Below are 55331 nucleotides of genomic sequence, written 5' to 3' on the forward strand. Positions count from 1 at the left end.
GCGGCGCACGCCTGGTACTGGTGGATGACGATAATGTGCGGGCCAACATGAGTGCGTCCTGGCTGGCCCAGATGGGTTGGCAAGTAGCCGTGCTGGATGACTTGAACCCGAGCGACTTCAGTGAACAAGGCCCATGGCAGCCCCCCCTGCCGACCGCCCCCGCAGCCGAAGAAATCAGCCCGCAGACGCTGGCGGACTGGCTGAAAGAGCCGGGCACGCAAGTGCTGGATTTCACCGCCAGTGCACTTTACGTACAACGACACATCCCCGGCGCGTGGTGGGTGTTGCGCAGTCAGTTGCAGTCAGCGTTGGCGAACATTCCGCCGGCCCAGCGCTATGTCTTGACGTGTGGCAGCAGCTTGCTCGCCCGTTGGGTTGTGCCGCAGTTGCAGGCACTGACCCAGCGCCCGGTGGTGGTGTTGCGCGGCGGTACGAGCGCCTGGATCGAAGCTCGACTCCCCGTGCAAGCAAGCCCGCAGCACCTGGCGTCGCCGCGTATCGACCGCTATCGCCGACCGTATGAAGGCACCGACAACCCGCGCGAAGCCATGCAGGGTTATCTGGATTGGGAATACGGGCTGGTGGCGCAATTGGGCCGTGACGGGACGCACGGTTTTTTCGTGATCTGACCGTAGGGACCGGTTAGACGCGCTCGACCCTGTTCCACCCGTTCGCCCACCACCGACAATTCCGACGACTGCATCCGGCGCTGGCTCAGGTACCGGGTGCAACTGACCTGCAGGAACGATGCAAACTTCACCACTTCGCCGCGATAGTCCATGACTCTTCATAGGGCCTGGCGATCAGGCCGGTTTCGGCCTGTCACGAGAGGCAGAAAACGGCCAGAAGCGGACGTAACGGCGCTTGTGTAGTATCTGCTTCTCTTTCGACCTGTATAGAGGTGCCCAATGTCTAGCCGACACTCTCCATCCCCTACAAGAGCTGTCCTAGACCTGCAAAACGCACGTTCGCTTTTGGGGAAGCGGCTGGGTGCGCTGCTGCACGACCAGTACTATTTCAACGACGAGAAGGATCTGGGAGACATAGGCTCTCTAGAGTGGCGTTTTGGCGAGCGAGAACTTCTATCCATGTATCTCTTGAGTGATGGCGAAAGAGTAGGCGCGGACTTGTTGCCTTCTGATACGCCGGCTTCCTTCGAGATAGAGCCGAACGTGACATGCTCCTGGAAAAAGGAAAACCTGCTTGCAGGTCTATCAGCAACACACCTCGAGAACACAAAAATTTGCGCAGTAGAGGGAATTCTTGACTCTTTCAACGGGCAAGAGCCTTTGCTCGCCGGATTCAGAGTTACCTTCGAGACCGGTGACTCATTGATCTACCTTAACCAGGGCGACGATGCCGTAGTATTGATAAATGCGCTACCGCCAGTAAGTGTAGGCCTCGAAACCCGCTTCGTTACCTCAATTTAATCACAGCTATGAGTCGGATGAAGCCCTTCACGACAGGCAGAAATCGGCCAAAAGCTGACGGTGGCTACAGCTGCCTTCTAGATCAGTTGGGGTCTTTGTTAGAGCGGGCTTACCCGCAAGGAGGATGCTTGAGCAACGCACATACTCTTCGAGCGATGTCATCTGCGCTATCGGGAATGACCACTGAAATGCCTAAATAGTGTTCAAGGTGCAGGGTAAGCGTGTGTTCATCCACCAACAGATCCCAATAGCGCTGGTCCGGGCCATCAAGCCTCTCTTTCCAGCAACCGCACAGCCCTTGCTCAATAACCCGGGCCACGTCCTCGAAAAGCTTCCAGTCGGCTTCTTCTGATACTTCAATCCTCACTATGCGTCACCTCACGACCAACAGTCCTCCGATTCTGGTGGCTCCTGCGAATGGCCGCAATGGGTCGACACCTAGTGGTGGAGGATTACCGCAATTGGCCGAAAGCCGCTGTACAAACACGCTGAATCCGACGACGGCAATTTGGGGCGTTATCCCTCTACACCAACCTGCACTTCGATTTCAGTAATTTCAACCAGGTTGGCCTGTTCTAGGACCTCTTCAGCATCGAGTCCGCTGATGGCATGATCAAGTTGTTCTCACCATCTGCGAAATGTAGCGGTAGCAGATGCATAGCGGGCTGCAAAGTCTGCAAGTGTGGATTGAACACATCGACCAAGTAGAAAAAATGAATTAGCGACTCGCCCGCTCGGTCAAGAATTATGAACGCAGAAAATCTGACGAGGTGACAGCAATGACTATCCAGGCAGAGACACTCGTACAACTGACCGAAGCGCTCCAAGAGCGAGGCATGAACCTGGTTTCAGATGTTCACTTCACTCGCGCGCCATACCGGCAAAACCACCGCTGGATTTGCATCGTAGAGTAACCATGCTCGTTGCCGGCGGCTCGGACTAAGACTCCACCGCCGGCCCCCCCTTCCCCGCTACGCCTTTTCCCTCCCGCCCCATCCGGATGCGGTTATCCAGACCGTCGTCGATTCGAGTCACGACGAGGTCCGTGCACGTTTGGAAAATTGTTCATCTGCGTCGTACCACACTTCGAGCACCGATGGATGAACATACGTTCATCGAAAACATCGCTGCATGCGTCTAGTCTGCGGGTTCCGACATAGTGACTACAGGAGTAACCCACCATGTTCTCGCACGAAAGCATCCCGCTGATTGCCATCTTCATCATCATGCTCACAGGCGTGCTTGTGGCCTTTCTGCATCCGGTGCATGCGTTCTTTAGCTGGCTTCGCAGACGCAGGGAAAGATCCTCCCCTCAGCGCGGGCAAAAACTCGATTCGCGCTGAATCATTCCTCACCAGCCCGGCAACGCCCGGACTTTCTTTATTTGCACAAACCGCGGAAATGAAAAAGCCCGGCGCGGAGCCGGGCTTTGATTATCGCCGGTGAGAATCAATGAACATGGGCAGAACAGTACCCGCGTTGGAGGCGCCGAATTATCGGTCGGTTTCAGGCAGGGTAATACCGGAGCGCAGTCCAATAACTATGGTGCAGGTGCCGCACGATGGGGTTAGAACGCTGGAGATCCCTCTCCCGCCTGGACGCCGTCAATGGCTCGCTAGAGGTAGCCTCATGACGAACTCGCTTCCCTGCCCTTCTCCCGCACTGGTACCAATCACCGTGCCGCCGTGGGCTTCGATCAACTCGCGCACTACGGTCAGACCAATACCCAGACCTGCCCCATTGAAACCGACCGCGTGAACATCCTGTACAAAGGGCTCAAAAATAAACGGCAGTGCTGTTGGTGTTATACCAATCCCGGTATCGCGAATGCGTATCTGCAGATGCTCGACTTCAATCGTCACTGTCAGGGAGACCGTGCCATCTGCAGGCGTGTACTTGGCTGCGTTGCCCAGTAGATTACCGAGGATTTGAGCGAGGCGCGCTGGATCGCCATTAACCATCAACGGACGTTCCGGCAGCTCCGAGGTGAAATGTAAGCGGTGAGCGATCATGACCGGGGCGCAGGTTTCTATTGCCTCATGAATGATTTGAGCCATATCGACATGCTGGCAATCAAGGCGAAACTTGCCGGTGCTTGCGCGAGCGATGTCAAGCAGGTCTTCGACCAGCCGGGACATCTGCTTCACCTGCCCCTCGATCAACATCTGCATGCGCGGCAATTCTTCACTCGGCACGCGCACCAGTCGGCCAGCAATTAGGCTGATGGGAGTCAGCGGGTTGCGCAGTTCGTGTGCTATCACGCTGAGGAAGTTGCGTTGCTGTTCTAGCGCATGTTCAGCGGCTGCCTGGAGATCCTGGGCACTAAGCGCGGCGATCACCAGCTGCTCGTTTGCCTCGCGCATCTCAAGGTACATTTGCTGCTCGGCCTGAGCGTTTTTCGGCGTTTGCGCATCCGATTGAGCAGAGAGAATGGCGAGCACCAGCTGCTGGTTGGCCTCGATCAGTTGATCGACCTGCTGGCTATCGACGAGTTGGCTACTGGCCTGGTTGAGCTCCCTGTGCACCGCTGCCAGTACCGCACGCGCGGCGACCGTTTTCTGGCCGAGAAGGAACAGTTCGCGAGCTGCGGTAACTATGGCTTGCTCATTCTTGCCATGACCCTCATTCATGATATTTCGCTCATCCTTCGAATGTGACAGTACGCTGTTGGGTCGGTCGTCCCCCTAACAGCCCTTCCCTGTCCGGCAACATTTCGCCGATCTGCAAGCCATCATCATCGATCTGGTACAACCTCAGCTCATCGGAATGAGCACTGGCCCGAACCTTGACCACGGCCATGATGCGCAACAGGCGGCTCTGCACTTCTATGTAGCGCTGAACGATGATGGCGTCGGTGAGAAACGCCGTGCCGTAAGGACTGAAACGCAGGTCGGTGTAACGGTCCTCCAGCTCGGAGGTCATCAACACGCTGACACCTGCACGGGTGAGCGCGTTCACCATGCGTGACAGCGACTCACGGAAGTCTTCGCGGAATGTCGGGGCCAGCGCCAGTTCGAAGCCTGACAGGGAGTCAATCACGACACGTGTAGCCTTCAGCCGATTGATCTCGCTCAACAGCAACTGGACGATTTCGTCGATGGACAAGTCCGGTGCGCGGCTGTCTACCAGACCGACTTTGCCATCCTGAATCAACCCGGCCAGGGTGGCGTTCTGAGAGTGATTGGGGCGTTGCTCAAATACCGCGATCACCCCGGTCTCGCCATTGCGCGCACCCTCCGCGAGAAAGGTCGCAGCGAGAATGCTTTTGCCCGAACCTGAGGGGCCGGCCACCAGTAGCGAATAACCGCGAGGCAAGCCGCCGCCGAGCATCTCGTCGAGCCGTGGCACGCCCATTTTCAAACGCTGAATCGGAAACGTCAGGGGCGCTTCAATCGGGCTCAGCGAAGCCGGCGCAAAGACCTTGATACCCGACGTAGCGATACGGAAGGTGTGCAGCCCCGGCAGCGTCGGCTGGCCGCGCATCTTCATGATTTCCATCTTGCGCACCATGGAATTGCGCTGAACGCTTTGACGCAGCCAGATCAGGCCATCGGCAACGGTGAAAATCGGATTGGTGTCGGTTTCGCTGAAGTACTCGCCAATCAGGAAGGTGGTTGCCTGCCAGGTGGTCATCAGCATGCCCAGTTGCTGAACGAACTGCGGCAGATTGTTGTTCGGGTTGTCCTGCGTCTGGCTCGCCAGCACCACCGAACGAAACGAGTCGACGAACACCAGCGCCGGAGAGTGCGCCTCGACCTCAGCGACGATTCGACGTAACACTTCGTCCAGATCCCCTGCCAGGGTGTCACTGGCCAGGTTGATGTAACGGATCGACTGATTGATGGCGGCGTCGTCGAAAAAGTCGAACTGCTGTTGGTAACGCAGCATCTTCAACGGCGGCTCGCCGAGCACGGTGAAGAACAAAGCCGGGCGCTCGGGGGTCGCCAGGGCGAACATCATTTGATGCGCCAGGGTAGTTTTGCCGCAGCCCGGCGGGCCGGCGATGAGGTTGAACGAGAACTCCGGCAATCCCCCGCCCAGCACCTCGTCCAGTCCCGGCACCCCGGTGGCCAGGCGGTTGATAGTCACTTTGCTGTTCATGGCGAGTTTTCCTGCGCAGATGTGTCGCTCAAAGAAGGTTTCCACACGTTGTGAAGCAAGCGTGCAGTGAGCGAAGGCCCGATCAGCGTAGTGAGCAGTTCATAAAAGGTGATCAACATCACTTCACCAAAGAACAAGACGTCTGCTTCGCTTTCTGTAACGAGTTCAGAGTTCAGAGCTTTCAGATCCGGCAAGACTTGCACACGCTCGGCAAGCCGGGCCACACGCGGGTGCCGAGAAGCGCATAGATGAAGGCTGCGCCGATACAGCGCGGCGACCCCTTGCTGACCAATGATGGGGGTAAGGGCTGCGTCCATGGCCTGCAAGGTCGAGACAATCGCTTGCGCGATCCTTGCAGAATCAGCATTAGGGCCAACCCGGTGCGCCAGAGCAGCGATGATCTGGCGGCTCTCTTCGTTTAGCGCGGACATGGCTAACTGATTTCTGATGGACAGACCTCGATAGTACACCCTGCAACGGATCGCAGAGACTCAATTGGCCAAAGAAGCTTCTTTACTTTCAATTCCAGGCATTTATCCGCCAAATCGAGGGTTCTTGGCAGCAAATTCACGCGAACGGACAGCGTTGCCGGCGCCGCCGCTTGAAACATCAGTAAACTGTCGATGGCTCCAACGTTGAAATGGCGTTAGCATCCTACGCATTCGGTTTAACAGCGTGTTTCAGATCAGGGTCGCATTGTGGAAAAGTTAAATCGCCTTCAGAGTGGAATCGAAGGCCTGGATGCTCTGCTCAAGGGGGGGCTGGTCTCTGGTGCCTCCTATATTATCCAGGGCCGTCCGGGGTCTGGCAAAACGATCCTCGCCAACCAACTTGGGTTCCATCATGCGCGCAATGGCGGCCGGGTTCTGGTAGCGACACTGCTTGCCGAATCCCACGACCGGCTTTTTCAGTTTCTGTCTACCTTGAGCTTTTTCGACTCTTCCAAAGTAGGCGCCGAGATCCAGTTCGTCAGCGCGTTCGATACCCTGGAAAACGAGGGCCTGGATGAAGTCGTCAAACTGCTGAGACGTGAGATCAGCCGGCAGAAAGCCACGGTCATGGTGGTGGACGGCTTGCTCAACGCGCGTTCCAAAGCCGACTCGCCGATCGACACCAAGAAGTTCATCTCTGAATTGCAAGGACACGCCGCATTTGCTGGATGCACCGTGTTGTTTCTGACCAGTTCCCGGCTGGATGACGGCAGCCCCGAGCACACCATGGTTGACGGTGTGATCGAAATGGGCGAGGAGCTTTATGGCACTCGCTCGGTGCGTCGTATTCAACTGCGTAAAACCCGTGGTAGCGCGGCCCTGACCGGACTTCACGAGTGTGAAATCACCGAGAACGGTCTGGTGGTTTATCCTCGCCTGGAAAGCCTCTACAGCCACCCTACTTCGCCCGATAGCGCCAACATGACGCGCATACCCAGCGGCATTCGTTCCCTCGATGCCATATTGGGTGGCGGCCTGCACAGTTCCAGCGTGACCCTGGTCATAGGCCCCTCAGGAATAGGCAAGACGACACTGGGTCTCAAATTCCTGAGTGAGTCGACGGTGGAAGCACCGGGCCTGCACTTTGGCTTTTATGAAAGCCCTGAGCGGTTGCGCCTGAAGGGTCAATCACTTGGCGTCGACATCAAAAGCATGGAAGAAAGCGGCGCGTTGAGCATCGCCTGGCAACCTACCACCGAAGGTCTCCTGGACGGCCTCGGCGCAAGACTGCTGAGCCTCGTTGAAGAAAAGGGCATCAAGCGTTTATTCATCGACAGCCTGAGCGGGATGACACGGGTTTCGACCAATCCGGCCCGAATTACTGACTTCTACAGTGCACTCATGAACGAACTGCGTTCCAGGGGCGTCACAGTGTTTGCTTCCTGGGAAATGCGTGATCTGTTCGGGTCCGAGGTCAGCGCGCCGAACTCAGATCTTTCCAGCATTGTCGACAATCTGATGCTGATGCGCTTTTACGAGAATCATTCTGAACTAAGCAGAACTATTTCCATTCTTAAAGTCAGAGATAGCTCTTATGACCCTTCGCGATTTGAAGTCGTCATCCGTGACCAGGACGTTGATCTGAAAAAGGCTTCAAGAAATGAACCGCCCGTTCCTATCCCAGCAGCGCTGCCCGGTTCATTTTCCTAGGTCTTTGCTTCAGGTTGAATTCCCATGACCACCATCCTGGTTGTCGACGACGAATATTTGATCGCTGATATTCTCGGCTTTGCGCTGGAGGATGAAGGCTTCATGGTCGTAAAAGCCAGCAATGGCAAAAAAGGACTCGAGGTACTCGAGCGAGAGCGGCCTGACCTGATCATTACCGACTTCATGATGCCGGTCATGGACGGTCTCGAATTCGCTCAGGCCGTGCGCGACTTACCCTCTGCCCGTTTGTTACCGATCATTCTGATCAGCGGCGCGCAAGCGCATCTTGGTATGGAGAGGTCGGACTTGTTCAATGCTGTCCTCGAAAAGCCATTCAATATCGACGCAATCCTGGCCACCGCCAAACGACTCCTGACTGAGCAATGACGGCGGATTCATTCCACCTCGAAGACTGATTGAACAGGTATGGTGACGATAAATGCCGTTCCATCTTCAACCGTGGATAAGACTTCAATACGCCCGTTATGCGCGCTGACGATCTGATCAACGATAAACAGGCCAAGCCCCAAACTTGCATACGGCCCGTTTTCGGTCGACGCTTCGGGAGAGTAACGTCCCATCGGACTGAAGATAAACGGCAGTACGTCTTCCAGGATAGGTTTCCCCATATTGTGGACGGAGAACTGAAAGGAATCTCCCGTGATGCCCAGCTTCACCTTGACGGGTGAATGGTCTGCGCCGTGTTGTATGGCGTTGCTGATCAGATTTGAGAAGACCTGCTCAAGCCGCGCACCATCAAAATTACCTTTGACACTCTCAACCATTTCTATCTGGATATCAGCCTCGGGGTAGACCGCTCGAGATTCATCGATGATTCGCTCAAACACCGGAGCGATGTCGAGTGCTACTCGATGGATCGGGATCCCGCCGCCAATTTGCGAGCGGGTGAAGTCCAACAGGTCTCCGACAATGTGCGAAGCACGTTTGACGCTTGTATATATCCGCGATGCAATCTTCGTCGCTCGCGTTCCCAATTCATCCGTGCGCAGCAGTACGTCCGCTCCCAACAGAATCGCACTCAACGGTGTACGCAAGTCGTGCCCCAAAACACCTAGAAAGACATCACGGGACGCTTGTACGGCGGCGGTATAGCTGCTGATCGACTCGGCAAGTGCCTGATCAATGGCTTCGTTGAAGCGAATCATGTCCTCTACTTCAAATTCCTCACCCGCCTTCACCTGCCTCATCCAGTGACTGGTCACACTGGTGCGAAGTGCGCGGAATTCAGAGGTCACCTGCTCGATGGTAAAACCCGCCATCAGTCGCGTTATGGCGTGGGTCTTGGCGGCAGAGTCATCATCGGCAGGCGCTAACCCCTGGGATTTTTCGATCTGTTCCTGGCGTGTCTGGTGGGTGAGAAGATCCGCGGCGATTGCCCGTAGCATCTGTTCCGCATGGTCACGCAACTCCTCGGACTCAAGCGCCTTGGAACCTGTAGAGATGGTGCGAGCGAAATTCTCCCATTCCTGAAGAATCGGTTCGATATTGCTGATTAAAAAGCTGGAAAGGCGCATGACTGTCCTTCTGATTGAGGCGCCCTGCTTCGCAACACGGCGCCATTCTGTACACAAGGCCTTCGCCAGATGCTCACCTTAGACCATTGCGGTTCGAATTACGCACCCAAACACTATCGACCGGCGGGTTTGGCCATGAACTGACACTCGAATGCCGTCTACGGCAAGGCGTGTTAAGCAGAGCTTGTGTCTAAAGCGCTCAGCTCCCCAAACGCTTTTGGACAAACAAGATCGGGCATCAGGGACCGGGACGCGCGAAGGCTAAGCAAAGCGTCGAGGTCTGCACAGGGCATCGGTTTGGCAAAGTAATACCCCTGAAAAACATCGCAGCGACTGCCCTTGAGGAAATCCACTTGAGACTTGGTTTCCACACCTTCGGCGACCACCGTCAGGCTGAGGTGATGGGCCATGGAAATAATGCCTTGGGTGATCGCGGCATCGTGATGGTCGGTAGCGATATCGCGGATGAAAGAACGGTCAATCTTGATCTTATCGATGGGTAAGCGCTTGAGGTAGCTGAGGCTGGAATAACCGGTGCCGAAATCATCGAGCGCAATGCGTACACCCAGAGCCTTGAGCTGGTGCAACGTGTCGATCGCCTGCTCAACGTTATGCAACAAGAGCGACTCGGTAATCTCCAGTTCCAACTGCCCGGGGCTAAGTTCGTACCTGTTCAGCACTGCCTGGATACACTCGACGAACTGCCCACGCTGGAAATGCATCGGCGAAATATTCACGGCCATCGAAATGTCTGTAATGCCCTGCTCGCCCAGCCGCCGCAACTGCGCGCAGGCCGTATCGAGTACCCAAAGGCTCAGCGGGATGATCTGACCACTGTCCTCTGCCACCGGCACAAACACCGCAGGCGAGATAAATCCTTTTTCCGGATGCTCCCAGCGCAGCAAGGCTTCGATCCCGACCACCCGCCCCGTGCGCGCGTCTATCTGCGGCTGATAATGCAGCTGGAAGGATTGAGTTTCGATAGCCTTTTGCAGGTCATTGCGCAGGCTCGCGTGCTCGCAAACCCGCTGATTGAGGTCGCTGGTGTACCACTGAAAGTTGTTGCGCCCTTGCTGCTTGGCTTTGTACATCGCCATGTCAGCCTGCTGGATCAGTTGCATCGGCTGCTCGATGTGACCATCGCTCAGGGTGATGCCGACACTTGCACTCACATGCAGGTCAATGCCCTGGATGCAGTAGGGTCTGGCAATGCTGGCCATCAGGCGCTCGGCTATTGGCACTACGTCCTCGTCACGCAGCAGGTCCGGCAGCAGCACGATGAATTCGTCACCGCCCATGCGCACGATGGTGTCACCGGGACGAACTTGCTGGGTCATGCGTTGCGCCACTTCGATCAGCACCTGATCGCCGAAGTAATGCCCGATCGAATCGTTGATGGATTTAAAGCCATCCAGATCAATGCACATCACCGCCAGACGACGATTACGCCGACGACTGATGTGGCAATCCAGCGCAAGCCGCTCTTCAAGCGAAACACGGTTAAGCAAACCCGTCAGCCGGTCATGGCTGGCATTGAAGCTCAATTGGCGCTCGAAATGTTTCTGCGCGCTGATGTCCCGGGCAATGCCGAATACTCCGACGATCTCTCCGTTGACCATGATGGGCAGGTTGGAGATATCCATGGTCAACAGTTGCTCACTTTCGTCGCGAAGCTGTGCCTCGAAGCGCTGAGGCGATCCGGCACGGGCAGCGCAAAAATGCTGACTGACCCGTTGCAGATCCTCATCGAGAACCAGGTGGGAAAAGTGATGACCGATGAAATTGACGGCCGTCTGCGGTTTCAGCTTCAGGCCCGCAGGATTGACGCTCTGGATGTTGCCGGCCAGATCGAGGGCGAACACCGGGTTGGGGTTATAGGTGAACAATGAACGAAAACGTTGTTCGCTCTCCTCCAAGCGCCGACCGTCACGCTCATGACGGATCGCAATGACGGCCAGTTGCGCGGCAAACACCAGTTGTTGAATCTGCGCCTCGTCCGGCGCATGGATGCTCTTTTGGTACAGGGCAAATGTCCCCAACACCGTTCCTTGATGGGAGAGCAAAGGCACTGACCAGCAGGAACGCAGGTTATGCCCCAGCGCCAGGCTGCGGAAACGTTCCCAGTTCGGGTCCCGGGCGATGTCTTCGGTGACCACAAGCTCGCGCCGGAACGCCGCGGTGCCGCAGGTGCCTTCCTGCGGACCAATGGCCATGCCATCTATCGCCGCGCTGTACTCGACTGGCAGGCCTGGTGCCGCGCCGTTGAGTAAGTGCTTGCCCTCTGCATCCGCCAGCAGGATAGAGCAGTAGGTTTCGGGAGTCTGTGTGTCGAGCATCTGGCAGATGGCGCAGAGTACATCGCCCAGATGCTGATCGGTCGCGATCATGCCGAGAATGTCACGTTGCGAGTCGGGAAGGGTCTTGCGGTGAACGCCAGGACGGGTATTCATGGTGATTCCTGAAGACTCTCGATTCGTCCGGTCTTCAGAGAGCCAGAAATAGTGGCGGCCGATCACTGTCCACTTGTGCGTCGGAGATGCACTCTATAGAGCGTTGGCCTGTTAAAAACAGACTCAGATCCCACATAAAAAGCAGGATCAGATTGCCGTCACGGGACTGACGTTGCTTCCTCGACTCTCGGCCCTTTCCAATCAGGATTGATTGCCACTTTTTCTCATGTCCATAACCCCGCCGCTGAGAAACAGCGGCGCTCGTCAGGCTGTCGCGCTCGACTCGACAAGATGAACTTCAGTGGCATTGCGACCCGCCAGCCAGGCCAGCACAGACGCGGCCACTAACACGGCGGCGCTGAGTTCGAAGGTGGCTTTGTAGCCGCTCAGATCAAAGGCCAGACCGCCAATGATTGCCCCTCCCGCGATCGCTAGTTGCACAATGGCAACAAGCAAGCCACCTCCGGCCTCCGCGTCATCCGGGAGCGTCTGCGCCAGCCACGTCCACCAGCCGACCGGCGCGGCCGTGGCGACCAGTCCCCAGAGGCCGAGCAACACGGCGGTCAGCAGCGGCGACTTACCGAAGCTCACTAGCGCCAGCGCGATCGCCGCCATGATCAGCGGGATGACGGTCAACGTGCGGTAGAGGCCGTGGCCCATAAACCGTTCAATCAGAAAGGTGCCAATAAACCCTGCCAGTCCCAACCCCAGCAGCATCAACGACAACGTTGAGACGCTGACGCCGGTCACGCCTTCAAGAAAGGGCCGCAGGTAGGTGAACAGCATGAACTGGCCCATGAAAAATACGCTGACCGCGACCATGCCCAAGGCCACTGGCAACTGCTTCATCAGGCGCAGAACGTTGGCGCTGCCTGACTGGCGCTCGGCCTTGAAGGACGGCAGGCTGATCAGCAGCCACACGGCGGCCAGCGCGGCGACCGGCACCACGCAGAAGAATGCGCCGCGCCAGCCGATCAGCGAACCCAGGAAGCTGCCCGCCGGCGCGGCGATCACCGTGGCCAGCGCGTTACCGCCATTGACGATGGCCAGCGCTCGCGCAACCTGTTCAGGCTGCACCAGACGCATTGCAGTCGCCGCCGACAGCGACCAGAAACCACCGATCGCTATCCCGATCAACGCACGTCCAAACATGAATGACGGGTAGCCCGGCGCGAGCGCGACGACCGTACCGGAGACGATCATCAGCAAGGTCAGGCCCAGCAGCAGCTTCTTGCGTTCGATGCGTGCGGCAACCGACGCAATCAGCAGGCTGGTGATCAAGGCAAAGGCACCGGACACGGAAATGCCCTGCCCGGCCTGGCCTTCGGTGATGTGCAAGTCTGCGGCGATGGGCGTCAGCAGGCTGACAGGCATGAACTCTGAAGCGACCAAGGCGAATGCGGCCAACGACATGGCCAGCACGGCGCTCCAGCCGCCTGTTGTTTTAGAAGGATCTGTAGATGGAAACGTCATGGCAACGACCTGTGGTGCGAAAAAACGGTTGGGTGTGATGCGCAGGGGCAAGCAGTTTGTCGCCCATCCGGGCACTGCCCCTGTAACAGATAGACACATTCTCCCGGTCAATCCGGCGCTTCCCTAGTGCATTCCTCTTGAATGCTTGCCTGATCCTCTGAGGATGCAGGGTGATGGATAGGAAACGTCTCGTGCGCGGATTAGAGTTCGGTCAACAGGAGTGACCCGACATGATCCCTACCTCTCTGCCCCAGGAATCGCCCTTGGCGTTGCACATCGATCCGCGAGTGAGCGTACCGGGTGACTTCGCCACGGCCATCCCCGGCTTGTCGTTGTTTCGTCGCGACCAGCCGGCGCCGCCCGTGGTGTGCATGATCGAACCCAGCCTGATTCTCGTGGGTCGCGGTGAAAAGCGCTTGTGGGTCGGTGGCGAGGGTTACAGCTATGATCCTTCGCGGTTTCTGGTGACCTCACTGGATCTGCCGGCCAACTCCGAAGTGCTGTTTGCAAGCCCCGCACAACCCTGTGTCGGCCTCGTACTGAAACTGGATGTCAGCATGCTCGCCGAGGTCATCACCAAGAGCGGCTTGCCGGCCAAGCGGCAGCCATCAACGGGCACGGGCGCCGCGATTGGCAGCCTGTCGTCTGCGCTGGAAGGCGCGCTCGAGCGCCTGCTGGCATTGCTCGATGAACCCGAGGCGATCCCGGTGCTGGCGCCGCTGATTCTGCGCGAAATCCACTATCGGCTGCTGCACACCGATCAAGGCACACGCCTGCGGCAGATCACGGCCGTCGATGGCCAAGGCTATCGCATCGCCAAGGCCATTGACTGGCTCAAGGTCAACTACACCCATGCACTGCGCATCGACGAACTGGCCGCGCGGGTGCAGATGAGCGCGCCGACCTTTCACCACCATTTCCGCCAGCTAACCGGCATGAGCCCGCTGCAGTACCAGAAATGGCTGCGGCTCAACGAAGCGCGGCGGCTGATGTTGGTCGATCGCCTGGACATCTCGCGGGCCGCGTTTGCTGTCGGCTATGAAAGTCCTTCGCAGTTCAGCCGCGAATATGGCCGGCTGTTCGGCACCGCGCCGAGCCGTGACATCGCCCTTTTGCGCGGGCAGCCGTTCGAGGCAGAAGCGCTCGGCACAGTCGCGAATTGAACGAAAACCGGTGGTGCGCCTCGCCGCGTGTCACCGCCAATAACAATGCACGTCAACCGATGATCAAGCGGGTGAACCATGGAACTACGAATCAACCAGAAGACCTATCAGGTCGATGCCGACGCCGATACGCCCTTGCTGTGGGTGATCCGCGATGATCTGGGCATGACCGGCACCAAGTACGGCTGCGGACTGGCGCAATGCGGCGCCTGTTCCGTACTGGTGGACGGCAATGTGGTGCGTTCGTGCGTCACGCCGGTGGCGGGTGTGGTTGGTCGCGAGGTCACCACCATTGAAGCCATCGAAGGCGATGAAGTGGGCAAACGGGTGGTCTCGACCTGGGTCGATCTGCAGGTCGCGCAGTGCGGCTACTGCCAGTCCGGGCAGGTGATGGCCGCCACCGCGCTGCTCAAACAAAATCCCAAACCGAGTGATGCGCAAATCGAAGCGGCGATGGTCAATCTGTGCCGCTGCGGGACTTACAACGCCATTCATGCCGCCGTGCATGAACTGGCCGACAAGGGAGACGCGTGATGAACGTTCGTATCGACCCTTCACTGCAAGCCCCACCACTGGATCTGCACGAACCGATCAATGTTTCGCGCAGACGTTTTCTGACCGGTACCGCCGTGGGTGCTCTGGTCCTCGGCTTCGGCCTGCCGCTGGGTGCGACACGCGTGCAAGCTGCCGTTGCGGCGGCGACGGCCGAGCGCGGCACGCAGGTCCCGGCGTTTCTCGAGATCCGCCCGGACAACCGCGTGCGTCTGCTCTGCCCGTTCATGGAAGGCGGACAAGGCACGTTCACGGCGATGGCGCAGATCGTCGGTGAAGAGCTGGATGCCGACCCGTCGACCTTTCTGGTTGAGGCCGCGCCGCCCGGAGAGGCTTACGTGGTGATGGACAACGGCATGCGCATCACCGGCGGCAGCATGTCGGTACGCATGAGCTACCCGGTCATGCGCCGTCTCGGCGCCCTCGCCCGCGCCATGTTATTGCAGGCGGGCGCGCAACAACTTGGCGTGCCAGTCGGCGAGTTGAGCACCGAGCCAGGCAAAGTCGTGCACGCCAAGACGGGCCGCTCGCTGGCTTACGGTGTACTGGCCGAGCGCGCGATGGATCTGCCGGTTCCTGACCCGGCCTCCGTGACGCTGCGTGATCCGAGCCAGTTCCGCTGGATCGGCAAACCGGTCAAGCGTGTCGATGCCTACGACAAGTCAACCGGCAAGGCGCTCTACAGTATCGACCTGAAGGTCGACGACATGCTGCACGCCGCCGTTCAACATGCCCCGCGCCTCGGAATGACCGTGGGTAGCCTGCGCAACGAAGACCAGATCAAGGCGATGAAAGGCGTGCATTCCGTGCATCGTCTGCCGGGTGCCGTGGCGGTGGTCGCCGAGCGCTGGTGGCACGCCAAACGTGCGGTCGAGGCGATCCAGGTCGACTGGCAAGAGCCCACGGCCGACAGCCAAGTGCGGCCGATGCCCGCCGACTTTTCCAGCGATGCCTGGTTCAAGCGCCTCGCTGAAGATAAAAGCCCCGCCAAAGATGATGAACATGAAGGCGACGTGGCTGCAATTCTCAAGGAGAGCAAGACCCGGATCGACGCCACTTACCACAACCAGTACCTGAACCACGGGCAGCTGGAGCCACCCTCAGCTCTGGCCCGATTCAATCCGGACGGCTCGCTGGAAGTCTGGTTGCCGAATCAGGCGCCGGATATGTTCCGTGCCGACATTGCCAAACGCACAGGGTTGGATCTGTCGCGCATCACCTTGCATTCCCCGCTGCTGGGGGGATTCTTCGGCCGGCATTTTCTCTATGACGCGGCCAGTCCCTATCCGCAGGCGATCGCGCTGTCCAAAGCGGTCGGCCGCCCGGTCAAACTGATCTGGAGCCGCGAAGAAGAGTTCCTGCGTGACGTGCTCCGCCCGGTTGCCGCAGTGAATTTCCGTGCCGCGCTGGACAACGACGGCTGGCCGCTGGCAATCGAAGCGATCAGCGCCACCGAAGGCCCGACCGAAGCCCTCGCCGGCAAGCAGGGAGAAAAACTCGACCCCACGGCACTTGAAGGGTTGTCAGGCAAGTCTTATGCGATCCCCAACAAGCGCATCGCGCAGATCTACGTCAAAGGCCCGGCGATGCTCGGTTACTGGCGTTCGGTAGGCAACTCGCTGAACGACTTCTTCTATGAATCGTTCCTTGACGAACTGGCCGACAAGGGTGGCAAGGACCCGTTCGACCTGCGCCTGCATCTGCTGCGTGACAACAAACGCCTGACCACGCTGCTGCAAGCAGTGGCTGAACTGTCCGGAGGCTGGAAGCGCGGCCCGTTTACCGCCGAGGATGGCAGCCGACGTGCGCGCGGCGTGGCGATGGCTTCGCCCTTTGGTACGGAGACGGCGGTGATCGCCGAGGTGTCCATCGAGAACGGCCAGGTCAAGGTGCACGACATCTGGCAGGCGATTGACCCCGGCAGCATCGTCAACCCGGCCATTGTCGAGGCTCAGGTCAATGGCGCCGTTGCGCTGGGGCTGTCGCAAACTCTGGTGGAAGAGGCCGTGTGGGTGGATGGCAAACCCCGGGCGCGTAACTACGACTTGTATCCGATCCTGCCGCCTGCGCGGATGGCTCGGGTACACGTGCGTGTGGTCGAGAGCGGGGAAAAAATGGGCGGCATCGGTGAACCGCCGTTGCCAGCGGTCGCGCCCGCCGTCGCCAACGCGGTGGCAAGGCTCACCGGCCAACGGGTGCGCAGCCTGCCCATGAGCCGACACACCTTCACTTGACCCGCGCCGGAGCGTCCATGAATAACAGCCGATTCGCAAGAACCGCTGGCTGGCTGGCAGTGCCGTGCCTCGTCGCGGCGGGCCTGCTGGCCTGGTATGTCACCCGCGAGCCCGTCTCGCGCCTTGAAAACCATCAGATCGCCGTGGCCGACATCGCCCCGGCGCTGGTCACCCGTGGCGAATACGTCGCCAGGCTCAGCGATTGCGTGGCCTGCCACAGCGTGCCGGGCGGTGCGCCGTTCGCCGGCGGCCTGGAAATGGCCACGCCGCTAGGCTCAATCCATGCGACCAATATCACCCCGGACACGGAGACCGGCATCGGCCACTACAGCCTGGCGGATTTCGACCGAGCGGTACGCCACGGCGTGGCTCCCGACAGTCGCCGGTTATACCCGGCGATGCCCTACCCGTCCTACGCCAAACTCAGTGACGACGACGTGCGAGCGCTGTATGCGTTCTTCATGAAAGGCGTGGCCCCGGTCAAGCAGGCGAACATCCCCAGTGCCATTGCCTTTCCGCTGAACCTGCGCTGGCCGATTGCACTGTGGAACGGTGTGTTTGTCGACGCCGCGCCTTACGTGGCCAAACCGTCGCAGGATGAACGCTGGAACCGTGGCGCTTACCTCGTTCAAGGCGCCGGGCACTGCGGCAGTTGCCACACGCCGCGCGGCTTGGCGTTCAACGAGAAGGCACTGGATGAATCCAGTCAGCCGTACCTCGCTGGCGCCTTGCTCGACGGCTGGTACGCACCGAGCCTGCGTGATGATCACAACACCGGGCTGGGCCGCTGGAGCGAGCCGGAGATCGTGCAGTTCCTCAAGACCGGTCGCAATAAACACGCGGTGGTTTACGGCTCGATGACCGAAGCGTTCAACAACTCCACGCAGTTCATGAGCGATGATGATTTGACCGCGATTGCCCACTACCTGAAGTCGCTGCCAGGGGATCGCGAACGGGATGGCGCGCCGTGGCAGTACCAAGCGGTTTCGGCAGCCGAACGTCTGGACTCGCCCGGCGCCCACACCTACGTCACGCGCTGTGCTTCATGCCATGGCCTGGACGGCAAGGGTCAATCTGAATGGATGCCGCCGCTGGCGGGCGCCACCTCCGCACTGGCCAAGGAAAGCGCCTCGGCGATCAACATCACCCTCAATGGTTCGCAACGTGTCGTGGCTGCCGGTGTACCGGATGCCTATCGCATGCCGGCCTTCCGTGAGCAGCTGTCGGATCAGCAGATCGCCGAAGTGCTGACGTTCATGCGCAGCACCTGGGGCAATCAGGGCGATGCCGTTGATGCACAGGCGGTTGGCAAGCTGCGTGAACATACCGATCCGGCCAGCAGCAGCCCGATCATTCTGCAGATGCGCTAGAGGAGAAGCTGATGGAAAGCATCGACTTGCTGGTCCTGCGCACGGTGCGGGACCAGCAAGTCGGCGAGCGTGTGTTGCGAGCCCGCCGTTCCCCTTGCCGGGCTAGCATCTTCGTCAAAGGTTGCAGCTGTACTGATACTCGAAGGGAAAAAAGACGGTGTCGACCACCAAGGAAAACGGCGCGTCGATGAGTAAAAAAGGGATCAGCTTGCCTTTCGATGTGCCGACCAGCCACCAGTCAAAACGTAGCCCGATGTAGGGGCAGCGATGTTTGTCGTAATCCATCCGCATGGCGGTAGCCATACAGCCACCTAACGTGGCGATCAAACCCAGCAATATCAGTTTGCGAAACACGTAACGTCCTTGATGACTTCCTTGGTCCTCGCATTTGATTGAAGCGCGACTGCCGCCGCCAGCGAACACAGGCTACCCACACTGGGCGAGTTCCTGATATCGGCCGACCCGAGTCGATCCTTAACGGCAGATGTGCTGCAATAGACATCGAAAAAGCCACATGACGGGTTAACTGGCCTGAACCGTTAACCGTCACCCGAGGAACCCTGAATGCCGAAAAAACCGCCGGTCAGCAAAGAGGCCGCCACCGCAGCAGACATCGAGCGCTCTATTCAGGCCTTGAACAAAATGGCCGAACGTCTGTGGGGGGATGGGCGTGAAGCCGAGGCCAAGGCGCTGCTCGATGCGCTGGATGCCTTGAACCGCGCACTCGACAGAATCCGCATTGGCGAGAGCCGCCGGGTTGTCACCCTGCATTAGATTCCCTAACGGTCATCAGCCCTGCCAGCGTGGCAGGGCCCGACCTGTGCCTTACGGTTTGAGTATCAGTACCGGCTCACCCTTCTTGACGATGTAAGTTGCCAGTTCCGACCCTTTGTCCTGACCGACATTACGGGCGATATGCGCCACGCCCTCCGGAATGAACAGCGAATCCCCGGCCTTCAATGTGACCGGCGCCCTGCCCTCCATTTGATACTCGAACGTGCCGCTGATCACATAAGCGACCTCCACGCCCGGATGGGCATGCCGGGGCGAGGTCACGCCCGGTTCGAAATCAACCCGCGCCTGAATCACTTCGCGGTCGGCCGCGCCGAGATCCTGATGGACCAGATCGGTGCGGCTCAACCCTTGCTGCCAGCTCTTGGGTTGAGCGTCGGCCGCGTGTGCGAAGCCGATCATCGAAGCGAAGATGGCTGCGGTAGCCAGAAACAGTGGACGGTGCATGGCGTGCCTCTCAAAGGTCGTGTTGGGGTGACCTCTACTGTGGGCGCGGCATGTAGAAGGGATGTGTCGCAAAGCCCGGCTTTGTTGTTTACGTGTGTCCTCGCACGGGGTTGATACACGCTTATACAAATGCCGCGTCGCCGGGGCGTTGCGCCAGCAGCCACGTTCTGAACGCCGTGATCTTGCGGGTATCGGCGGTTTCATGGGGCGTCACCAAATAGAAACCCAAGTCATCCTTCAATCGCAGATCAAAGGGCGCAACCAGCCGGCCCGCACGCAGGTCATCGTCGACATACGTCGAACGCCCGATGCACACACCCTGCCCTTCCACCGCCGCTTGCACGGCCATCATTGCCAGGTCGAAGGTCAGACGCGGGCGCTCGGCCAGTTGCGCAGGCTCACCGGCGGCGCTCAGCCAGTTGTTCCAGTCGCCGGCGGTCATGCCACTGACTTGCAACAACGTGTGCTCGAGCAAATCGGCCGATGCGCTCAGGCTTTTCGACCCGCCGAGCAACGCCGGACTGCACACCGGAAAAATCTCATCAGACATCAGGAAATCGGCGCGCAAGCCTTTCCAGTCACCTCGACCATAGCGAATCGCCGCATCAATGCCGCCGTGACGAAAATCCACCAGGTCGGTGGAGGCGCTGATGCGGACATCGATGGCGGGAAACGCCTGCTGAAAGGACGGCAATCGCGGCAACAACCATTTGGAGGCGACCGACACCAAAGTGTTAATGGTCAACACACTATTGTGGTGTGACGCCAGTAACGTCTGCGTCGAATAGCGCAACGCCTGGAACGCCGCACGAATCCCGGGCAAGTACGTCTGGCCGTGTTCAGTCAGCGCCAGCCCATCCTTCAGCCGCAGAAACAGACTCACACCCAACTCCTCCTCCAAGCGGCGGATCTGATGGCTGATAGCAGTTTGCGTGACATTCAGTTCTTCGGCGGCCTTGGTGAAACTCATATGCCGAGCGGCACATTCAAACGCTTTCAAGCCATTGAGCGAAGGGAGTCTGGCGACCATGGCGAGTTCAGTACTCATGAGATTTTGTCATACGCTAGCACCGCAAATGACCTTTGCGAAGCCCTGCCCCTGCAAGGGATGCTGACACTTCCTCACCCACTGGAAGTGCCATGAAACTGTATTTCGCCCCCATGACCTGTTCGCTGGCGCCCCACATTGTGTTGCGCGAAGCGGGCCTGCCCTTCGAGCTGATTCGCGTCAACAACCAGAGCAAGCGCACGGCCGACGGGCAAGACTTTCGCGACATCAACCCCAAGGGCTACGTCGCTGCGCTGGTCCTGGATAACGGTGAAGTGCTGACAGAAGGTCCGGCGATCTTGCAGCTCCTCGCCAATCAGGTTCCCGATAGCGCGCTGGCGCCGACACTCGGCAGTTGGGCGCGGACGCGCTTGCAGGAATACCTGAATTTCATCAGCGCGGAAATTCACGGTGGCTGTGCACCGCTGTTTGACGCGCAGATTCCCCAAGCGACCAAAACGATTTTTACGCAAAAACTGTTCAAACGCCTGGACTACCTGAACCGCAGGCTGGTGGATCAGGACTATTTGCTGGGCACATTCGGCGTCGCCGATGCCTACCTGTTCACCGTGCTGACGTGGCTGCCAAACTTCAATATCGACCTGCAGGACTGGCCGGCGTTGGCCGCCCACTCGCGTCGCATCGCCGCCCGCCCCAGCGTCGTTGCAGCCATAGCGGCAGAAGCGGCGACGCAGCCGGTTTGATCAATCCCTAACAGACGGCCCGTGCGCAAACGGGCCATGTCGGCCCCGAATCTGTAAACTGCTGCGATCTTTACTCGCTCAAACAAGGGATCCGCATGGCTAACCAAGACATCACCTTCACCCCCGATCCGGACGCAGACTCGATTTCGTCGGACGTCACCACGTTCAACGGGATCATGATGTCCACGCAGATCCCGACCCGTGCCGATGGCAGTCTGGAACTGGGCGATATCACCCTGCAAAGCGAATGCACCCTGCAAGCGCTGAAGGTGGCGCTGGAACGTGCCGGCAGCTCGATGGACCGGGTGATGCACCTGACCATCTACCTCACCGACATGGCGGATCGCGCGGCATTCAATGAGGTTTACAAGCGCTACTTCGCCAAACCATGGCCAGTGCGTGCGGCGGTCGGCGTTGCCTCGTTGGCCGTTGAAGGCATGCGCGTGGAAGTAACTGCGATGGCTGCCAAGGCCTGACCTCACACCGCCAGACCCTGTGGGAGCGAGCTTGCTCGCTCCCACAGGTTTCACTGTCGTACGCAAGGTTTTGTGTCCGGCCCAAGTCCTGTAGGAGCTGTCGAGTGGAACGAGGCTGCGATCTTTTGATCGTTGAAAACACGATCAAAAGATCGCCGCGTGCCGCAACTCCTACAAAAGCGGGATCAGGCCTGCGATGGCCATCGGGCAGCGCAGGCGTGCCGGGCGCGCGTTTCGCGGCTACAATGCGCGCCTAACCGTGACAGCCTGACTAAAAAAACTATGTCCTTGCCCAAGCATCATCTGGAATTGCTCAGCCCTGCCCGCGATGTGGCCATCGCCCGTGAGGCGATCCTGCACGGCGCCGACGCCGTCTACATCGGCGGCCCGAGCTTCGGCGCGCGCCACAACGCCTGTAACGAAGTCGGCGAAATCGCCGAACTGGTCGAGTTCGCCCGCAAGTATCACGCGCGCATCTTCACCACCATCAACACCATCCTGCACGACAACGAACTGGAGCCGGCGCGCAAGCTGATCCATCAGTTATATGACGCCGGCGTCGACGCGCTGATCGTTCAGGATCTGGGCGTGATGGAGCTGGACATTCCGCCGATCGAGCTGCACGCCTCGACCCAGACCGACATCCGCACCCTTGAGCGGGCGAAGTTCCTCGATCAGGCCGGCTTCTCGCAACTGGTCCTGGCCCGCGAGCTGAACCTGCAGGAAATCCGCGCGATCGCCGACGAAACCGACGCCGCCATCGAATTCTTCATCCATGGCGCGTTGTGCGTAGCCTTCTCCGGCCAGTGCAATATTTCCCACGCGCAGACCGGTCGCAGTGCCAACCGTGGTGACTGCTCGCAGGCCTGCCGTTTGCCGTACACCCTCAAAGATGAAAAGGGTGGCGTGATCGCCTACGAAAAGCACCTGCTGTCGATGAAAGACAACAACCAGAGCGCCAACATCCGCGACCTGGTTGAAGCCGGTGTGCGTTCGTTCAAGATCGAAGGTCGCTACAAAGACATGGGCTATGTGAAGAACATCACTGCCTATTACCGTCAGCGCCTCGACGACGTACTGGAAGATCGCCCGGACCTGGCCCGTGCTTCCAGCGGCCGCACCGCGCACTTCTTCCTGCCCGACCCGGAAAAGACCTTCCACCGTGGCAGCACCGACTACTTCGTCACCGATCGCAAGATCGACATCGGCGCTTTCGACTCGCCGACCTTCACCGGTTTGCCGGTGGGTATCGTCGAAAAAGTCGCCAAGCGTGACATGCAGGTCGTGACTCACGAGCCACTGTCCAACGGTGACGGCCTCAACGTGCTGGTCAAACGCGAAGTGGTCGGTTTCCGCGCCAACATCGCTGAAGCCAAAGGCGAGTTCGAAGAAGACGGCGAGAAGCGCTATCGCTACCGCGTCGAGCCGAACGAAATGCCGGAAGGCCTGTACAAGCTGCGCCCGAACCATCCGTTGAATCGCAACCTCGATCACAACTGGCAACAGGCGCTGCAAAAGACTTCGTCCGAGCGTCGCGTGGCCCTGAGCTGGATCGCGCGTCTGCGCGAAGAGCAGCTGGAAGTGACCGCTACCAGTGAAGAAGGCATCAGCGCCAGCGTCACCCTCAACGGCCCGTTCGGCGTGGCCAACAAGCCTGAGCAAGCACTCGAGCAATTGCGCGATCTGCTCGGCCAGCTCGGCACCACGCAGTACCACGCCACCGACATCAAACTGGATGCGCCACAGGCGTTCTTCATCCCCAACTCGCAGCTTAAAGCCCTGCGTCGTGAAGTGATCGAAGCCCTGACTGCCGCCCGTGTCGCCGCTCATCCGCGTGGCAGCCGTAAAGCCGAAACCAGCCCGCCGCCGGTGTACCCGGATTCGCACCTGACGTTTTTGGCCAACGTCTACAACCAGAAGGCCCGCGACTTCTACCACCGTCACGGCGTGAAGCTGATTGACGCGGCGTATGAAGCGCACGAAGAGCCGGGCGAAGTGCCGGTGATGATCACCAAGCACTGCCTGCGCTTCTCTTTCAACCTGTGCCCGAAACAGGCGAAAGGCGTGACCGGCGTGCGCACCAAAGTCGCGCCGATGCAGTTGATCCACGGCGATGAAGTGCTGACGCTGAAGTTCGACTGCAAGCCGTGCGAGATGCACATCATCGGCAAGATGAAAGGCCACATCCTCAACCTGCCGCAACCGGGCAGCGTGGTCGGCCACATCAGCCCTGAAGACCTGATGAAAACCATCCCGCGCGCACCGCACTGAGTGGTTGGCGAGTACGGTGCTTTGGCGCCGTACTCGCCTGCCCCGCTTTGCCTGGCCAAATCGCAGGCATAAAAAAACGCCAACTTCTTGCGAAGTTGGCGTTTTTTCGAATATGGCAGGGGCGGCTGGATTCGAACCAACGCATGGCAGGATCAAAACCTGCTGCCTTACCGCTTGGCGACGCCCCTACTGCTCTTCCCAGCTACTTCGTTAGGTTCGCTGTGAGAACGGGGCGCAATTTACCAAGGTTTTTTTGCTTTGGGAAGCGAGAATTGAAATATTTTTTGTTTTAAAACAGCGACTTATTATTTTGGCCTGAATCAGGCCCCTGCCGAGTCGTTTCAGGTGCCGTGTATCACACTGTGTACGAACCCCACCGCGACACATCGACTTTCAACAAAGCCGTTCTTCGACACAGGCCAGATACGTCTGCGCGCTCCAATGCACGCAAGGTTTCAAGGATTCAGTCAGAACCCTTGGCCAAAGGCTCGCAAAGGAGACGTCACCATGAAGATGGCCCTGCACACCCGCAAAACCGCTACCGCACTCGGCCTGTCGATGCTGGCTGTATCGCTGTTCGGCGCCTTTGCCAGCGCTCAGGCGCAAACCACTGAAGTGGCCAGCGTCAGCTACTCCGCGCCCTCGCCCTTCGGTCCGCTGAAACACGTGAAGGCCGGCGTGCTCGACGTCGCCTATGCCGAAACCGGCCCGGCAGATGGCCCGGTGGTGATCCTGCTGCACGGCTGGCCCTACGACATTCACAGCTACGACGAAGTCGCGCCGTTGCTGGCGGCCAAGGGTTATCGGGTGTTGATGCCCTATGCGCGCGGTTATGGCGATACGCAATTCCTCTCCAAAGACACCCTGCGCAATGGTCAACCGGCGGCGCTGGCCAGCGACGTCATCGACTTCATGGACGCGCTGAAGATCAAGCAAGCGGTGCTCGGCGGTTATGACTGGGGCGCACGTTCGGCGGACATCGTTTCGGCGTTGTGGCCGGAACGGGTGAAAGCGCTGGTGTCGGTCAGCGGTTATTTGATCGGCAATCAGGCTGCCGGGCAAAATCCGCTGCCGCCGAAGGCGGAATTGCAGTGGTGGTATCAGTTTTACTTTGCGACTGACCGTGGCCGTGCCGGTTACCAGAAAAACACCCATGATTTCGCCAGGCTGATCTGGCAGACCGCTTCACCACAGTGGAAATTTGACGACGCCACGTTCGACCGCAGCGCCAAAGCGCTGGAGAACCCCGATCACGTCGACATCACCGTGTTCAACTACCGCTGGCGTCTGGGCCTGGTGCAGGGCGAAGCGAAATACGCCGCGCTGGAGCAGAAACTCGCTACCGCGCCGTCGATCAGCGTGCCGACCATCACCCTTGAAGGCGACGCCAACGGTGCGCCGCACCCGGCGCCCGAGGATTACGCCAAACGCTTTACCGGCAAGTATCAGTTCCGTTTGATCAACGGCGGGATTGGCCACAACCTGCCGCAGGAGGATCCGCAGGCGTTTGCCAAAGCGGTGATTGATGCGGATCACCTGTAGAAACAAAAAAGCAGTCAGCCGCAAAGGCTGACTGCTTGATTGTTTGAGGGTGGGATTGAGGCTTGAGGGATGGTCACGTTGTGCAGATTGTTTGCCTGAACTGGCGTCATCGCGAGCAGGCGAAGGCCTACAGGTGAACGCATTTCAAATGTAGGCCTTCGCCTGCTCGCGATCACGCCCGACCAGACACCCTCAACCCCGACTAACGTGCGCGATCACTCGGTTGGCACAACCAGATCCAACGCCTTGTTCACCGCCAACTCCCCCAACATGACCACTTGCGCAATGCCCAGCAGGGTATGGCGATTGGGCCCTTCCAGCATTCCGGCAAAATTACCGAGCATGACCGAGGCGGACGCCAGGGAGCCGCAAGCGTTGGTCAGCAACGACTCGGTGTCTGCTTGCGGGTTGGCCATGAACAGCGCATTGGGCGTATAGGGTGTGGCCATGATTGCGGCAGGCAACAGGTAATGATCAAGCGCACGTTCTGCCGCTTCGTGGAGCTTTCTTGAGTTGGGCGATGCGTACGGCGATACCAGGTCTGTGACCGGTGGTTCGGGTGGTTGGGACATCAACTGAAACTCCAGGCAAGAACCGTTTGCGGCTCTTTGATAGAAGGCGTGAAACGCCGCGATCACGACGCTCCCGTGCAATGAGGGGCAAGCCCCCTCACCCATCTACACCGCGACTAGTGCGGCAAGCGCTGGTTATCCAGAACTCGGCCGACCACCAGCTCGCTGAGCATGATCACCTGTTGCAGGATCAGCATCTTTCGGCGCTGGGAACTGTCGATTGAATCGGCAAGTTCACGCGCCATGTCACTGGCGGAAGACAAGGTTTCAGTCGCCTCGACGAGCAGTGTTTCGTTATCCACCGTGGGGTCGATGAGGTAGATCTTGCCGGTCTTGCGGGTGGGGATTGAGGTTTTCAGCGCGGAGGGGTTGAGGTAGAAGTTGATCGCGCGGTCGGTGGCCTCTTTGATGTTTTGAGGTTCGAGTGCGGCGTCGTAAGGGATTGGGTCGGTTTCTGGCGGGTTTGGCGTAATTTTGAACATAGATGACACTCGCTTAGCAAAGAATAAGGAGCCATCACTCACGCTACCAAACGAGGGTGGTGACCATTGCGCAGGTTGGTAGACCGGTCTAAGCGAGTAAACCCCGGCGCTCCCGAAGGAGCCCCACGCATGGCCACCATATAAAACCGAGCCCAGAAAAGAGACTGCATATAGCGGCGCATAACGCTTAGAAGACGGGCTACCAAACCCGATCACTGTTTTGCAGTGACAGGGAAACGATACAGCCCGCCTCAAGGCGCGTAAGCCGGCGGATTCTGGCGTACGCGTAGGCAACGGCGCAAGGTGTTGTAGCCGTTATGGCGTAACAGTGCGTGTAAGTTAAACGTGTGCGCGAAATGGTGTTTAAACAGCCTGCACGCCCTGGTGCTGGGGTGCCTTGGCAAAGAGTTGGGTCAGATCGCGTTATTGCCATCAGTTCATTTTAAGTGTGGGCCTGATAAAGCGTAGCGGCTTGCCTCTGCCATCAAGTCATCACACATAGGATTCGCCTTGAGGACGTGTGCAGCCGGGTCGATTATCGACAAACCCAGCGACGTCTCTTCTGTGGCGCAAGTCCAGACTTCTCCCATCGGCCCGACAATCTGGCTTTCACCTCGGAATGTCGCCTCTGCGCCCGCGTACATTTCCATACCCGTACGATTGGCACAGATCAGCGGAGTGGCGTTTTCCATTGCGCGAATGCGCGCAAGCTGGGTTGTCCAAGGCCCACCATAGTTGGCTGGACAACACAGTAACTGCGCACCTTGGCGCACTAACAGGCGAGCGGCTTCTGGCATCCAAAGGTCGAAACAGGTAAGAACGCCGAAACGGCAGATTCCGTCATCGAAACACGCTAATGAATCGCCCGGGGTGAAGATCAGCTTTTCTATACGAGACAGGTGGCACTTGCGCTGTTTTCCCAGCCAGCGCCCGCGCGATACGACAATCGCCGTATTATAGATTTGATCGCCGTCACGCTCGGCGATGCCCGCAATCAGCGTTGCATTCTTTTCTGCCGACAGCTGCAGTAAAAACTGCGCCGTTGGCCCATCGAGCGCCGATTCAGCATGAAGAAACAATGCCTCACGCGAGCCGTGAAAGTAGCCGATGGTGCAAAGCTCGGGCATTACCAAGAGATCAAATTGTGCCGAGCCAACGGCATCGCGAATTTTATTGAAATTTGCTGCTGGGTCGCCAAATGAAACCGGGTACTGCAAAAAAGCGGTCAGCATGAATTCTTCCAACCATTATGGGGAGGCGTCTGGGCCCGGAATTATCTTGCATTGGGCGGCGTCAGGTCTGGACTATATCTTTACCGGATGTCAGGCAAGCCACCCGCGCCGCATCGGACCAGTCAACCGTAAACAACGTCGGTCTGGAAATCCGAAGTGAACTTGGGCTGGTAACGGCTTGGGTTATTTGACCAGGCGTTTCTCTTTTGACGGGCGATAACCAAAATACGAGCTATAGCATTTGCTGAAATGACTCGGCGAGACGAAGCCACACGCCACCAGCACTTCCACCTGCGACAACTCGGTGTGTTGCAACAGTCGCCGCGCCTCGGTAATGCGCAGTTCCAGGTAATAACGCTGCGGGGTGGTACCTAGTTGTTCCTTGAACAAGCGTTCGAGCTGACGGCGGGATCGACCGGCGTAAACCGCCAGTTGTTCCAGCTCCAGCGGCTCTTCGAGGTTGGCGTCCATCAACTTCACCACTTCACGCAGCGGCGCACTGACGCAGATGTTTTCATCCGGTTTGATCCGCCGATACCGCGACTCTTCAAACGCCAGAATATCTTCGATACCCTCGACCAGCGCCTTGCCGTGCAAGCCTTTGATCCAGTCCAGCGCCATGTGGAACGCCCCGGACGGGCTCGACGCGGTGAGCCGGTCGCGATCAATGACGTAGGGTTCGCTGCTGACTTGCGTGGCCTTGGCAATCTCGGTGAGCGCCGGACGATGTTCCGGGTGGATCGCGCAGCGGTAGCCGTCGAGCAAACCAGCGCGGCCTAGAAACCACGCGCCATTCCATAACCCGGCGAGACTGACGCCCCGCTCCGCCGCCGTGCGCAACAGACTGGTCAACTCATCCGTGGCCTTCAGTTCGGTGCGATAACCTCCACACACCACCAGCAGATCCAGCTCCTGAAGCGCCGCCGGATCAATCCGTGCATCCGGGCGAATGACCAAACCCAGATCACTCACCACCTCACCCTCACCTAATCCGAATGTACGCGAAGCAAACAGCTCTGCACGCAACAGATTGGCGGTGATGATCGTGTCCAGCGCCTGGGTGAAGGCCGGCAGTGAAAAGTGTTCGAGCAGCAGAAAACCGGTGCGGGTCACGCGGGTGTCAGCGGATTGCTCATTCAGATAGCGGAGGTTTTTCCCCTTCATGCCTCCGCTGAATTGGCGTCGTTCGATCAAGTTCGGGTCCATCGGTCATGTTGTTATGCGCCGATAGTTGGCTTGATCCGCGTCAGAGTCAATCACGCCTGTGGTTGATGACTGGTGACGCAGTGAATTCCGCCACCCCCGGCGGCGATGGCATCGATGTTCAGCTGGACGATTTCGCGCTGCGGATACAACTGCGAGAGCAGATCGAAGGCCTTTTTGTCTGCCGCTTTATCGCCGAACTCCGGGGCGATAATCGCGCCATTGATCACGAAGTAATTGATGTAGCCGGCGGCGAAGTCGGGATTGTTCTGGTTGAACTTGCTTTTGCGCGGCTTCAGCGGCGGCGACATCGTGTGGATCTGCAGTTTGCGACCGTCAGCGTCCGTGGCGTTTTTGAGGATTTCCAGGTGCGCCAGCGTGACCTTGTGATCGTAGGATTCGGGGTCGGTGTCGAGGTTGGCAAGTACCACGCCGGGTTTGATGAAGCGTGCATAGAAATCGACGTGGGCATCGGTGATGTCTTTGTTCTTGATCCCCGGCAGCCAGATGATTTTGCGCAGGCCCAGACGTTCCTTCAATTCAGCCTCGACGTCAGCCTTGCTCCAGTCAGGGTTGCGGTTGCTGTTGATCCAGCTGCTCTCGGTCATGATCCCGGTGCCATGGCCATCGACTTCGATGCCGCCGCCCTCGCCCACCAGTTCGCTGCGCTGATAGGTCGCTTGCGCATCGTCGGCCACAAGTCGGGCGATTTTCGCGTCTTTGCTGTGCTGCAGTTTGTTGCCCCAGCCGCTGAAGTTGAAGTCCACGGCACCGAGCCCGCCCTTGTCGTCGATGACGAAATTGGCGCTGATGTCGCGCATCCAGATGTCATCGAGTGCAGCGGTGACATAAGTGATGTTGCGTGTGCCGCAGAACTCTTCGGCGATGCTGCGCTCGTTTTTACGGCAGAACACGGTGACCGGTTCAAACCGGGCGATGGCGCGGGCGACGCGGCCGAGGGCTTCTCGCACGTCTTCGGTGAAGTCTTCCCAGATCGCATCTTGCGCGCCGAAAGCGATGTAGGCGCGCTCATGTTTGTCGCCCTCGTCGGGCATGAACCAGCGGCCCTGCGCATCCGCGAGTACGGTGCGCGGCGACAGGCCGAGGCCCATGACCGCAGCACTGACACCGGCAACCACCGAGGCCTGTTTGATGAAATCGCGACGAGTCGTCATGTGTACGTTTCCTGAATATCGGTAAAGGCCGGCGATTGCTCGCCGGCCATGGATCATTGGCCGGTGGCAGTCTTGAATTTGGTCCAGGTGCGCATGCGTGCGCGCATATCGGCCTGGGAAATGTCCTTGCCGGTAATCAACCGAGAGTAGGTCGCTTCGTCGAGATAGATGTCCGGGTTGTCGCGCATCACCGCATCGACACCGGCCCGCGCCTTGGCGCTGGACGTCGGGTAACCGGTGGCGTTGCTGATTGCCGCCATGTTCTCCGGGCGCATGACGAAGTTGATGAACGCGTAGGCGTATTCCGGGTGCCGGGCGTCCACGGGAATGGCCATGGTATCCATCCAGATCGTCGTGCCTTCGCGAGGTACTCGGTACTGGAATCTGGTGTGTTTGCCGGCGCTGTCCGAGGTGCGTTGCGCCTGGGTCATGTCACCGCTGTAGCCGAGGGACAGGCACAGATTGCCGTTGACCAGATCGGTCACTGGTTGCGACTGGAACTTGCGGATGTACGGTCGCAGTTTCATCAGTAAATCACTGGCTGCGGCCAGATCCGCCGGTTTCGCGCTGCGCGGATCGCGGCCAAGGTAATTGAGTACGACGGCGAGTACTTCGTCCGGCGAGTCGATCACCGAGATACCGCAGCTGGCGAACTTCGCGGCCAGCTCCGGCTTGAACAGCATGTAAAGAATGTTGACCGGCGCATCGGCCATGCGCTGTTTGATCTGCTCTTCGTTGTAGGTCAGGCCGATGGTGCCCCAGGTGTAGGGGACCGTGGCTTTTTGCGAGTGCTCGTAGTGGCTGCGCAGTTTCCGTAAACCGGGCTCGATGTCATCCATTGCCGTGAGCTTCGATTGATCCAGCGCCATCAGGCTGCCGGCGCGTACCAAGCGTTCGGCCACGGTGTCGCCGGGAAAGATCAGGTCGTAACCGCTGCCGCCGGACAGCATCTTCGCCTCTAGCGTTTCGCTGCCATCGAGAACGTCGTAGATCACCTTGATCCCGGTTTCGGCGGTGAAACGGCTCAGGGAGTCTTCGGCGAAATAATCGGCCCAGTTGTACAGCCGCAGGGTTTTATCTTCGGCGTGCAGCGACGGCATGAAGCAGGTCAATGCCAGGCCAATCGCACCGAGCAAGCGTTTGTGGTGGGTAACCATAATCAAACCCCTTGAGTGTTCCAGCGTGCATGGAGGTGGCGGCCGTCCTGACTCAGCAGCGGCCCGTACATGTCCGGGCGACGATCGCGGTAGATGCCCCAGTTCAAACGCTCTTCGCGCATCGCGGTCAGATCAACGCTGTGCACCCGCACACCGGTGCTGTCGCGGTCGGCTTCGGCGAGCAACTGGCCTTTGTGGTCGCTGATGAACGACGAGCCGTAGAAGCTCATTTGCAGGTTCGGATCGGTGGTCGCGACTTCGCGCCCGACCCGGTTCGCCGCCACCACCGGCAGCAGATTGGCAGCGGCATGGCCGCGCATGGTCATCTGCCAATGGTCGCGAGAATCCAGCGCCGCACAGCCAGGTTCCGAGCCGATGGCGGTCGGATACAGCAGCACTTCGGCGCCCATCAACGCCAGGCAACGGGCGGTTTCCGGGAACCACTGATCCCAACAGATGCCGACGCCGAAGCGCCCGAACGCGGTGTCCCAGACTTTGAAACCGGTGTCGCCGGGGCTGAAATACTCCTTCTCCTGATAACCGATGGCGTTGGGGATGTGAGTCTTGCGATACACACCCAACAGACGCCCGTCAGCATCGGCCACGCTCAGGGAATTGAAGTAGGCATTGCCGGCCTTCTCGAACCAGCTCAACGGCAACACCACGCCCAGCTCACGGGCCAGCGCGGCGAAGCGAGCCAGCACGCGGCTGTCGCGACACTCCTCGGCCAAGGCCATGTGTTTATGGCTTTGTTCGATGCAGAAGTACGGCGTGGCGAACAGTTCCTGCAGCAGGATCACCTGTGCGCCCTGCTTCGCCGCGTCGCGAACAAGTTGCTCGGCACGATCAAGGTTGCTCGATAAATCCCAGGTGCACGGCATCTGGGTGGTGGCGAGGGTCAGTAAGGACATTGCTCACCCCTCCACAGGCCAGGCTGGCTGCTGTTGGGTAATGCAATGCACACCGCCGCCGCCATGGGCCAGATGATTGATCCGCACCGGCACCACTTCGCGACCGGGGAAGGCTTGCTCCAATACTTTCGCCGCGACGTTGTCAGCCTCGATGCCGTACGCCGGCATGATGATCGCGCCGTTGGCGATGTAGAAATTGGTGTAGGACGCGCAGAACACTTCGGCGTCGGTATCCACCGCCTCGGAGGCTTCGAACAATTCAATCAGCTCGAATTTACGGCCGTGAGCATCGGTCGCCAGTTCCAGCGCACGACGGTTTTCCCGAGCCACTTCGGCGTACACCGAGCTTTGATCATGGGTCGCATCCACCAGCAGCACACCCGGACGGGCGAAGGCGCAGACACCGTCGACATGGCCGTCAGTCACGTCGCCGGTGACATAGTCCGGATCGCCCGGCAACCAGATGGTTTTCTTCACGCCGAGCAGGCGGCTGAAGATTTCTTCCATCTCGGCTTTGCCAATGCCGGGGTTGCGATTGGGGTTGAGCAGCACCGATTCAGTGGTGATCAGCGTGCCCTCGCCATCAACATGAATCGCCCCGCCTTCGTTGCTAAGCGGCGTGCCGAAGCACTCCAGGCCCAAGTGATTGAGCGCACGCCGTGCCACGCTTTCGTCCAGATCATGCGCCGACTTGCCGCCCCATGCGTTGAAGCGCCAGCTGACACCGGCAAGCCCTTGTTGCGGGTGGCAGACAAAGCTTGGACCGGAGTCACGGAACCAGCTGTCATTGACCGCCAACGGGATCAGCTCGACGTTCGGCCCACATAGGGCTTTGGCGCTGGCGATGGCCGACGGATCAACGACCATTTTCACCGGTTCGAAGCGGGCGATGGCATTCGCCACGCCGGCAAAATCCTTCTGTACCAGCGGCAAGGTCACACCCCAAGCGGATTGCCACAGTGCCTCGTTATGTGGCCAGACCATCCACGTCGCCGCGTGTGTCACCCATTCGGCCGGCATCATCCAACCGCTGTTTTTAATCTCGTTGTGCTGCATGATAAGCCTCGTCAGTTAAGCTGTTGTGTTCAATGGCGCCTATGCTACGGGCCATAAAAACAGCTAACAAACGATGGATTTAGCGCACAACTGATTAGAGGAACTTATCGATCATGCTCAAGCACTGGCCGCCACTCAGCTCGCTGCGCGGCTTTGAAGCCGCTGCCCGGCTGGGCAGTTTTCACAAGGCCGCCGAAGAATTGAACCTCACCCAGTCGGCGATCAGTCAGCAGATCCGCAGCCTTGAGGCTTACCTGGAACAGCCGCTGTTTTTCCGCAGCGGTCGCAGCGTGGCGTTGACCGATGCCGGCCACGATTTGCTCAGCACCACGCAAGCGATGTTGCAGCAATTGGCGGTGGGTATTCGGCGGCTGGGGCAGTATCAAAAACCCAATCAACTGGTACTCAACACGACGCCGGCGTTTGCCCGGCATTGGTTGTTGCCAAGGTTGGCGGACTTTCGCGATCAGCATCCCGACGTGGATCTGTGGATCTACAGTACCGACGAGGTGCCGGACATGGCCACGCAGACCATCGACCTGGCGGTTCGCGACGATATCAGCGCGCAGGCTGAGTGCAGTTTCAAAGTGCTGCACACCGATCGACTTTACCCGGCTTGCCATCCGCGCCTGCTGAATACGCCGACAGCGCAACGCAGCACCTTGCATGGCGAGCGAGAAATGGACTGGAGTCATTGGGCGGTCGAGGCCGGTATCGATGTCGGCCAGCAGGCTCAGGGGTTGAATTTTTCCGACCCGGGGCTGCTGCTGGACGCGGCTTGCGCGGGACTTGGGATTGCGCTGGTGAGTCAGTTGCTAAGCCGTCAGGCGCGCGCTGACGGCTTGTTGCAACCGCTGGTCGAGGCGACTATCCGCGGGCCAAACTGGACACTGTTGACCCACCGTGACAGTGAAAATGACCCCATGGCGAGGTCTTTTATCGAGTGGTTATCCGCCCATCTGAGCCTTGACTCAAACAGCCGAGAAAACCCCGGCCCCTAGTCGTCCTTCGAGCCGGCCACACAGCACGTAGTGCTGATAGGCGCTGGAGAAGCCTCCCTGGGCGACCGCGATCCTGACATCGTCATTCAATCGAAGGTATTGGGCTTCATCAAAGTTTTCTGCGCTGACTTCGCCGGCACGCCCCAGTTGCTCGCTCTCCACCGGCAGACCCTGGCTGGCACGCTGCTCGAAATCGAGGATGCGATTCACCGCGTGCCGCTCCAGCACCCCCTGATTGGGATGCATCGAGTAGATATGCAGGCCTTTATTGGCGCAGCGGTCGCACATGTCGACACAGTTTTTCTGCGTCGATTTGCGCCGCGTCAGTTCTGCAAGCGGCATGTCGAGGTACTTGCCGACCTGATACTCGGTCTGATTGAAGATCGTGCAGCACAGCACCGTATTGCCATTGCAGTCGATGACCAGCCAGTCATCCTTGAGCGTGCACGCCATCTTGGGAAAGTTCTGGATGACGTTGACGAGATCGTCGTACGGCGGCAGTGCGAGGCGTTTCAGGGTGTCGATGTCCGTAGCCGTGACAGACGGGTCACGTTCGACAATGGCCAGTGTCTTCTCCAGCGGCATCATCACGGAATAGCCGGTGGTGAACATGAAGCCAAGACGCTCACTGAACTCGCGCATCAGTGATTCTTCTTCGATGTTATCCAGGTAGCGGTGATAGTAAACATCAACGCGGGTCCTCAGACCCAGACGCTGTTTGATCTCCTGCAGGGCGATCATGTTTTGTTTTACAACTTCGATATCGCCGCCGACATGGCCCTTTTCGTAGGTCTCCTGGTAAAAACCCGAGAGCGAAATACGGAAGTAACTTGGCTCGGCCATCAAGGCCTTTTCCATATTCTTGGCGAGATTCAGGTTGGTGCTGATGCCGCTGCCCATGCCGGCAGCATTGATGACCTCGATAAACTCGCCAATTTTTGGATGAACCAAAGGCTCGGTCCAGTTGTACAGATAAATCGACTGGACCCCTTCTGTGCGGGCCTTCTCGACAATCTGTTTGAACATGTCGATCTGCATGGCTTTTTTGAAGTTGAGGTTTTCCGAGTTACCCATTGGGCAGGACGGGCAGCTCAGATTGCAGGCGCCGACAATATCGATGTACATATTCATTAGGGGTGAAGCTCCGTGGTTCGAAAGCCATGCATCTCATCACTGCACGTCTTCAGGTCGCCGATTGAGTTGGTTTTTTGACGGCATCTGTGCACATGGAAGCAATAACCGCACCACTTTTGTACTGGGCCATCAACGCCACGATCCAATCGATAAACACTCGCAACTTCAGGCTGACATGCCGGTTCGGTGGATACGCCACATAGAGCGGCATTGGCTCCAGTTGCCAGTCTTTGAACAGTGGCACCAGCTCACCGCAGGCCACATGCGCATCGGACATGTACGTGGGCAGCCACAACACACCCATGCCCGCCAGCCCTGCCGCCAGGTAGGCGTTGCCGTCATCGACCGCGAGGATATGCCGACCTTTGATCTGCAGGTTTTCCTGGGCATTGTGCAACGCATATGGCACCGGTTTGCCGGTGCGCGCCCAGAGGAAACCGACGACGCGATGATGGCTGTCTTCCAGGTCCCGCGGATGCGCAGGCGTACCGGCGCGAGCAAGATATTGCGGCGCAGCAAACACCCCCAACTGAAGATCGGCGACCTTGCGCGCCATCAACGACAGGTCCATGAGTTCGCCCCCACGCACCACGCAGTCGACGTTCTCATCAATAATGTCGACGATGCGGTCGCTGACGCCCATGTCGATCTGAATGTCCGGATAACGCGCGTGAAACTCAGGCAGGGCCGGCACCAGAATCAGCCGTGCCAGCGGACTTGGGACGTCCACGCGCAGCCGGCCCTTGGGCAACGCCGCCGCGCCAGGCAGGCTGCTTTCGGCGTCGTCCATATCCGCCAATAACTTGATCACTCGCTCGTAATAAACGGCGCCATCGGCGGTGACGTTGACCTTGCGCGTGGTGCGATTGAGCAACTTGACCCGCAGGCGCGCCTCCAGTTGCTGAACCAGTTGGGTTACGGTGGTCTTGCTCATGTGCAAGGTTTCCGCCGCTTTGGTGAAGCTCCCCGCCTCGACCACCCGGGCAAAGGCTTGCATTGCGTCAAAACGGTCCAAGGTGCGCCCCCGATTGTTTGGATTTAACAAACAGTGAACGCCAAGCTTGCGCGTTTATCGCTCGGGTGCAAATACCTAAAGTGGCTCCATCAACTCACCGATGGAGACACCCCGATGACTCAGCGCGATGTAGTTTTCCCACCCGCACGCCGCACGCTCTATGACCGCCATCGCTACTCGCCGGCGATTCGTTCCAATGGTTTTCTGTTTGTCTCGGGACAGGTCGGCAGCACCGAGGACGGCACGCCCGAGCCGGACCTGAAAAACCAGGTGCGTCAGGCTTTCACTAACCTCAATGCAATCCTTGAAGAGGCCGGTGCCAGCTTCGATGACGTGGTCGATGTCACCGTGTTCATCGTCGACCCCCCGGCCAAATTCGAGACGATCTGGGATGTCGTGCTGACTGAGTTCTGGGGCGAGGCGCCGCATCCGACGGTAACGGCTGTTGGCGTGACCTGGCTGTATGGGTTTGATTTTGAGATCAAGGTGATTGCCAAGCTGCCTGGATCCTGACAGGCATCAAACCTGCAGGCGCTACGGCACGCTGCGATCTTTGGATGTTGACCTTTAAAATCACCATCAAAAGATCGCAGCGTGCCGTAGCTCCGACAGGGACAGGGCGTAAAACATCGTAAAGCTCCAATGCTGGCCTTTGCCGCCTCGAATGCGTATAACCTCGCCGTTTCGTCTACCCTGACGTTGCACCCCGCGTTGATCTTGCAGCGGCGGCCTATCGCTTTTTGACGCTTACGAAACGGAGAATTCCATGCTCAAACGAACCTTGGCACTGACCGCTGGCCTGGCCCTGTCCTTTTCTACTTTGATGGTGCAAGCCGCTGACGTTTTGCGGGTCAGCGCGATTCCCGATGAAGCCCCGACCGAACTGCTGCGCAAATTCGAACCGCTGGGTGCCTATCTGGAACAGCAACTGGGCATGAAGGTGCAGTTCGTGCCGGTGGCCGATTACCCGGCAGTGGTCGAAGCCCTGGCGACCGATCGCCTCGACATGGCCTGGCTCGGCGGCTTCACGTTTGTGCAGGCGCGTTTGAAGACCGACGCGACCACGCCGGTCATTCCGTTGGTGCAGCGTGAACAGGATGCGCAGTTCACCAGCAAATTCATCACCGCCGACCCGAATGTGCATAGCCTCGCCGACCTGAAGGGCAAAACCTTCGCCTTCGGCTCGGTGTCGTCCACCTCCGGCAGCCTGATGCCGCGCTACTTCATGCTGAAAAACGACAACATCAAGCCTGAAGCGTATTTCAGTCGCGTCGCCTACTCTGGCGCACACGATGCCACCGTGGCCTGGGTGCAGGCTGGCAAGGTTGACGCCGGGGTGCTGAACGCCAGTGTCTGGCAAAAACTGGTCGACGCCGGCAAGGTCGACACCAATAAGGTCAAAGTCTTCGCCACCACCCCGACCTACTTCGATTACAACTGGACCGTGCGCGGCACCCTCGACCCGGCACTGGCAGCGAAAATCAAGAAAGCCTTCCTTGATCTGGACCCGGCCAACCCTGAGCAGAAGAAGATTCTTGATCTGCAAGCCGCCAGCCGCTTCATCGACACCAAACCCGAGAACTACAAGGGCATCGAGGAAGCCGCCCGCGCCGCCGAACTGCTCAAATGACCCTGAGCCTCAACCAGGGCAGCCTGCGCCACGCCAATGGAGTCGACGCCCTGCGCGGTGTCGATTTGCAGATTGGCGTTGGCGAACAGGTCGCCATCATCGGCCCGTCCGGGGCCGGAAAATCGAGTTTGCTCAACCTGCTGGCCACCGCATTGCGGCCCAGCAGCGGCGAAATTGAAGTGCTGGGCGAACCCGCCTGGCACTTGTCGGCCCGCCAGCGTCAGCGCCTGCGCGCACGAATCGGTCTGGTACATCAGGCGCCGCCGTTGCCGCCGCGTCAGCGCGTGGTCACGGCGGTGCTGGCCGGCAAGCTCGGCCAATGGAGTCTGGGCAAAAGTCTTTTGAACCTGTTGCATCCACTGGATGTGGCCGGTGCGCGCGCGGCACTCGCACGGCTGGACTTGGGGGACAAATTGTTCGCCCATTGCCAGCAATTGTCTGGCGGCCAGTTGCAGCGTGTCGGTATTGCCCGCGTGCTGTATCAGGCGCCAGAAATCCTCTTGGCTGACGAACCGGTGTCGGCCATGGATCCGGTCATGGCCGGGCACACCCTGTCGATCCTCTCGCGCCACGCTCGCGAGCACAACGTAACGCTGGTGGCCAGCCTGCATGCGGTGGATCTGGCGTTGTCGCACTTCCCTCGAATCATCGGTCTGCGCGACGGGCAGATTCTGTTCGACTGCCCTTCCGGGCAAGTCAGCCATGAAATGCTCGATGCGCTGTACGCCAACGAAAAACTGCAATCGCCGAGCGCTGCGGTGGCGCCTTTGACTGTGCAGATTCCACGATGCTGAAAGCTGATTCACGCGATCCGGCGGCGTGGCCGCGATTGCTGCTGACGTTGCTGGCGATTGCCTTGCTGTGGCCGGGCGTCCAGCTCAGCGAACTGAATCTGGGTGTGCTGCTGCCCGACAGCCAGAATGAGATGGGCCGTTTTGTCGCGCAATTCTGGCCTCCTGCGCACGACGAAGCGTTTCTGCAGTTACTGCTCAAAGCCACCCTGCAAACACTGGCCATCGCCACCGCCGGCATGGCCTTGGCGCTGTTGTTGGCGATACCGGCCGGCCTGATTGCCAGCCGAGCGCTGTCGCTGTCTGCCGCCTCGCGCGGTGGCGTGCCCAGCCGGCTGGGGCGTCTGCTGCGCTGGCCGGTGCGCGGCTTGCTGATCTTTTTGCGCAGCGTGCCGGAAATTGTCTGGGCACTGTTGTTCGTGCGCGCCGTCGGGTTGGGTCCGGCAGCGGGGGTACTGGCCATTGCCATTACTTACAGCGGCATGCTCGGCAAGGTCTACGCGGAGATTTTCGAATCGACTGACCAGCGCCCGGCGCATGCGCTGATCCAGGCTGGCAGCGGCCGTCTTGCAGCGTTTGCTTACGGCACCTTGCCCAATGTCGCGGCGGAGTTATTGTCGTACACGGTTTATCGCTGGGAATGTGCGATTCGCGCATCGGTGGTGATGGGTTTCGTTGGCGCCGGAGGCCTGGGTCAGCAGATCGATCTGTCGATCCGCATGTTCGCTGGCGGTGAAGTCGCCAGCATTCTGTTGTGCTTCCTGATGCTGGTCCTGGCCGCCGATCAACTCAGTCGCCTGCTGCGCTGGAGGCTGACATGAGTCGCCTGATCAACTTGCTGCTGATCGCCAGCATTGCGCTGGCAGTGATTGCCTCGTTCGCTTATCTGGGGTTGGATCTCGGTGAACTGGGCAGCGCCACCAGTCTCAAGCAGATGGGCGCGTATGTGCAGCGCTTTCTGAGCCCGGATCTGAGCGCGGCTTACCTGAAAGCCATCTTGCATGGTTCGATGGAAACCCTGGCGATGTCGGCCCTCGGCACCCTACTCGCGGCGGTGTTCGGCATCGTCCTTGCGTTGCCTGCCGCCGGGCGTTTCGGCTGGCCGCTGCAAAGTGCCTCGCGCCTGCTGCTCAACGCCTTGCGGGCGATTCCGGAACTGGTCTGGGCCGCGCTGATGGTACTTGCCGCCGGCCTCGGCCCGAACGCCGGCACCCTCGCCCTCGCCTTGCACACCACCGGCGTGCTCGGCCGCTTGTTCGCCGAAGCCCTGGAAAACACCCCGCCGCAACCGGCCGAAGCCATTCGTTTGCAGGGTGGCAATCCGATTCTGGCCTTCTGCTACGGGACGTTGCCGAACCTTGCGCCGCAGTTGCTTGCGTACATTCTGTATCGCTGGGAAAACAATATTCGCATGGCCAGCGTGCTGGGTTTTGTCGGCGCCGGCGGGCTCGGGCAGATGCTCTATGTGAGCCTCAGCCTGTTTCAAGAAGCCCAGGCCAGTACGGTGATTCTGGCGATGCTGGGGCTGGTGTTTGTGGTCGACTGGCTGAGTGCCTGGAGCCGCCAGCGTTGGGTCAAGGCCTAGTGCGCAGGCTGGCAAGTGGATATCTGGCAAAAGCTGATTATGCTCAAGGAAACCTTGCAGCCATGCGAGGCGGTCAGACTGTGCAAGTTTCACGCGAAAGCAATGGCGGCATTTGCCACAAGGCCAGAGTGCGATAAGCAGTAACGGGGGACTCCGGCCTTTAACAATAAGCACGACGGAGAACACCCATGGCCACAATCGACACAACATCCACCGGCAGTCCACCGCGCAGCGGCGGCATCACCAAAGAGGAACGCAAGGTCATCTTCGCCTCGTCCCTCGGTACGGTTTTCGAGTGGTACGACTTTTATCTCTACGGCTCGCTGGCGGCGATCATCGCCAAGCACTTCTTCGCCGGCGTCAACGAAACCACCGCATTCATTTTTGCCCTGCTGGCGTTTGCAGCGGGGTTTGCGGTGCGGCCATTCGGGGCGATCGTGTTCGGCCGGCTCGGCGACATGATCGGGCGCAAGCACACGTTTCTCATCACCATCGTCATCATGGGTGTCTCAACGGCGATTGTCGGTCTGTTGCCCGGCTATGCAACCATCGGCGTCGCCGCCCCGGTCATTCTGATTACCCTGCGCTTGCTGCAAGGCCTGGCGCTGGGTGGTGAGTACGGCGGTGCAGCGACGTATGTGGCCGAACACGCGCCACGCAACAAGCGCGGCTTCTTCACTTCATGGATTCAAACCACCGCGACCCTTGGCCTGTTTCTGTCGCTGCTGGTGATCCTCGCCTGCCGCACCGCGCTGGGCACCGAAGCCTTCGAGGCGTGGGGCTGGCGGATTCCATTTCTGCTGTCGATCCTGCTGCTGATCGTCTCGGTGTACATCCGCCTGCAACTGAGCGAGTCGCCGGTATTCCAGAAGATGAAGGCCGAAGGCAAGGCGTCGAAAGCGCCGCTGACCGAATCCTTCGCGCGCTGGGACAACCTCAAAGTAGTGATCATGTCGCTGCTCGGCGGTACAGCGGGGCAAGCGGTGGTCTGGTACACCGGGCAGTTCTACGCGTTGTTCTTCCTGTTGCAGACACTGAAGATCGACCCGCAAACCGCCAACCTGTTGATCGCCGGTTCGCTGCTGATCGGCACGCCGTTCTTCGTGATTTTCGGCAGCCTCTCCGACCGCATCGGGCGCAAGCCGATCATCATGGTCGGCTGCATGCTGGCGGCGCTGACCTACTTCCCGATCTTCCATGCGCTGACCCAGTACGGTAACCCCGACGTGTTCATCGCTCAGGAGAAGAACCCGGTCAAAGTGATCGCCAACCCCGATCAATGCTCGTTCCAGTTCGACCCGGTGGGCAAGGCCAAATTCACCAGCTCCTGCGACCTGGCCAAGACCCTGCTGGCGAAACGGGCGATCCCGTATGAGAACGTGATCGCCGAACCTGGCACCGTCGCGCAAGTGCGCATTGGCGACAAAGTCGTCGAGAGTTTCGAAGGCAGTGCGCTACCGGCCGCCGACTTCAAGACCCGCAACGATGCGTTCACCGCGACCCTCGGCACTGCACTCAAAGATGCCGGTTATCCGGAGAAAGCCGACCCGGCGAAAACCAACTATCCGATGGTGCTGCTCCTGCTCACCGTACTGGTGATCTACGTGACCATGGTCTACGGCCCGATTGCGGCGTGGCTGGTCGAGCTGTTCCCGACCCGCATTCGCTACACCTCGATGTCGCTGCCGTATCACATTGGTAACGGCTGGTTTGGCGGCTTCCTGCCGACGGTGGCTTTTGCCATGGTTGCCGCGACCGGGGATATTTATTACGGCTTGTGGTACCCGATCGTGATTGCGGTGATGACGGCGGTACTGGGCACGTTCTTCCTGCCGGAAACCAAGGATCGCGACATTCTCAAGGACTGAACCCGATCACTGCAGGTGTTGCTGCAGGCTGCGATTTTTTGATCTTGTTTTTGGAATCAAAAGATCGCAGCCTGCGGCAGCTCCTACAGCTGAGCTGTTGCATCGACGCATCGCGTACCGCTCATTCCACTGCGTCGCAAAAATATCGAACGCTCGCCACAGGTTCACCTCCAATGTTTACACCCATGGAGGTCAACACAATGAATAACGATGACAGCAAAACCCCGAACGCCCCGCCCACCGATACGTCCGGCAAACCGGTAAATGTGGTCAAGCGCGATCTTGAAGACAGAGATGATGACACCGAAGCCGTGGATGAAGTCATCACGCCCTCGTCCACAAGAGTGAAGGAACAGGACGCCGAAACGCTGCAGCGCAAGGTCGATGAGATCGAACGCAAAGTGGCCGACGGTAATTAGTGGTTCAAGGCGATCGCCACGGTCTGTTGGATTTAGCCTTTCACCCCAGTCCTCTCCCACAACGAGACGAGGGACAAGGAGAGCCCATCTCCGGTTTTTTCAAGACCTGAGTTCGACGCGCAATTGCACGTCGGCGTACCTCGCGCAACCACCTCGGTCAGTCCCCTCTCCCTCTGGGAGAGGGCTAGGGTGAGGGCTTCTTCGCCGTATTGAGTTTCACGGCCGCCCGAATCAGCGCAATCAACGCCTTTTCATCAATCCGCTCACCCTCATGAAAGTCAATCGCCCGCCGCGTATTGCCCTCCAGACTGGCATTGAACAACCCGGCCGGATCATCCAGTGAAGCGCCCTTGGCGAAGGTCATTTTCACTGCAGTCTTGTACGTCTCGCCGGTACTGATAATGCCGCCATGCGACCACGTCGGCACACCCCGCCATTTCCACTCTTCGACCACTTCAGGATCAGCCTTGTGCACGATTGCGCGGATTTGTGCCAGCGTTTCACCGCGCCAGTCGCCCAGTTCGGCGATGCGTTGGTCGATGAGTGTCGACGCGGATTCATTGCCCTCTGCTTTCGTCATCGCAGAACTCTCGACATACAGGATAGAAACAACTCTAGCCCTCGCCTTTTGCCCCCGCCAGTTCGCCCTCAGCGCACGTTGCGATACAGCATCAGCCGCGCACTTTCATGCAGCCCCCGCGTCAGCTCGACCAGCCGCTGGAATTCGACAGGATTCTGCTCGGCGACGTTGTCTCGCGGTGTTGCCGAGCGCAAGTCGTGCAAGGTCGGCGCGCTGCCGTCGTGTTGCATTTGCAGCAGATGATGTTGAGTCACGCCGCCAATCAACGGGAAGGTGCCTTCACGCAACACCAGCGGCACCACGCGTTCGCCTTCTGGCGCTGGTTGTTGAACATCACGGCCCATGGCGCCGTTGTTGAACGGGATACCGGCCATGCCCGCCACGGTCGGCAACAGGTCCACCAGTCCTACCGCCTCATCGATGACCTTGGGTTTGAGCAAGCCCGGCGCATGAATCAGCATCGGCACATGGTTGCTTTCCAGGCCCAGTTGCTCGAAGGCCGGCGGCATGTGCGGGATCTGGCTGATGCGGGTGTTGTGGTCGCCGAAGAACACGAAAATCGTGTTGTCGTAATAGCCGCCGGCCTTGGCCAGTTCCATCAGTTTGCCGATGTTGAAGTCCAGCAGGCGCACGGCGTTGTATTGCTCGACGCTGCGTGAGCCGGCCGCTTGCACCTGCGCAAGCGACAGATTACTGATCTGGAAACCGTCGTTGTCCTTGGGGATGGTGAACGGCCGGTGGTTGCCCGAGGTTTGCACGTAGGCGAAGAAGGGGCGGTCCTTGGGCAGATCACGCAGGATGCGGTCGCTTTCCTTGAACAGATCCAGGTCGGAAATCCCCCACACGTCCACCAGCGGCGAACGCCAGTCGCTTTCCTGATACAGCTGCACGCCTTCGATGCTTTGCTGAATCAGCGCATTGATGTTTGCCCAGCCGGCGTTGCCGCCGATCATGTAGAGCTTCTGATAATCGCTGAACGCATTGATCAGCGTGTGCTGGCGGGTGATCAGCGGATGGCGGGTGGCCGTCTCCTGACGGGTCACGTCCGGCACCCCGGTGATGCTCGCCCACACGGTTTTTGCGGTGCCGGTGACCGGCACGTAAAAGTGTCGAAAAAACCAGCTCTCGGTCGCCAGTTGATCGAGATTCGGCGTCGGGTTCAGCGGGTTGCCGTAGGCGCCCACCGCGCTGGTGCCCAACGATTCGAGCATGACGAACATCACGTTCGGCGCGCCCGCGAGCCGATACGGCTGCACAGTTTGCTGTCGCTCGAAGGTGAGGCGTTGCGGGTCCGGCTGATCGACACCCAAGTACCGCGCAATCGCCGGGTAATGCTCGCGCACCTGGGCTTCATCGAATTGCGCCTGCCCGGCCTTGAGCGTGTCGTACAGGAACAGCACCGGGTTCAGGCCTACGGCGGCAATCTGCGCATTGCCGGAGAAAAACGCATCGCTCCAGCGCAACGGCACCGGATTTTGCAGATTGAGATGTTCGACGCGACCGAGCAACGCCAGCAGCACGGTGACTAAGCCGAATCCAGCGCCCAAGGCTCGCGAGGTACGGCGGATGAACCGAGGTTGCCGCGCCAGCGTCGCGCGTTCCAGGCGCAGGAATCCGTAGAACCACAGCGCCAGCACCGCCAGCCAGCCGAGGGCAATCCACAGCACCGGGTAGCTTTCCCAAATCATCTGCTGCGAAATCTGCGCATCTTCCAAATACCGCAGCACCGTGGCGTTGATGCGCACGCCGAGGTAGGCGTAATGGCCAAAATCGATGATGTAAACCAGACCGACCCCACCCAACGCCAGCAACCAATAGCCTCGCGCTACACGGTGCAGCAGCGCCACACGCGTCAGGTTCCAGCGCGGCAGCCAGGCCAATACGGCCAGCGGCAATATCAACAGCACCGCCAGACGCAGGTCGAAGCGCAGACCGATGCCGAGGGTTTCGCACAGTTGCGGGTTGTCGGCAAACGCGCTGACGTCGAGACCGGAAAAACCCAGCACAAACACCAGCCGCAGTGTGGCCAACAGTAAAAACGCCAAACCTGCCGCCCCTACGCCGTAGCGCAGGCGTCGCGATTGCAACCAACCCATCGTTGACCTCTGTGTGGTGATTCAGATTGAAGACGTCGGTGCGGCCGCAACCGGACGCAGCAGACGCCAGATTTCGCGCACGCACAGTGCCGCGCCGGCCACCAGGCAATAGCCCACCAGTAGGGGATCGATCAGGTAGTCCCAATAGTTTTCCGAGGCCTTGAGACGTAGCGCGAAGGCCAGCGTGCCGAGCGCCAGCATCGCCACGCCCAGGCCATTGCGCAGCCACAACAGCAGCAACGTCGTCAGCCCGACCAGCACCAGCATCGGTCGTGGATTGAAGCCCCAGCGGTACGGATCGACATAGGTCAGGCCCATGGTGGCCGGGTACAAAATTGCCGCCAACACGCTGAACAACACCAGCACCTGAACGCGCTTGATCGTTGGCAACGGCTCAATCACGCCTAACCGCAGCAGGCTGACCCAGCCCAGCAACACCAGCGTGGTGATCGCCAGATCATCGGTAAAACTGCGCACATAGGCCGCCAGCGGCAGCTCGCCGACCGGGACAAAACCGGCCAGTGCCAACAACGGCAGCAACCACGGCCGCCAGCGCCGGGTCAGGCCAAGCGTACTGAGCAGAACAAAACCGAGCAGGACAAAACTCAAATGGGCTTGCCAGGGAAACATCATCACAGGCGCTCCGCCAGCCACGCATCGTTGAAGCTGACATGTTTGATGAAGGTGTTATTCCACGAATACACCAGGTGATAGAGACCGTCCGGACCCCGGCTGAAATACGGGTACTCGTACTCGAAATCACAGCCGCGCGGCTTGCACACGCGGTAGTCGAGATTGCTCAAAAAGCGTTGCTCCAAGGGCAGGCGTCGCGCGCCACTGGAGGCCCTGAAGCCTTCGCCGATAATCGCCTTGTAGGCTTCGGGGGCGAACGGCTGGCCGAGCGGATCGGGCGATTGATCCAGATCGATGACACTGCGCCAGTCATTCAGGTTGGCATCGGTGCCATACAGGCTGAGTTTGAAACGGCCGTCCTGCAGATCGTTGAGCGCGACCAGCAAGCCATCATCGGCCGTGCCCACCGCCGCCAGCAACGAGTTGGGGTTGGCCGGCTCCAGCGGATACGGCTCGCTCCAGGTCTGGCCGGCGTCGTAGGTGTGGCTGGCGAGCACGCGATGATGAGTCTCGCCGGCATAGCGCAACATCGCAACGGCACGCTGGCTGTCCAGCGGCACAATGGTCGGCTGCAACGAGTGTTTGCCTCGGCTGATGCGGAATTTGTCGATCACCGCGCCATCGGCACTCAGGTACAGATACTCGGCAAACTTGCCCATGAATTCGTGATACACCGGCAAACCGATCGAGCCGTCGGCATGAAACACCGGTGCGGCGCGCACCAGCGTGCTGATGTTGAAAAACGGCGAGGTGATCAATTGCCGTGGCGTCGACCAACTGCGTCCGAAGTCTTCGGAGACCATCGCATTGATCGCACTGGTGGCCCAGCCGCCGATGGACACCGACACATAGAACATCCACAAGCGCTGGTCCGGCGCGAGAGCGATCACCGGGTTGCCGAGTTTACGGATGTAGCGGCGCGTGCCGTCACGCGTGGATTCACGGGTCGCCAGCACATGCTCGGCGCCCCACTCCGCGGTTTTCGCGTCGAACCGCGCGGTGCGGATCTGCACGTCGGCAGCACCTTCGCGCGAGCCGGCAAACCACACCGCCATCAGGTCGCCGCCGGGCAGCGCCGTGACCGATGACGAGTGCACAAAATCGTCCAGTTGCGAGGAGACAAAACGGCTGTTGTACATCGGTTCGGTGGCTTGCCGTGTGGCATCAACCGGCACTGTCGAGCGCGCGAAGGGCGCCAGCACGTGGGACGGATGGCTGCGCCACGCCGCGAGAAAAATCAGGCACACCGCGAGGCTGCCGAGAATGAACGTCAAGCGAAAGGACAACGCACGCATAGTGGACTCGCGGCAAGGACAGGAGGGTTAACAATCGGCAGACATCCTTGTCAGCGCGTCGAATCGTCCGGCAAGCGGCGACGGCGTCCCGTAAGCATCGACAACGGCAAGTTGTCGCGAACCTGAAAACTTTCAAACAGCGCCGCAGCGATGTGGATGCAGACCAGCACGAGCAGGCTGTCCGCAGCGGTCTGGTGGATCGATAGCGGCCAATCGGCGCCCCACAAGGCGTCGACCTCCTCCATCGCCCAACCGCTGAGGCCGAGGGTCAGCAAGGCCAGCAACATCAGGATCATCACCAGCGCGCCGATGGGCGAGTGGCCGAGGCGATGCTCGGGTCGCCCGGCCATCAACGACCGTGCATGGCCGAGCAAACGCGATGGCGTTGGCCAGAAGTCCGCCCAACGCGCACTGCGCGGCCCGATAAATCCCCACACCGCCCGCACCAACAGCCAGCCCATGGCGTAATAGCCGAGCCAGACATGCCAGTCGTCGCCCGCTTCATTGAAGAAGTAGTTGGCGACGAAGACGCCCGCGATCGACAGATGAAACAGCCGCACCACGGGGTCCCACAGGCGCAGGGACGCGCTCGGCATCAGCCCTTGATCTCGGTCTTGACCGCTTTACCGCTGACCGGGTCGTGGTAAATCTCGACCTTGCGCTTGTCCTTGTCGAACCCGTAAATCTCGTAGCAGTTGCCGTCGGTGACCTTGAACTTGCTGATCTCGTAGCCCTGGGCTTTCAGTTGTTCCTGAAAGGCCTTCTGGTCTTGCCATTGTGAGCGCTCGGCGGTGGTGCATTGTGGGCCGGCGACGGCCAGCGGGCTGGCGACGATCAAAGACAACAGCAGCAGTTTGCGCATGGAATCACTCTCGCTGGATGAGGAAGGCCTCACTGTGCAAAAGCAACCTTAGCGAAAGCTTAGTTGGCAACGAGTCGTTACATCTTTCCCGTCGGATGGCCTGCCACGGCGCTCGGCGCAGCGGCATGATGCCGCCCATCAAACCCCGTATTGCAAACAGAGAACCGCCCATGCGCCTGCTTCTGGTCGAAGATGATCGTGCCCTCGGACAAGGCATTCGCGTTGCCCTGAGCAGCGAGGGCTACACCCTCGACTGGTTGCAGGACGGCTTCAGTGCCTTGCATGCCTTGCGCAGTGAAAGCTTCGATCTGCTGCTGCTCGACCTTGGCCTGCCACGACTCGACGGCCTGACTTTGCTCCAGCAACTGCGCGGGGAGCCGCAGGACTTGCCGGTGCTGATCCTCACCGCGCGCGATGGCACGGCCGAGCGCATCGCCGGCCTCGACGCCGGTGCCGATGACTACCTGATCAAACCGTTCGATGTCGATGAGTTGAAGGCGCGCATCCGCGCCTTGCTGCGGCGCAGTCACGGCCGCGCGCAACCGGTGCTGGAACATGCCGGCGTGTGCCTGGACCCGGTCAGCCAGCAAGTCACCTGGCACGGCAACGAGGTGGTCATGACCCCGATGGAATATCAGCTGCTGCATCAGTTGATGGCCCGCCCCGGCAAAGTCGTCACCCGCGAGCGCCTGTCCGGGGCGCTGTACGGCTGGCAGGAACGGGTCGAGAGCAACACCCTCGAAGTGCTGATCCACAACCTGCGCAAAAAGCTCTCGACCGAGTTGATCCGCACCGTGCGCGGCGTCGGTTATGTGGTGGCGGGCAAACCATGATCTCGATACGTGCGCGCATTCTGGTGCCGGTGCTGGTCCTGGTGCTGATGGGCGATCTGCTGATCAGTTGGCTGGTGCTGCGCGACAGTCATCATGAAATCGAAGAGGTCTACGACGCGCAACTGGCGCAAAGCGCACGCCTGCTGCAAGGCGTATTGGCGCAACGCGCACCGGGCGACAACGACTGGCAGCGCCTGCACCAGGCCTTCGATGAAGCCATGAGCCGGGTCGGCGATGGCGAGGCGGCGCATCCCTACGAAACCCGCCTGACCTTTCAGGTCTGGCGCAGCGACGGGCAATTACTGATGCGCTCGGCCCAGGCGCCGGAGCTCAAAGAACCGCCGACCACCCTCGGTTCCCATGACCTGATGGAAAACGGCCGCGACTGGTGCGCCTTTCTCCTCAAGGACTCGCAGCAAGGGCTGTTGATCTGGGTCGGTGAGCGCGATGACATGCGCCAGGATCTGATCGAGCGCATTGTCGGCCACACGCTATGGCCGAGTGTGATCGGCGTGCCGGTGCTGACGGCCCTGATCTGGCTGACCATCGGCTGGGGCCTGCACCCCTTGCGGGCCATGGCGCAGACCATTCGCGGGCGCAACACCGACACCCTCAAACCGCTGAATCTCAGCCCCCTGCCCCACGACCTTGAGCCGATGCAAACCGCGCTCAATCGTCTGTTGCAGCAGATCGACAATCTGCTCGCCCGCGAACGCCGCTTCATCGCCGACGCCGCCCATGAATTGCGCACGCCGCTGGCGATCCTGCGCATTCACGCGCAAAACGCCCAGCTCGCCAATACCGCGCAACAACGCGACGAGGCGCTGGAGTTTCTGGTCAGCGCGGTGGACCGCGCCACCCGGATCGCCAGCCAGTTGCTGACCATGGCGCGCATCGAGCCGCGCCTGGCCAACCCGGAAAAAACAGCGGTGGAGCTCACCGCGCTGGTGCGCGAAGAACTTGCCGAACTGGCGCCGCTGGCATGGGAGAAAGACGTCGAACTGATCCTCGACAGCGACCACCACTGCCCTGTCGAAACCGACCCTGTGGCGCTGGCCATCGCCTTGCAGAACCTGGTCACCAACGCCTTGAACTTCGCCCCGCCCGGCAGCGAAGTGCGCGTGCAGGTGCAGCCACAAACATCCGGCGCGGTGTACATCAGCGTCGAGGATGCCGGCCCCGGTATCGACGAAGAGGATTATGCGCGGTTGTTCGAGCGTTTCTACAGCCACGGTCATGCCAATGGCGCCGGGCTGGGCCTGGCCATTGTGCAGATGATCGTCAGCAAGATCGGCAGTACCCTGCAGCTGTACAACTTGCCGCGTGGCGGTTTGTGCGCACAGTTGCGGATCAACGAGAAGCCGGCGTGACGTGTTGCTCTTCATTTCAATACGGCGGTTTTGACGAAATTTTCATATCGACCTGTTAAGATCCGCCTCCTCGTTGGGGAGTAGCCTGTTTCCGAGCCTTTCGGAAGCGTTCGTATCAACATTCTCGGCAACATGCCGTGGTACGAACACCTTTTGGTTGGTGAGACCGACGACACATCCATGCCTAAAGTCGGGCGTGTGGTTGTGTCGTTGACTCATAGCCCGACTGGAAGTGTGCCCCGTGAATCCTGTTTCCCTCATATTCCTCGCTTTGGCCATGTCCACGGATGCGTTCGCCGCCGCCATCGGCAAAGGCTCCAGCCTGCACAAACCGCGCCTCACCGAAGCCCTGCGCACCGGCCTGATCTTCGGTGTGATCGAAGCCATCACGCCCATCATCGGCTGGCTGATCGGCCAGGCGGCGACCCGCTGGGTTGCCGAATGGGACCACTGGATCGCCTTCACCCTGCTGGTGATTCTCGGCCTGCACATGATCTACAACGGCCTGAAACATGAAGAAGAGGAAGCAGAAAAACCGGGTTCGCACTCCTTTCTGATTCTCGCGGTCACCGCGTTTGCCACCAGCATCGATGCGCTCGCGGTCGGCGTCGGCCTGGCGTTTGTCGACGTGAATATTTGGCTCGCCGCAGCGGCGATCGGCCTGGCGACCATGACCATGGTGACCATTGGCGTGATGCTTGGCCGAGTGCTCGGTGCGGTGGTGGGCAAGCGCGCGGAAATCGTTGGTGGTGTGGTGCTGATGATTGTCGGTGCGACGATTTTGTATGAGCACTTGTCGGTCTGATTCAACCTCCAGTCAGCGTTGCCAGCGCCAAGGCATTGCCGAGCGCTGCGCCGCTGGCGGTGTTGTCGAAAATGCACCAGGTCGCGGCGCCTGCTGCGGCCGCTGATTGCAAGACTTGCGCGAGGTTTTGCAGATACTCCGAAGCGTAGGCGCTGTGGTAAATGCGCGGTGAACCGTGCAGTCGCCAGTACTTCGTTTCCGGCCAGCCACCGGGCGAAATATCACCGCTGATGCGCGAAGGATCGACTGCCGCTTGGGCAATCTGATGAGTCATTAGCATCGGCTCGGCGCTGACCCACGATTGATGCCTTGGCTCGAGCACTACGGCGCCGCAGAACCGCTGACGCAATGTCGTGAAAAAGGTGTCGGCACAGGCTTCTTCGAACGCCAGCGATGGCGGCAATTGCACGAGCAAGCAGCCCAAACGGTCGCCCAGACCGGCGCATTCATGCAGAAACCGGTCAAGCGCCGACTCGCAGCTTGCCAAGCGCAGTTCATGGGTGATGTGTTTCGGCATTTTCACCGAAAAGCGGAAGCTCTCTGGTACACCATCGGCCCAACGCTCGTAGGTTTGCCGACGATGCGGGCGGTAGAACGAACTGTTGATTTCCACGCCGTTGAGGCGCGTGGCGTAGCGCTGCAAATGCGTGCCATCAGCCGCAAATGCCGGCCAGTGTTCGCGCCCCAGATTCCAGCCTGCACAACCAATGAAAATCAAAAGCACGCCTCCTGACCTGTAGGAACTGCCGCAGGCTGCGATCTTGATCGTTCCCGCGCTCTGCGTTGATTGATCGTTTGATCGTTCCCACGTTCCGCGTGGGAATGCAGCCCGTGACGCTCCGCGTCACTGGACGCGGAGCGTCCCTGGAGGCGTTCCCACGCAGAGCGTGGGAACGATCAATCAAGAGATCGCAGCCTTCGGCAGCTCCTACAGCAGTCTGTCGATCAACCGGTTATTTTTTGCCGGGCAACACCGCGCCGAGCATCTGTTTGGCGGTTTGCAGGATCACCCCGGCTTCATCCGGATCGCCCTTGAGCAGCGTCGTGGCGAACTTCTTCGCCTGTTCAAGTTTGATGTGCGGTGGCAGCGGCGGCACATTCGGATCCGTCTTGAACTCGATCAACACCGGCACCTCCGAGGCCAGTGCCTGCTCCCAGGCAGCGGCGACGTCTTCTTCGCGATCAACGAAAATGCCTTTCAGGCCAATCGAGATGGCGAACAAGTGGTAAGGCACATCGGGAATGCTTTGCGAAGCTTCGAACTTCGGATCACCCTCCATCACCCGCTGCTCCCACGTAACCTGATTGAGGTCCTCATTGTTGAACACCGCGCAGATCCATTTCGGGCTCGCCCACTGTCGCCAGTATTTGGCGACGGTAATCAGCTCGGCCATATTGTTCATTTGCATCGCACCGTCACCTACCAGTGCAATGACCGTACGCTCGGGGTGGGCGAATTTGGCGGCGATGGCGTAAGGCACAGCGGCGCCCATCGAGGCCAGGCCTCCAGATAATGAACATTGCATGCCACGGCGAATCTTCAGATCACGGGCATACCAGTTGGCACACGAACCGGAGTCGCTGGTGATGATTGCCTGTTCGGGCAGGCGCGGCGACAACTCATACACCACCCTTTGCGGGTTGACCGGGTCAGCTTTGGCCATCGCGCGTTTTTCCAGGGTTTTCTCCCAGCTGCCGCGCCAGCCTTCGACTTTCTTGCGCCACTTGCCGGAGGTTTTCTGCTCGAGCAGCGGCAACAACGCGGCGAGGGTTTCCGCCGAGTCGCCAACCAGATTGACCTCCATCGGGTAGCGCAGGCTGAGCATGTCGGGCTGCAAATCGATTTGAACGCCCCGCGCCTGGCCTTCCTTGGGCAGAAATTCCGCGTAGGGAAAACCCGAACCGATCATCAGCAAAGTGTCGCATTCGCTCATCAGCTTGTAGCTCGGCTCGGTGCCGAGCAGGCCGATGCTGCCGGTGACCCAAGGCAGATCGTCGGGTAGCACGGCTTTGCCTAAAAGGGCCTTGGCCACACCGGCGCCGAGTTTTTCGGCCACCGCGATGACTTGATCGGTCGCCTGCAAAGCCCCTGCGCCAACCAGAATCGCAACCTTTTCTCCCGCGTTCAAAACGTCGGCGGCACGCTGCAGATCCACGTCATAAGGCAGCACTTTGGGTTTTGTATAACCGACACCGGAATGCGCCGTGCCATGCGCGCGCGCCGGGGCCTCGTATTCCAGGTCCTGTAAATCGTTGGGCAAAATGAGCGCAGTCACCCGGCGTTCGCCCACTGCCGTGCGCACTGCCCGATCGAGCAGATGCCGCACCTGTGAAGGCACCAAAGCCTGCTGCACAAATGCCCCGGCGACATCCTTGAACATCGACACCAGATCAAGCTCTTGCTGATAGTGACTGCCCAACGCCGTGCGTGCCTGCTGCCCGACAATGGCCAGCACTGGCATGTGGTCCATGCGGGCATCGTAGAGGCCGGTGATCAGGTGCGAGGCGCCCGGGCCTGAGGTGGCGATGCACACCCCCAACTCGCCGGTGAACTTGGCGTGTGCCGAGGCCATGAACGCAGCCATTTCTTCATGGCGCGCCTGGACGAATTCGATCTTTCCCTTGGCCCGACTGAGCGCGCCGAACACGCCGTTGATGCCGTCACCCGGATAACCAAAAATCCGCGTAACGCCCCATTGGCTGAGCCGCTCAACCAGAAAGTCTCCCACTGTCATCGTCATCTCGATCCTCGCCTTTCTCCGTTACCTGGAGCTGTCCCGGCAGCACATCCGCCGGGAGGTGTAAGGGTCTGGACACTCGAGGCGTTGGCGAAGTTTCGATGGATTTCTTTGCGCCGATCCTGGTTTGCGAACAAAGGCGCCAGAGCAGCACAACCACGCAAGCGCAACACAACTGGCTGTTGATGACCGCCGTGGCCGGTCGCGATCTGGCCAGCAGCGAGCACCTCTCGCCGCAGCAGATCGTCACGCTCGCAGCAGAGGCATCACGCGCAACCTCGGCGCCCAGTGGCTGCCCTTTTTTTTCGAGGTTTATGGCGTCGAGCCGGATCAGCAGCGGATCGCCTTTTATCAGTTGCTCGACGAGTTTTTCTGAGGCATCCACAAGACCTTACGGTCGGCGGTGAGGCGCGGCCTTTCAACGATGCGGGTGTACCGTCCACGCCACCAGTTTGATCACCATCGGCCGCACAACCAGGATGCAAAGGAACGCCACCGGCATCGCCAGCTTGTAAGCGTGCAAGGCATTACTCAGGTAATCGTTATCAATGCCCGAGTTGGCAGCGGTGATCACCAGCGACATCAGAAACGCCATGATCGTCGCCATGTACAACGCGAACACATAAGGCGTGGCGCGCGGCGACAGCTTTCGACGGCCAAGGATCATGGCTTCGGAGTTGGTTGGTTGACTCATAAGGCGTTTCCATCCATTGACAGGGAGAGCGCACGTTAGCAAAGCCCTTGTGCTGCAACTAGACGGTTAATCGCAGGTACTTTATAAAGCACAACTTACGAATCAACCCTTGGCGGGACATGGATGAATCTGTTAGCGGCGATTGCCAGCTTTATCAAAGTGGTCGAAGCCGGCTCGATTGTCGGCGCCGCCAAGACCTTGGGCGTGAGCGCGGCGGCGGTGAGCCAGACGATCAATCGGCTGGAGGCGCATCTGGGCGTGCGCCTGTTGCAGCGCACCACGCGCAGCATGGCGCTTACCGAAAACGGCGCGGTGTACTACGAGAAAGTCCGTCGTATTGCCGCGGATCTGGAAGCTGCGCAAAGCTCGATCTGCAGCGATGAAACCGAGCTGCAGGGCCGCCTGAGTATTGCTTCGACGTCTGCGTTCGGCCGCCATGTGCTGGCCTCGCTGATCGCCGGTTTC

At 59.5% G+C, this 55331-nt stretch carries 56 protein-coding genes, 1 tRNA gene, 1 pseudogene and 1 riboswitch (2 of these 59 only partly in view); of the genes and pseudogenes, 26 read left to right on the forward strand and 32 right to left on the reverse strand.

Annotated features, from left to right (window positions below; genetic code table 11):
• Window positions 1-629, forward strand: the end of a protein-coding gene (locus tag P3G59_RS16090) for a rhodanese-related sulfurtransferase (protein ID WP_277758032.1). The gene continues 955 nt to the left of window position 1, outside the view; 629 of the gene's 1584 nt are visible here — the last part of the coding sequence; the start codon falls outside the window, past its left edge; the stop codon is at window positions 627-629.
• A 32-nt stretch (window positions 630-661) separates the two neighbouring features.
• Here P3G59_RS16090 and P3G59_RS16095 read toward each other — a convergent pair.
• A pseudogene (locus tag P3G59_RS16095) lies at window positions 662-784 on the reverse strand (aryl-sulfate sulfotransferase); the annotation flags it as partial.
• A gap of 124 nt (window positions 785-908) precedes the next feature.
• Between P3G59_RS16095 and P3G59_RS16100 the strand changes: the two are divergent.
• Window positions 909-1430: a hypothetical protein gene (locus P3G59_RS16100; protein WP_277758033.1), complete on the forward strand. Its 522-nt coding sequence runs from the start codon at window positions 909-911 to the stop codon at window positions 1428-1430.
• Between the two features lie 109 nt (window positions 1431-1539).
• Here the strand turns inward: P3G59_RS16100 and P3G59_RS16105 are convergent, their stop codons facing one another.
• On the reverse strand, window positions 1540-1797 hold the full coding sequence (locus P3G59_RS16105) for a hypothetical protein (RefSeq protein ID WP_277758034.1): 258 nt from the start codon (window positions 1795-1797) through the stop codon (window positions 1540-1542).
• A gap of 814 nt (window positions 1798-2611) precedes the next feature.
• On the opposite strand from P3G59_RS16105, the gene P3G59_RS16110 reads away from it, so the two are divergent.
• Window positions 2612-2773: a hypothetical protein gene (locus tag P3G59_RS16110; protein WP_277758035.1), complete on the forward strand. Its 162-nt coding sequence runs from the start codon at window positions 2612-2614 to the stop codon at window positions 2771-2773.
• 261 nt (window positions 2774-3034) lie between these two features.
• On the opposite strand, the gene P3G59_RS16115 is transcribed toward P3G59_RS16110, so the two are convergent.
• Genes P3G59_RS16115 through P3G59_RS16125 form a run of 3 tightly spaced genes read right to left on the reverse strand, consistent with a single transcriptional unit; the run spans window position 3035 to window position 5962 of the window.
• Window positions 3035-4060, reverse strand: a complete 1026-nt coding sequence (locus tag P3G59_RS16115) for a HAMP domain-containing sensor histidine kinase (protein ID WP_277758036.1) — start codon at window positions 4058-4060, stop codon at window positions 3035-3037.
• 10 nt (window positions 4061-4070) lie between these two features.
• On the reverse strand, window positions 4071-5531 hold the full coding sequence (locus P3G59_RS16120; protein WP_277758037.1) for an ATPase domain-containing protein: 1461 nt from the start codon (window positions 5529-5531) through the stop codon (window positions 4071-4073).
• A complete protein-coding gene (locus P3G59_RS16125) occupies window positions 5528-5962 on the reverse strand; it encodes a hypothetical protein (protein ID WP_277758038.1) in 435 nt (144 codons plus the stop codon). The genes P3G59_RS16120 and P3G59_RS16125 overlap by 4 nt, the downstream gene beginning before the upstream one ends.
• A 264-nt stretch (window positions 5963-6226) precedes the next feature.
• Between P3G59_RS16125 and P3G59_RS16130 the strand changes: the two genes are divergently transcribed.
• Together P3G59_RS16130 and P3G59_RS16135 are read left to right on the forward strand one after the other, a co-directional pair.
• Window positions 6227-7672 carry an ATPase domain-containing protein gene (locus P3G59_RS16130; protein ID WP_277762169.1) on the forward strand — a complete coding sequence of 482 codons (1446 nt, stop codon included), beginning with the start codon at window positions 6227-6229 and terminating at the stop codon, window positions 7670-7672.
• A 24-nt stretch (window positions 7673-7696) separates the two neighbouring features.
• Window positions 7697-8059, forward strand: a complete 363-nt coding sequence (locus P3G59_RS16135) for a response regulator (RefSeq protein WP_277758039.1) — start codon at window positions 7697-7699, stop codon at window positions 8057-8059.
• Between the two features lie 8 nt (window positions 8060-8067).
• Here the strand turns inward: P3G59_RS16135 and P3G59_RS16140 are convergent, their stop codons facing one another.
• The 3 genes from P3G59_RS16140 to P3G59_RS16150 all read right to left on the reverse strand — a co-directional run bounded on the left by P3G59_RS16140 (window position 8068) and on the right by P3G59_RS16150 (window position 13130).
• Window positions 8068-9207 (reverse strand): sensor histidine kinase, encoded by a 1140-nt coding sequence (locus tag P3G59_RS16140; RefSeq protein WP_277758040.1) that lies wholly within the window; start codon window positions 9205-9207, stop codon window positions 8068-8070.
• 173 nt (window positions 9208-9380) lie between these two features.
• Entirely contained in the window at window positions 9381-11657 is a 2277-nt protein-coding gene (locus tag P3G59_RS16145; protein WP_277758041.1) for an EAL domain-containing protein, read from the reverse strand.
• 264 nt (window positions 11658-11921) lie between these two features.
• Window positions 11922-13130: an MFS transporter gene (locus P3G59_RS16150; RefSeq protein WP_277758042.1), complete on the reverse strand. Its 1209-nt coding sequence runs from the start codon at window positions 13128-13130 to the stop codon at window positions 11922-11924.
• 230 nt (window positions 13131-13360) lie between these two features.
• Between P3G59_RS16150 and P3G59_RS16155 the strand changes: the two genes are divergently transcribed.
• From P3G59_RS16155 to P3G59_RS16170, 4 genes are all read left to right on the forward strand, one after another.
• Window positions 13361-14293 (forward strand): AraC family transcriptional regulator, encoded by a 933-nt coding sequence (locus P3G59_RS16155; RefSeq protein ID WP_277758043.1) that lies wholly within the window; start codon window positions 13361-13363, stop codon window positions 14291-14293.
• A gap of 78 nt (window positions 14294-14371) precedes the next feature.
• Window positions 14372-14827, forward strand: a complete 456-nt coding sequence (locus P3G59_RS16160) for a (2Fe-2S)-binding protein (RefSeq protein ID WP_277758044.1) — start codon at window positions 14372-14374, stop codon at window positions 14825-14827.
• Complete coding sequence (locus P3G59_RS16165) at window positions 14827-17079, forward strand: molybdopterin cofactor-binding domain-containing protein (protein ID WP_277758045.1); 2253 nt, start codon at window positions 14827-14829, stop codon at window positions 17077-17079. Before P3G59_RS16160 ends, P3G59_RS16165 begins: the two co-directional genes overlap by 1 nt.
• 17 nt (window positions 17080-17096) lie before the next feature.
• On the forward strand, window positions 17097-18449 hold the full coding sequence (locus tag P3G59_RS16170) for a cytochrome c (RefSeq protein WP_277758046.1): 1353 nt from the start codon (window positions 17097-17099) through the stop codon (window positions 18447-18449).
• Window positions 18450-18563: 114 nt separating this feature from the next.
• Here P3G59_RS16170 and P3G59_RS16175 read toward each other — a convergent pair whose 3' ends face one another.
• Complete coding sequence (locus tag P3G59_RS16175; RefSeq protein WP_277758047.1) at window positions 18564-18803, reverse strand: YceK/YidQ family lipoprotein; 240 nt, start codon at window positions 18801-18803, stop codon at window positions 18564-18566.
• Between the two features lie 210 nt (window positions 18804-19013).
• Here P3G59_RS16175 and P3G59_RS16180 point away from each other — a divergent pair, with 210 nt between their 5' ends.
• Window positions 19014-19223, forward strand: coding sequence for a hypothetical protein (locus P3G59_RS16180; RefSeq protein ID WP_277758048.1), 210 nt, complete (start codon window positions 19014-19016; stop codon window positions 19221-19223).
• A gap of 51 nt (window positions 19224-19274) precedes the next feature.
• Here the strand turns inward: P3G59_RS16180 and P3G59_RS16185 are convergent, their stop codons facing one another.
• Entirely contained in the window at window positions 19275-19688 is a 414-nt protein-coding gene (locus tag P3G59_RS16185; protein WP_277758049.1) for a cupin domain-containing protein, read from the reverse strand.
• A 121-nt stretch (window positions 19689-19809) separates the two neighbouring features.
• Complete coding sequence (locus P3G59_RS16190) at window positions 19810-20718, reverse strand: transcriptional regulator GcvA (protein ID WP_277762170.1); 909 nt, start codon at window positions 20716-20718, stop codon at window positions 19810-19812.
• Window positions 20719-20828: 110 nt separating this feature from the next.
• On the opposite strand from P3G59_RS16190, the gene gstA reads away from it, so the two are divergent.
• The 3 genes from gstA to P3G59_RS16205 all read left to right on the forward strand — a co-directional run bounded on the left by gstA (window position 20829) and on the right by P3G59_RS16205 (window position 24187).
• Window positions 20829-21440 carry a glutathione transferase GstA gene (gstA, locus tag P3G59_RS16195; protein WP_277758050.1) on the forward strand — a complete coding sequence of 204 codons (612 nt, stop codon included), beginning with the start codon at window positions 20829-20831 and terminating at the stop codon, window positions 21438-21440.
• Window positions 21441-21535: 95 nt separating this feature from the next.
• Window positions 21536-21916 carry a RidA family protein gene (locus P3G59_RS16200; RefSeq protein WP_007919637.1) on the forward strand — a complete coding sequence of 127 codons (381 nt, stop codon included), beginning with the start codon at window positions 21536-21538 and terminating at the stop codon, window positions 21914-21916.
• 282 nt (window positions 21917-22198) lie between these two features.
• The gene (locus P3G59_RS16205; protein WP_277758051.1) at window positions 22199-24187 is read left to right on the forward strand and encodes a U32 family peptidase; all 1989 of its coding nucleotides are present in this window, start codon (window positions 22199-22201) and stop codon (window positions 24185-24187) included.
• Between the two features lie 113 nt (window positions 24188-24300).
• On the opposite strand, the gene P3G59_RS16210 is transcribed toward P3G59_RS16205, so the two are convergent.
• Window positions 24301-24375: transfer RNA gene (locus P3G59_RS16210), tRNA-Gln, on the reverse strand.
• A gap of 319 nt (window positions 24376-24694) precedes the next feature.
• Between P3G59_RS16210 and P3G59_RS16215 the strand changes: the two genes are divergently transcribed.
• Complete coding sequence (locus P3G59_RS16215; protein ID WP_277758052.1) at window positions 24695-25729, forward strand: alpha/beta hydrolase; 1035 nt, start codon at window positions 24695-24697, stop codon at window positions 25727-25729.
• Window positions 25730-25944: 215 nt separating this feature from the next.
• Here the strand turns inward: P3G59_RS16215 and P3G59_RS16220 are convergent, their stop codons facing one another.
• From P3G59_RS16220 to P3G59_RS16255, 8 genes are all read right to left on the reverse strand, one after another.
• Window positions 25945-26301, reverse strand: a complete 357-nt coding sequence (locus tag P3G59_RS16220; protein ID WP_277758053.1) for a DUF6124 family protein — start codon at window positions 26299-26301, stop codon at window positions 25945-25947.
• Window positions 26302-26417: 116 nt separating this feature from the next.
• The gene (locus tag P3G59_RS16225; protein WP_277758054.1) at window positions 26418-26783 is read right to left on the reverse strand and encodes a DUF6124 family protein; all 366 of its coding nucleotides are present in this window, start codon (window positions 26781-26783) and stop codon (window positions 26418-26420) included.
• A 437-nt stretch (window positions 26784-27220) separates the two neighbouring features.
• Window positions 27221-28015, reverse strand: a complete 795-nt coding sequence (locus tag P3G59_RS16230) for a nitrilase-related carbon-nitrogen hydrolase (RefSeq protein WP_277758055.1) — start codon at window positions 28013-28015, stop codon at window positions 27221-27223.
• Between the two features lie 183 nt (window positions 28016-28198).
• Window positions 28199-29221 carry a GlxA family transcriptional regulator gene (locus P3G59_RS16235; protein WP_277758056.1) on the reverse strand — a complete coding sequence of 341 codons (1023 nt, stop codon included), beginning with the start codon at window positions 29219-29221 and terminating at the stop codon, window positions 28199-28201.
• 50 nt (window positions 29222-29271) lie between these two features.
• Window positions 29272-30393 carry an agmatine deiminase family protein gene (locus P3G59_RS16240; RefSeq protein WP_277758057.1) on the reverse strand — a complete coding sequence of 374 codons (1122 nt, stop codon included), beginning with the start codon at window positions 30391-30393 and terminating at the stop codon, window positions 29272-29274.
• A gap of 53 nt (window positions 30394-30446) precedes the next feature.
• Window positions 30447-31550 (reverse strand): extracellular solute-binding protein, encoded by a 1104-nt coding sequence (locus tag P3G59_RS16245; protein WP_277758058.1) that lies wholly within the window; start codon window positions 31548-31550, stop codon window positions 30447-30449.
• Window positions 31551-31552: 2 nt separating this feature from the next.
• Window positions 31553-32461, reverse strand: coding sequence for an N-carbamoylputrescine amidase (aguB, locus tag P3G59_RS16250; RefSeq protein ID WP_277758059.1), 909 nt, complete (start codon window positions 32459-32461; stop codon window positions 31553-31555).
• A gap of 3 nt (window positions 32462-32464) precedes the next feature.
• Window positions 32465-33517: an agmatine deiminase family protein gene (locus tag P3G59_RS16255; RefSeq protein WP_277758060.1), complete on the reverse strand. Its 1053-nt coding sequence runs from the start codon at window positions 33515-33517 to the stop codon at window positions 32465-32467.
• A 113-nt stretch (window positions 33518-33630) separates the two neighbouring features.
• On the opposite strand from P3G59_RS16255, the gene P3G59_RS16260 reads away from it, so the two are divergent.
• Window positions 33631-34518, forward strand: coding sequence for a LysR substrate-binding domain-containing protein (locus P3G59_RS16260; RefSeq protein ID WP_277758061.1), 888 nt, complete (start codon window positions 33631-33633; stop codon window positions 34516-34518).
• Here P3G59_RS16260 and P3G59_RS16265 read toward each other — a convergent pair.
• Window positions 34489-35544 carry a radical SAM protein gene (locus P3G59_RS16265; RefSeq protein ID WP_277758062.1) on the reverse strand — a complete coding sequence of 352 codons (1056 nt, stop codon included), beginning with the start codon at window positions 35542-35544 and terminating at the stop codon, window positions 34489-34491. The two genes, P3G59_RS16260 and P3G59_RS16265, sit on opposite strands and share 30 nt — an antisense overlap.
• A gap of 157 nt (window positions 35545-35701) precedes the next feature.
• Window positions 35702-36667 carry a LysR family transcriptional regulator gene (locus P3G59_RS16270; protein ID WP_277758063.1) on the reverse strand — a complete coding sequence of 322 codons (966 nt, stop codon included), beginning with the start codon at window positions 36665-36667 and terminating at the stop codon, window positions 35702-35704.
• Between the two features lie 114 nt (window positions 36668-36781).
• Between P3G59_RS16270 and P3G59_RS16275 the strand changes: the two genes are divergently transcribed.
• From P3G59_RS16275 to P3G59_RS16305, 7 genes are all read left to right on the forward strand, one after another.
• Window positions 36782-37180, forward strand: a complete 399-nt coding sequence (locus P3G59_RS16275) for a RidA family protein (RefSeq protein WP_277758064.1) — start codon at window positions 36782-36784, stop codon at window positions 37178-37180.
• Window positions 37181-37433: 253 nt separating this feature from the next.
• Complete coding sequence (locus P3G59_RS16280) at window positions 37434-38297, forward strand: putative selenate ABC transporter substrate-binding protein (protein ID WP_137216861.1); 864 nt, start codon at window positions 37434-37436, stop codon at window positions 38295-38297.
• Window positions 38294-39091 (forward strand): ATP-binding cassette domain-containing protein, encoded by a 798-nt coding sequence (locus P3G59_RS16285; protein WP_277758065.1) that lies wholly within the window; start codon window positions 38294-38296, stop codon window positions 39089-39091. Before P3G59_RS16280 ends, P3G59_RS16285 begins: the two co-directional genes overlap by 4 nt.
• The gene (locus tag P3G59_RS16290; RefSeq protein WP_277758066.1) at window positions 39085-39909 is read left to right on the forward strand and encodes an ABC transporter permease subunit; all 825 of its coding nucleotides are present in this window, start codon (window positions 39085-39087) and stop codon (window positions 39907-39909) included. Before P3G59_RS16285 ends, P3G59_RS16290 begins: the two co-directional genes overlap by 7 nt.
• On the forward strand, window positions 39906-40673 hold the full coding sequence (gene phnE / locus P3G59_RS16295; protein ID WP_277758067.1) for a phosphonate ABC transporter, permease protein PhnE: 768 nt from the start codon (window positions 39906-39908) through the stop codon (window positions 40671-40673). The genes P3G59_RS16290 and phnE overlap by 4 nt, the downstream gene beginning before the upstream one ends.
• Window positions 40674-40861: 188 nt before the next feature.
• Window positions 40862-42541 (forward strand): MFS transporter, encoded by a 1680-nt coding sequence (locus P3G59_RS16300; protein WP_277758068.1) that lies wholly within the window; start codon window positions 40862-40864, stop codon window positions 42539-42541.
• Between the two features lie 200 nt (window positions 42542-42741).
• The gene (locus tag P3G59_RS16305; protein WP_277758069.1) at window positions 42742-42960 is read left to right on the forward strand and encodes a hypothetical protein; all 219 of its coding nucleotides are present in this window, start codon (window positions 42742-42744) and stop codon (window positions 42958-42960) included.
• Window positions 42961-43144: 184 nt separating this feature from the next.
• On the opposite strand, the gene P3G59_RS16310 is transcribed toward P3G59_RS16305, so the two are convergent.
• From P3G59_RS16310 to P3G59_RS16335, 6 genes are all read right to left on the reverse strand, one after another.
• Complete coding sequence (locus P3G59_RS16310) at window positions 43145-43540, reverse strand: DUF1801 domain-containing protein (RefSeq protein ID WP_277758070.1); 396 nt, start codon at window positions 43538-43540, stop codon at window positions 43145-43147.
• Between the two features lie 68 nt (window positions 43541-43608).
• The gene (locus P3G59_RS16315) at window positions 43609-45636 is read right to left on the reverse strand and encodes an LTA synthase family protein (protein WP_277758071.1); all 2028 of its coding nucleotides are present in this window, start codon (window positions 45634-45636) and stop codon (window positions 43609-43611) included.
• Between the two features lie 21 nt (window positions 45637-45657).
• Window positions 45658-46269: a hypothetical protein gene (locus P3G59_RS16320; protein ID WP_277758072.1), complete on the reverse strand. Its 612-nt coding sequence runs from the start codon at window positions 46267-46269 to the stop codon at window positions 45658-45660.
• A complete protein-coding gene (locus P3G59_RS16325) occupies window positions 46269-47564 on the reverse strand; it encodes a sialidase family protein (protein WP_277758073.1) in 1296 nt (431 codons plus the stop codon). Before P3G59_RS16325 ends, P3G59_RS16320 begins: the two co-directional genes overlap by 1 nt.
• Window positions 47565-47614: 50 nt before the next feature.
• On the reverse strand, window positions 47615-48160 hold the full coding sequence (locus P3G59_RS16330) for a cytochrome b/b6 domain-containing protein (RefSeq protein ID WP_277758074.1): 546 nt from the start codon (window positions 48158-48160) through the stop codon (window positions 47615-47617).
• Window positions 48160-48426: a PepSY domain-containing protein gene (locus tag P3G59_RS16335; RefSeq protein WP_007960465.1), complete on the reverse strand. Its 267-nt coding sequence runs from the start codon at window positions 48424-48426 to the stop codon at window positions 48160-48162. Before P3G59_RS16335 ends, P3G59_RS16330 begins: the two co-directional genes overlap by 1 nt.
• 170 nt (window positions 48427-48596) lie before the next feature.
• On the opposite strand from P3G59_RS16335, the gene P3G59_RS16340 reads away from it, so the two are divergent.
• The 3 genes from P3G59_RS16340 (at window position 48597) to mntP (ending at window position 51434) form a co-directional block, all read left to right on the forward strand.
• A complete protein-coding gene (locus P3G59_RS16340; protein WP_277758075.1) occupies window positions 48597-49259 on the forward strand; it encodes a response regulator in 663 nt (220 codons plus the stop codon).
• Window positions 49256-50629, forward strand: coding sequence for an ATP-binding protein (locus tag P3G59_RS16345; protein WP_277758076.1), 1374 nt, complete (start codon window positions 49256-49258; stop codon window positions 50627-50629). The genes P3G59_RS16340 and P3G59_RS16345 overlap by 4 nt, the downstream gene beginning before the upstream one ends.
• A 63-nt stretch (window positions 50630-50692) precedes the next feature.
• Window positions 50693-50865, forward strand: a riboswitch (yybP-ykoY riboswitch).
• A gap of 5 nt (window positions 50866-50870) precedes the next feature.
• Window positions 50871-51434 (forward strand): manganese efflux pump MntP, encoded by a 564-nt coding sequence (gene mntP / locus P3G59_RS16350; protein WP_277758077.1) that lies wholly within the window; start codon window positions 50871-50873, stop codon window positions 51432-51434.
• 1 nt (window position 51435) lies between these two features.
• On the opposite strand, the gene P3G59_RS16355 is transcribed toward mntP, so the two are convergent.
• The 4 genes from P3G59_RS16355 to P3G59_RS16370 form a co-directional block, all read right to left on the reverse strand.
• Window positions 51436-52152 (reverse strand): DUF72 domain-containing protein, encoded by a 717-nt coding sequence (locus P3G59_RS16355; protein WP_277758078.1) that lies wholly within the window; start codon window positions 52150-52152, stop codon window positions 51436-51438.
• A gap of 235 nt (window positions 52153-52387) precedes the next feature.
• Entirely contained in the window at window positions 52388-54175 is a 1788-nt protein-coding gene (locus tag P3G59_RS16360; protein WP_277758079.1) for a thiamine pyrophosphate-requiring protein, read from the reverse strand.
• Complete coding sequence (locus P3G59_RS16365; protein ID WP_277758080.1) at window positions 54144-54557, reverse strand: hypothetical protein; 414 nt, start codon at window positions 54555-54557, stop codon at window positions 54144-54146. The genes P3G59_RS16360 and P3G59_RS16365 overlap by 32 nt, the downstream gene beginning before the upstream one ends.
• Before the next feature lie 33 nt (window positions 54558-54590).
• Entirely contained in the window at window positions 54591-54866 is a 276-nt protein-coding gene (locus tag P3G59_RS16370; protein WP_277758081.1) for a DUF2798 domain-containing protein, read from the reverse strand.
• 123 nt (window positions 54867-54989) lie between these two features.
• On the opposite strand from P3G59_RS16370, the gene P3G59_RS16375 reads away from it, so the two are divergent.
• Window positions 54990-55331: the 5' end (the start) of a LysR family transcriptional regulator gene (locus P3G59_RS16375; RefSeq protein ID WP_277758082.1), read on the forward strand. Its footprint extends 612 nt past the window's final position; 342 of the gene's 954 nt are visible here — the first part of the coding sequence; the start codon lies at window positions 54990-54992; its stop codon lies off the right edge, out of view.

It is taken from the genome of Pseudomonas sp. A34-9, from assembly GCF_029543085.1.
Taxonomy (GTDB): Bacteria; Pseudomonadota; Gammaproteobacteria; order Pseudomonadales; family Pseudomonadaceae; genus Aquipseudomonas.

What these genes read in the sequence shown, in the direction of transcription:
- P3G59_RS16100 (WP_277758033.1), top strand. Translation starts at nt 909, where the DNA reads ATGTCTAGCCGACACTCTCCATCCCCTACAAGAGCTGTCCTAGACCTG.
- P3G59_RS16110 (WP_277758035.1), top strand. Translation starts at nt 2,612, where the DNA reads ATGTTCTCGCACGAAAGCATCCCGCTGATTGCCATCTTCATCATCATG.
- P3G59_RS16115 (WP_277758036.1), bottom strand. Translation starts at nt 4,060, where the DNA reads ATGAATGAGGGTCATGGCAAGAATGAGCAAGCCATAGTTACCGCAGCT.
- P3G59_RS16120 (WP_277758037.1), bottom strand. Translation starts at nt 5,531, where the DNA reads ATGAACAGCAAAGTGACTATCAACCGCCTGGCCACCGGGGTGCCGGGA.
- P3G59_RS16125 (WP_277758038.1), bottom strand. Translation starts at nt 5,962, where the DNA reads ATGTCCGCGCTAAACGAAGAGAGCCGCCAGATCATCGCTGCTCTGGCG.
- P3G59_RS16135 (WP_277758039.1), top strand. Translation starts at nt 7,697, where the DNA reads ATGACCACCATCCTGGTTGTCGACGACGAATATTTGATCGCTGATATT.
- P3G59_RS16140 (WP_277758040.1), bottom strand. Translation starts at nt 9,207, where the DNA reads ATGCGCCTTTCCAGCTTTTTAATCAGCAATATCGAACCGATTCTTCAG.
- P3G59_RS16145 (WP_277758041.1), bottom strand. Translation starts at nt 11,657, where the DNA reads ATGAATACCCGTCCTGGCGTTCACCGCAAGACCCTTCCCGACTCGCAA.
- P3G59_RS16150 (WP_277758042.1), bottom strand. Translation starts at nt 13,130, where the DNA reads ATGACGTTTCCATCTACAGATCCTTCTAAAACAACAGGCGGCTGGAGC.
- P3G59_RS16155 (WP_277758043.1), top strand. Translation starts at nt 13,361, where the DNA reads ATGATCCCTACCTCTCTGCCCCAGGAATCGCCCTTGGCGTTGCACATC.
- P3G59_RS16160 (WP_277758044.1), top strand. Translation starts at nt 14,372, where the DNA reads ATGGAACTACGAATCAACCAGAAGACCTATCAGGTCGATGCCGACGCC.
- P3G59_RS16165 (WP_277758045.1), top strand. Translation starts at nt 14,827, where the DNA reads ATGAACGTTCGTATCGACCCTTCACTGCAAGCCCCACCACTGGATCTG.
- P3G59_RS16170 (WP_277758046.1), top strand. Translation starts at nt 17,097, where the DNA reads ATGAATAACAGCCGATTCGCAAGAACCGCTGGCTGGCTGGCAGTGCCG.
- P3G59_RS16180 (WP_277758048.1), top strand. Translation starts at nt 19,014, where the DNA reads ATGCCGAAAAAACCGCCGGTCAGCAAAGAGGCCGCCACCGCAGCAGAC.
- P3G59_RS16185 (WP_277758049.1), bottom strand. Translation starts at nt 19,688, where the DNA reads ATGCACCGTCCACTGTTTCTGGCTACCGCAGCCATCTTCGCTTCGATG.
- P3G59_RS16190 (WP_277762170.1), bottom strand. Translation starts at nt 20,718, where the DNA reads ATGGTCGCCAGACTCCCTTCGCTCAATGGCTTGAAAGCGTTTGAATGT.
- gstA (WP_277758050.1), top strand. Translation starts at nt 20,829, where the DNA reads ATGAAACTGTATTTCGCCCCCATGACCTGTTCGCTGGCGCCCCACATT.
- P3G59_RS16200 (WP_007919637.1), top strand. Translation starts at nt 21,536, where the DNA reads ATGGCTAACCAAGACATCACCTTCACCCCCGATCCGGACGCAGACTCG.
- P3G59_RS16205 (WP_277758051.1), top strand. Translation starts at nt 22,199, where the DNA reads ATGTCCTTGCCCAAGCATCATCTGGAATTGCTCAGCCCTGCCCGCGAT.
- P3G59_RS16215 (WP_277758052.1), top strand. Translation starts at nt 24,695, where the DNA reads ATGAAGATGGCCCTGCACACCCGCAAAACCGCTACCGCACTCGGCCTG.
- P3G59_RS16220 (WP_277758053.1), bottom strand. Translation starts at nt 26,301, where the DNA reads ATGTCCCAACCACCCGAACCACCGGTCACAGACCTGGTATCGCCGTAC.
- P3G59_RS16225 (WP_277758054.1), bottom strand. Translation starts at nt 26,783, where the DNA reads ATGTTCAAAATTACGCCAAACCCGCCAGAAACCGACCCAATCCCTTAC.
- P3G59_RS16230 (WP_277758055.1), bottom strand. Translation starts at nt 28,015, where the DNA reads ATGCTGACCGCTTTTTTGCAGTACCCGGTTTCATTTGGCGACCCAGCA.
- P3G59_RS16235 (WP_277758056.1), bottom strand. Translation starts at nt 29,221, where the DNA reads ATGGACCCGAACTTGATCGAACGACGCCAATTCAGCGGAGGCATGAAG.
- P3G59_RS16240 (WP_277758057.1), bottom strand. Translation starts at nt 30,393, where the DNA reads ATGACGACTCGTCGCGATTTCATCAAACAGGCCTCGGTGGTTGCCGGT.
- P3G59_RS16245 (WP_277758058.1), bottom strand. Translation starts at nt 31,550, where the DNA reads ATGGTTACCCACCACAAACGCTTGCTCGGTGCGATTGGCCTGGCATTG.
- aguB (WP_277758059.1), bottom strand. Translation starts at nt 32,461, where the DNA reads ATGTCCTTACTGACCCTCGCCACCACCCAGATGCCGTGCACCTGGGAT.
- P3G59_RS16255 (WP_277758060.1), bottom strand. Translation starts at nt 33,517, where the DNA reads ATGCAGCACAACGAGATTAAAAACAGCGGTTGGATGATGCCGGCCGAA.
- P3G59_RS16260 (WP_277758061.1), top strand. Translation starts at nt 33,631, where the DNA reads ATGCTCAAGCACTGGCCGCCACTCAGCTCGCTGCGCGGCTTTGAAGCC.
- P3G59_RS16265 (WP_277758062.1), bottom strand. Translation starts at nt 35,544, where the DNA reads ATGTTCAAACAGATTGTCGAGAAGGCCCGCACAGAAGGGGTCCAGTCG.
- P3G59_RS16275 (WP_277758064.1), top strand. Translation starts at nt 36,782, where the DNA reads ATGACTCAGCGCGATGTAGTTTTCCCACCCGCACGCCGCACGCTCTAT.
- P3G59_RS16280 (WP_137216861.1), top strand. Translation starts at nt 37,434, where the DNA reads ATGCTCAAACGAACCTTGGCACTGACCGCTGGCCTGGCCCTGTCCTTT.
- P3G59_RS16285 (WP_277758065.1), top strand. Translation starts at nt 38,294, where the DNA reads ATGACCCTGAGCCTCAACCAGGGCAGCCTGCGCCACGCCAATGGAGTC.
- P3G59_RS16290 (WP_277758066.1), top strand. Translation starts at nt 39,085, where the DNA reads ATGCTGAAAGCTGATTCACGCGATCCGGCGGCGTGGCCGCGATTGCTG.
- phnE (WP_277758067.1), top strand. Translation starts at nt 39,906, where the DNA reads ATGAGTCGCCTGATCAACTTGCTGCTGATCGCCAGCATTGCGCTGGCA.
- P3G59_RS16300 (WP_277758068.1), top strand. Translation starts at nt 40,862, where the DNA reads ATGGCCACAATCGACACAACATCCACCGGCAGTCCACCGCGCAGCGGC.
- P3G59_RS16305 (WP_277758069.1), top strand. Translation starts at nt 42,742, where the DNA reads ATGAATAACGATGACAGCAAAACCCCGAACGCCCCGCCCACCGATACG.
- P3G59_RS16310 (WP_277758070.1), bottom strand. Translation starts at nt 43,540, where the DNA reads ATGACGAAAGCAGAGGGCAATGAATCCGCGTCGACACTCATCGACCAA.
- P3G59_RS16315 (WP_277758071.1), bottom strand. Translation starts at nt 45,636, where the DNA reads ATGGGTTGGTTGCAATCGCGACGCCTGCGCTACGGCGTAGGGGCGGCA.
- P3G59_RS16320 (WP_277758072.1), bottom strand. Translation starts at nt 46,269, where the DNA reads ATGATGTTTCCCTGGCAAGCCCATTTGAGTTTTGTCCTGCTCGGTTTT.
- P3G59_RS16325 (WP_277758073.1), bottom strand. Translation starts at nt 47,564, where the DNA reads ATGCGTGCGTTGTCCTTTCGCTTGACGTTCATTCTCGGCAGCCTCGCG.
- P3G59_RS16330 (WP_277758074.1), bottom strand. Translation starts at nt 48,160, where the DNA reads ATGCCGAGCGCGTCCCTGCGCCTGTGGGACCCCGTGGTGCGGCTGTTT.
- P3G59_RS16335 (WP_007960465.1), bottom strand. Translation starts at nt 48,426, where the DNA reads ATGCGCAAACTGCTGCTGTTGTCTTTGATCGTCGCCAGCCCGCTGGCC.
- P3G59_RS16340 (WP_277758075.1), top strand. Translation starts at nt 48,597, where the DNA reads ATGCGCCTGCTTCTGGTCGAAGATGATCGTGCCCTCGGACAAGGCATT.
- P3G59_RS16345 (WP_277758076.1), top strand. Translation starts at nt 49,256, where the DNA reads ATGATCTCGATACGTGCGCGCATTCTGGTGCCGGTGCTGGTCCTGGTG.
- P3G59_RS16360 (WP_277758079.1), bottom strand. Translation starts at nt 54,175, where the DNA reads ATGACGATGACAGTGGGAGACTTTCTGGTTGAGCGGCTCAGCCAATGG.
- P3G59_RS16370 (WP_277758081.1), bottom strand. Translation starts at nt 54,866, where the DNA reads ATGAGTCAACCAACCAACTCCGAAGCCATGATCCTTGGCCGTCGAAAG.